Genomic DNA, 43,711 nt, shown 5'->3' with positions numbered 1-43,711 from the left:
AAGCTCTCCCGCGGCTGTAACCTCAGGTGGTACGGGCGACTTCGCCAAGCCAAGGTCCGGGCGGCCGCCCGGACCTTGGCTCAATCGCTTCAATCCCACGAAATCTCTCTCGTGTAGATACAAGGTGTCCGCGAAGCGGACGGAGAGGGGGCCTTCGTAGGGCGCTCCCCTCTCCGTCTCGGCTTCGCCGAGCCACCTCTCCCCACTACAGGGGCGAGGAACCAAGTGCCTAACCAGCGCTGTTCTGCGGATAGCAGATAATCGAAAGGTACCGCATCGGCAGCCGCGTCAGTTCTTCCGGCCCGTGCGGCGCGTCGGCGTCGAAGAACAGGCTGTCGCCGGGCTTCATCGGATAGAGGTTGCTGCCATGCCGGTAAACGACCTCGCCCTCGAGCATGTAGAGGAACTCCATGCCTTCGTGCTGGAAGGTCGGGAACACGTCGGAATCCTCGGTCAGCGTGATCAGATAGGGCTCGACCACGACGCCGCTGGTGTTGGAACCGATATGACCGAGCAGATTGTACTGGTGGCCGGCGCGCGTGCCGCGGCGTTCGACGTCAAGGCCTTGGCCGGCCTTGACGAAGACAGCGCTGCGTTCTTCCTCGAAACGGCGGAAGAAGGCGGTGACCGGAACGCCGAGCGCCCGCGACAGCGCCTGCAGCGTGGTCAGCGACGGCGAAGTGATGCCGTTCTCGATCTTGGACAGCATGCCCAGCGAAATGTCGGTGGCGACGGCGAGATCGGCGACGGTGATGCCGAGTTTCTTGCGGAACGCCCGCACCTCGCGGCCGATCGCCACCTCCAGCACCTTCTCGCGGGTATCACGGATGGCGTGCGGGTTCTGCGTCAGCGGCGCTCGGATAGTCTTGCCGTCCGCCGAGACCTTTGGCTGCGGCTTTGGTTTGGCGCCGGCAAGCCCGGCCTTGGTACTGTCTTTCGCCATGTCGCCCCCGGACTTCGCGGATTTATTTCACTCAAGGTGAACATGTCAGGTGGCGATACAGCAGCGCAACCGCAACGGCAAGCCGTCTTGTGGTGCATGCGCCGGTCCTTTGAGTGCGAACGTCGCGGGTTTTTCGCCAGGAATCGATTGTGCGCAAATGCCGTTTCCGCAGATCGCTGTTGACAGCACGGAAGGGCCAATTACTGTCCTGTCAGTGAAATTTGTTTCGCTGGGGAAATCAAAAAAGAGGAGGCCCGGAAATGAAAACTCGTGTTGCCGTCATTGGAGCCGGGCCGTCCGGTCTGGCTCAGCTCAGGGCCTTCAAGTCGGCTGCCGACAAGGGCGCCGAGATTCCCGAGATCGTCTGCTTCGAAAAGCAGTCCGACTGGGGCGGCCTGTGGAACTACACCTGGCGCACCGGGCTCGACGAACATGGCGATCCCGTGCACGGCTCGATGTACCGCTACCTCTGGTCGAACGGGCCGAAGGAATGCCTGGAATTCGCCGACTACACATTCGAGGAGCATTTCGGCCGGCCGATCGGCTCCTACCCGCCACGCGCCGTGCTGTGGGACTACATCAAGGGCCGCGTCGAGAAGTCGGGCCTGCGCAAATGGGTGCGCTTCAACAGCCCGGTGCGCATGGTGACCTTTTCCGACGAGACGAAGAAATTCACCGTCACCGCGCATGACCGGACCAACGACGTGACTTACTCCGAAGAGTTCGACAACGTCGTTGTTGCCTCCGGGCACTTCTCCGTGCCCAACGTGCCTTATTTCGAGGGCTTCTCGACCTTCAACGGCCGCATCCTGCACAGCCACGATTTCCGCGACGCGATGGAGTTCAAGGGCAAGGACATCCTGATCATCGGGCGTTCCTATTCGGCCGAGGACATCGGTTCGCAATGCTACAAATACGGCGCTAAATCGATCACCTCCAGCTATCGCTCCAAGCCGATGGGTTTCAAATGGCCGGAGAATTGGAAAGAGGTGCCGCTGCTGCAGAAGGTCGTCGGCAAGACGGCGCATTTCAAGGACGGCACGACCAAGGATGTCGATGCCATCATCCTGTGCACCGGCTATCTCCATTCCTTCCCCTTCCTGACCGATGACCTCAAGCTCAAGACAGCCAATCGCATGTGGCCGCTCGACCTCTACGAGGGCGTGGTCTGGGAGAAGAACCCGAAGCTGTCCTATATCGGCATGCAGGACCAGTTCTACACCTTCAACATGTTCGACGCGCAGGCCTGGTTCGCCCGCGACGTCATCATGGGCCGCATCAAGCTGCCCTCGGCCGAGGCGATGGCGGCGCATGGCGCCAAATGGCGCGCCCGCGAGGAGACGCTTGAGGACGCCGAGCAGATGATCTGGTTCCAGGGCGACTACACCAAGGAATTGATGGACCAGACCGACTATCCCGGCTTCGACGTCGAGGCGGTCAACCAGACCTTCATGGAGTGGGAGCATCACAAGGCGGAAGACATTATGAGCTTCCGCGACCATTCCTATCGCTCGCTGATGACTGGCACCATGGCGCCGCTGCACCACACACCGTGGCTGCAGGCGCTGGACGATTCGATGGAGAGCTATCTCGAAGTGAAGGGCGTCGCGGCGGAGTAGCCGCCGCGCACCTTGCTGACTATCCCAATCTTGCCCGCGCCTTCGCCGTCCAGGCGTTGAACACCCGGTCGGCGACGATGCCGATGAAGGCGATGGCGAGGCCGGCGACAATGCCGCGGCCGGAATCGGCCTTCGACAGCGCGATGAACACTTCCTGGCCGAGGTCGCGGGTGCCGACCATGGCGCAGATGATGATCATCGCCAGCGCCATCAGGATCGTCTGGTTGACGCCGAGCATGATTTCGGGAAGCGCCAGCGGCAATTGCACACGGAAAAAAGTCTGGCGCGGCGTGCAGCCGGAAACCTTCGCCGCCTCGATCAGTGCCGGCGGCACCTGCCTGATGCCATGACTGGTGTAGCGGATCGCCGGCACCACGGCGAAGGCTATCGTCGCGATCATTGCGGTGACATCGCCGACACGAAACAGCATCACCACCGGAATGATGAAGCAGAACGACGGCAACACCTGCAGCGTGTCGATGACGGGCGTGACGATCTTTTCGAAGCGGTCGCTTCGCGCCGCCGCAAGCCCGATCGGAATGCCGATCAGGCAGGCTATGAAGGCCGAGATGCCGCAGAGATAGACCGTCGCCATGGTCTTTTCCCAAAGGCCTGTGATGGCGCAGAAGGCGGTGAGTGCCGCGACAAGTGCGGCCAGCCGCAAGCCTGAGAGCTGGTAGCCGGCAAGGCCGAGCAGGAACACCGCGCCCAGCCACGGAAATCCTTCGCAGAAGGCGCGCACCGGATTGAGCACGTTGAGGATAAGCGCCACCCGAAACGCTTCGATGATGTCGAAGAAGTTGATCGTCACCCAGTTCACCGCCGCTTTCCACAATGGCGCGGTGGTGAAGGTGATCGCCTTCGGCACGGCCGCGAAAGCCGGCACGAACAGGCCGAGCAGCGTGGTGACGGCAAGGATCGCAATGGCCAGCGTCAGATTGGGGTAGCGGCGCCAGAAACCCGGGCTGGTGGCCGACCGGCGGTCATTGCCTGTTGCCTGCTTGTGGGCGATGGCCTGGCTCAGCCGGTCGAGCGCGATGGCGAGCGCGACGATGGCCAGCCCGGCTTCCATCGCCTCGCCGACCTTCAGCGCGCGCAGAGCGAGCAGCACGTCGTAGCCTAGCCCGCCGGCGCCGATCATCGAGGCGATGATCACCATGTTCAGCGCCAGCATGATCACCTGGTTGACGCCGACCATCAGCGTCGGCCGCGCCGAGGGCAACAGCACCCGCCACAATTTCTGCCGCGCGGTGCAGCCGGCCATGTCGCTGAACTCGCCGATCTCCAAGGGCACCCGCGTGAGGCCGAGCATGGTTGCCCGCACCATCGGCGGCGTGGCGAAGATGGCGGTGGCGATCATCGCCGAGACCGGGCTGTTGCCGAACAGGAGCAGCATCGGGATCAGGTAGGCAAAGGTCGGGATCGTCTGCATGAGGTCGAGGGCAGGGGAGACGATGAGCCTCTCCGCCCACGGCTTGCGCCACGCCCAGATGCCGGCGAATAGCCCGGTGAGAATGCAGAACGGCACCGCGATCGAGATGAGCGCCAGGGTCAGCATGGCGCTGGTCCACTGGCCGAACAGCGCGATGTAGAGGAAACAGCCGCCAACCAGCATGCCAAGTTTTCTGCCGCCGGCCGCATAGCCGGCAAGGAACGCCGCTCCACAGACGCCAACCCAGGACAAACGCGGCAGCACGAAAGCTTCGGCGCCGTGACCGATCTTGAAATTCTTGGCCAAGAGGTTGAGCGCGAAGTCGAGCGGCACGCCGAGCATCGCGGTGACCGAGCGGGTCAGCCAGGACAGGTTCGACTTGATCCAGTCCATCAGCGCGCTGACCCAGTCGGCGACGGGCACGACGGCGCTCGCCGGATAGTCGACAGCCCAAGGGACGACGTCCTGCAGCAGGAACACCACCAGCACGGCGGCAAGCGCCAGCACCCAGATCACCAGCCACCGTTGAATAGGCGGCCTTGCCTGGCTGCTGCTTGCCGTTACAGTCATGCGCCGGCTCGCTCGATGCCGGCCAGAAGATCGATCACCGCTTGCGGCGTCACCTCGCCGATCGGCTTGCCGGTGCCGTTGACCACGGCGAACGGTTTACCGGCGGCAACGATGCTGGCCGAGAAGCTGGCGATCTTGGCCTCCGGCGCCACCGTGCCGCCATGTTCGGCGCCATCGCAAGGGCGCATCAGGCTGCGTGCCGAAATCACCTTGGCGCGGTCGACGTCACGGGTGAACTCGGCGACGTAGTCGGTCGCCGGATTGACCACCAGTTGCTCCGGCGTGCCGATCTGGATGACTTCGCCGTCCTTCATGATGGCGATGCGGTCGGCCAGCCTTATCGCCTCGTCGAAATCATGGGTGATGAACACGATGGTCTTGTGCAGCATGGTCTGCAGCCGCATCAGCTCATCCTGCATCTCGCGGCGGATCAATGGATCGAGCGCCGAGAACGGCTCGTCGAGAAACCAGATTTCCGGCTTGGTGGCGAGACTGCGGGCGATGCCGACACGCTGCTGCTGGCCGCCCGACAATTCGCGCGGATAGAAATGCTCGCGCCCGCGCAGGCCGACGAGTTCGATGACTTCCCGGGCGCGAGCCTCGCGTGTCGAACGATCCTGTCCCTGGATGCTGAGCGGGAAGGCGATGTTGTCGAGCACGTTCAGATGCGGCAGCAGCGCAAAATTCTGGAACACCATGCCCATGCGGTGGCGCCTGAGTTCGATCAGCGCGGCATCGGAAATCTCGAGCAGGTCCTTGCCTTCGAATTCGACCTTGCCATGTGTCGGTTCGACCAGCCGCGACATGCAGCGCACCAGCGTCGACTTGCCAGACCCTGACAGGCCCATGATGATGAAGATCTCGCCCTGTCGGATTTCGAGATCGACGGCGCGCACCGCGCCGACCAGCCCCGCTCCGGCTATGTCGGCTGCGCTGGCCTTGCCGTCGCGCTCGCGGATGAAATTGGCGGCGTTCGTCCCAAACAGTTTCCAGACATTGCGGCAGGCAAGTTTTATCGGCCGGGGATCTTTCCCCGTCGCGTTCGATGCCTGTTCAATAGCTTTCGTCATTCAGTCGTCCTTCTGGAACACCAGGAATTGAGACCCGGCTGGTACCAGCCGGGTCTCCCTTTTCCAGTCGGAGCGATCACTGCGCCCAGGCTTTCCAGTCGGCTTCGTGGGCGGCGATCCAGGCAGCGGCGACATCCTCCGGCGTCTTGCCGTCGAGATCGATCTCGCCGCTCATCTTGTTCAACTCGTCGGTGTCGATCGTGTAGGCTTTGGCCACCTTGTAGGCGACCGGCCATTTGTCCTTCATGCCGTTCCAGGAATATTTCCAGATCTCGCCATGCGGCTTGCCGCAGTCGTATTTGGCGTCCGGGTTCACGCCCCATTTCGGGTCGTTGTAGCACTCGGGTGTGTATTCGGGGAATTGCACCCATTCGCCCTTGTATTTTGCAGGCGCCCAATGCGGTGAGTAGATCCACAGCATGATCGGCGCCTTGCGCTGATAGGCGGAATCGAGTTCGGCGAACATCGCCGCATCGGTGCCGGCATGGATGACGGTGAAGGGCAGTTTCAGCGCCGCGACACGTTCGTCGTCAAAACCTTCCCAGGTCACCGGGCCACCGAGATAGCGCCCTTTCGGTGCCGTCTCGGCGGTCGAGAACGATGCCGCGCAGGTGGCGTCGAGCAGCGCGTGCCAGTCCGGCAAGGTCGGGCACTTTTCCTTCATGTATTCGGGAAACCACCACTCTTCCTTGGCTTTTGGGCCGAGCTTGCCGAGCCGTTCGGTCTGGCCAGTGGCGTCGGAGGCCTTCATGGCCTCGCCGGCGGTGGTGTCCCAGAACTCCAGGCCGACATCGATGTCGCCATTGGTGAGGCCGGTGGTCAGGCTGGAGAGATAGTCGGCGGTCGGATATTCGACGGTATAGCCGAGCTTTTCCAGGATGCCGCCGAGGATCTTGGCGTTGAGGTTGACGCTGGTCCAGTCGAACAAGGCAATCTTGATCGGGTCGTTGGACTCCGGTGCCGCTGCCTGCGCTATCGGCGTCATGACACTTGCCGCAGCAAGTGCAAAAGCTCCCATTGAGAATTTCGAAATCAAACTGCGAACTGGCATTGCTTGGTTCTCCTTCAAGCTGTGACGTTTATTGGTCGTTCCCTTCTTGCGTCTTTTCTTGATTGTGTTGGAAAGGCTGGCTGTTGCGCAAGGCTGTTGTCGCCAGCGGCGCAAGGCCGGCGCGGCGATGCTCGATTTCGATGATGACGGATGCTGCCGGGGCGGCCCAGTCTCATGGCCGATCGATCGCCGCGATAGCAATCCGCGGATCACTTGCCAGTCCTGCGGCGCTCTGCAAGGTGCGAGCCATCAAGGTCATGATCTCGGCTGTTGGCCGGCAAGCCCCGTCTCGCCGGCGCGTTTCATAGGATGAAATTATATATACCAACGTTCATGCCGCGCAACGACTAACGCTACGTTCGCGGCGTATTTCAGGCTGCAGGCCAAGTCGGCCGACGCCGACGGACAGGGCTCGCATGCCTGTTCCCAGCAGACGTAGCCGCCGTCGACGATCAGGTCGAGGCCGGTGACGAAGCTCGACGCCCGGCTGGCCAGGAACACTGTCGGCCCGACCATTTCCTCGGGCGCCGCCATTCGTCCCATCGGCGTGTCGCGTTTGAAGATCTTGACCTCTTCCGCAACCTCCGGCCGCTTGTTCATCGGCGTCAGCGTGTAGCCCGGGCTGACGACGTTGACGCGCAGCCCGCGATCGGCCCACTCCATGGCCAGGCTCTTCGACATATGGATGACGGCGGCCTTCGACGAGTTGTAGTGCGCCTGCGTCAGCCCGCGAACCCTCCGCCATTTGTCCAGCGACAGCGCCTCGGCTGGTTCCGAGCCGGCAATGCCGGCATTGTTGACGGCGACCGTCAACGCACCGAGTTCGGCTTCGATGCGATCGATGGCCGTGGCGAGGTCACCCTCCGACGTCACCGTGCCGGCCAGCACCAGCGCCTTGCGCCCGAGTGCCGTGATCCGGTGGGCGGTTTCGTCCAGCCCGCCCTTCGACGTATGGCCGAAACAGGCGACATCGGCGCCTGCTTCGGCCAGCCCGATCGCGATTGCCTGGCCGATGCCGCTGCCGGCACCGGTGACCAGTGCGACGTCACCATTCAGTTTGAAAAGATCCATTGCTAGCCCTCCCTGTGCGGTGAGGGTATTCGCTATGCCGTCTCTCGATCAACCTCTTCAGAAATCACAGGCCCTCGGGCGCATTTCAGAGGACCAGTCCTTCAGCGGTACCGGTTTGAACTTGCCCTTGATGGGTTTGCCCGCCTCCAAATCCTTGGAGACGGTACCCTTGCCGGTGAGATAGTTGATGTCGCATTCGCCAAGCGTCGTCTCGACGCCGCTCGACGTCTGCTGGTTCCAGTCCCAATTGCGGCTATAGCCGCCGACCAGGAACTTGCCCTGGCGATGCACGATCGTCAGCGTCTCTTCCGTCGATTTGCTGGCGCCGCAGCCGAAGCAGGACGTAACCGACAGCGATCCCTTGTCCTTGCTTTCGAGATCGATGACCCGGTCTTCCGTCAGCCCTTTCCTGACGAAATCCGCTTGGCGTGAGGGACCGGGCTTTTCCGAGTCCAGATAGATGTAGAGATCGGCGGGGCCGCCGGCCTCTTGCTGGACGACCGCCCGGTCGCTCTTGCCGTCCCGATCGATGTCGAGCTTCAACTCGAAGGCGGGAGCGTTCTTGGCAAGCACCGGCATCGGCGTCGCCGCCAGGGCGACAAGCCAGGGCCAAATCGCATGATGGAGTGCTTTCCTCATAAGCAGGTGTCCGCCGCGGCACAAAAATAGCACCGCTGCCGACGGACGCAAATGCGAAACGCAAGGCTGAACCAGGTCCTGACCAGTCGAGCGTGAAGGCTCAGAAATATCCGTCGGACGCGGCCGTGGCCTCCTTAGGGATTTCGACGCCGTCGACCAGGATCTTGTCGACCAGTTCGTGGTGGAAACAGACCAGTCCCTTGATGCGTTCTGCTTCATGCACCGGCTCTGGATAGTACCAGACCAGGTTCTCGTGGCGCTTCTTGGCTGTCGTCACGTGATAGTAGTTGGAGATGCCCTTGTAGGGGCAGCGTGAGATGTAGCGGCTGGGCGCAAACATATCGAGCCGTGTGTCCGAAATGGGCAGATAATGGCGCACTGGATGCCCGGTCTCGAACAGGAACACGCCGCGCCGTGAATCTGCGACCTGCTCGCCATCGAGGATAACCTGTACGCGCCGCGAGGAGGGCAGGCAGTCGACGCGGCGGAACGGATCGCGGGCATGGACGAAGATCTCCTCGTCCTCCTCGAACCAGTGCCCCATCTTGCTCCACACGAACGACATGTAGCCTGAGATCGGCGGGCAACCCTTGACGGGATCGAGATAGCGCCATGCGCCATCCTCGACCAGGGTGATGCCTGTATTGAGCGAGTAGTGCGTGGCGACGCCCTTGTATGGGTCTTCCGTCGTCGTCTTCGAGGGCAGCAGGAATTCCTCGCGCACGTCCTCGATCGGAAAATAGTAGACCGGCAGATGGTCGGATTCGTACAGAACCAGTGCCCTGGTGGTGTCGGCAACGGTCATCGAACCGACCTGGACCCGCAGCCGCTTCAGCGAGGGCATGGTGAAGGCGACATAGCCGGGCTCGAAATCGTACTGCACGATAGTGTCGAGCACGGGGAAATGCGGTCCGCGACCGCGCAGATGAGGCTTGCGAATGGTAGTCTCCCGTTTCTTGTCTGTCGTGGCCGGACGAGGGCGCATGGCTAGGGCGACATGAGGCTGAGCCGATGGCCGGCGAGGGCTTCCGGGCGGCGGGCGTTGCCGGTGTCGAATCGCTGGAACGATGGCCCCCTATCGTTCGTCGCGGCCCTGCTGCCGGATAGCCCCACCGCCCGAAACCCGGAGCGGTCCGATCTGGCCTCTGCCTGTTCGAGCATGATCTCGGCAGCCTCTACCCCAGCGACACACGATCGAGCAGCAACCCGGCGGCGATCGGCGGCAGGCCGCTGACATTCTTGCGCACCGGCACCAGAAGGTCGGGGAAGTAGCTGAAGATCACAGGCGTCTCGTCGAGCAGCAGTTTCTGGATGTCGGATGCCGCCGCGCGCTGCGCGCCGATGTCCAGCGCCTTGAGATAGCTGGCGACCATGCCGTCATAGGCAGGGCTCTTGAAATGCGCGGCGTTCCACGGGCCGTCGCTGACCAGCGGGCTCTTCTAAAAGACATTCGGCACGCTGCGATGCGCGTAGTCGGTGATCCCCAACGGGCTGTCCAGCCAATCCGATTGGCCAAACACCGCCTTGCCGTAATATTTGTCCTGATCCTCGATGTTGAGCGAAATGCGGGCGCCGATCTCCTTGGCGAAATTCTGGAACAGTTGCGCATAGCCCGGAATGTCGGAATAGCGCAGCGTCGTCAGCGTGATGTCGAAGCCGCTGGCGAGGCCCGCCGCATCCATGAGTTGCTTGGCCTTGGCGATATCCTGGGTGCGCTGCGGCACCGACTTGTCGGTGGCGGGGAAGGCCGGCGCGAACGGGCTGTCATTGCCGGTGGCCGCCATGCCGCGGCACAAGCCGTCGACCAGCTTGGACCGATCGATGCTGAGCGCAAGCGCCTGGCGCACGCGCTTGTCGGTGAAAGGCGCCATGTCGCAGCGCATGTGAAGCTGGCGGTGCGCCGTCGAGGCGACGCGCAGCACCGTGATGTCGGGGCTGTTCAGCACCACCTGGCTGACATCGAGCGGAACCGCGTCGAGAATGTCGACCTCGCCGGCCTGCAGCGCCAGGATGCGCGGTTGCACATCACCGTAGAACTTGAATTCGAGACGGTCGGGCAGCGCTTTTTCGCCCCAATAGTCGGGGTTGCGGACGAAGGTCGCACCGACCTTGGGCGTGTAGGTCTCCATCCGGAACGGCCCGGTGCCCTCGAAGGTCTTTTCGTAGTCGCCCTTGTAGCTCGCCGGCAGGATGACGGCGTTGTAATTGTCGATCGACACCGAGTAGGGAAAACTGCCGTTCGGCGCGTCGAGATGGAAGGCGACGGTGTGGTCGTCAACCTTCTGGGTTCCGCCTTTCGACAGCAGGCCCTTGAACACCGACAGCGCGTTGGAGGCGCCATTGGGATCGGCCAGCCGATCGAACGTCGCGACAACGTCCTCGGCCTTGAAGTCCTCGCCATTGTGGAATTTCACGCCCTTGCGCAGCTTGAAGGTCCACACGCTGCCGTCTTCGTTGGGCGACCAGCTTTCCGCCAGAACCGGTTTCAGGGTCAGGTCCGGCTGGGTGATGCAGAGGAATTCGGCGGTCTGGAAAACCAGCTGGTAGCTGCCGCTGTCATAGAAGGTGACGGGGTCGATGGCGCCGCCCGGCGTCGCCACGCCGGCGCGCACCGTGCCGCCCGGCTTCCCCTCGGCGAGGGCCTTTTGCGTCCCGAAACCCGCCGCTCCCAAAATGCCACCAAGCAACGGCAGCGACAGGCCAAGCACGCTGCCGTGGCGCAGGAAATCGCGCCGGTCGACCCTGCCGGCCAGCAATTCGTCGACAGCGGAATTTTCGATTGCGGTCAGGTTTTTGCGGGCGGCGTCAATCGTCATGAAATGCCTTGGCATGGCTGCATTCCTCGCTTGCCCTTGGGAGATCGGCCATTTAGGGCATTGTTGACCGCGACCGGAAAGCGATATTTTTTGATAGGGTCCATCGAAATTTTCGATGGAGGAGGGATGGCATGGATACCGAAAACCTGCGCAGCTTCCTCGAAGTCGCCGAACATGGCAGCTTCACTGTCGCCGCCAACCGGCTCAATCTCGCGCAATCCACCGTCAGTGCGCGGATAAGGGGGCTTGAGGAGCAGTTGGGGCGCCGGCTCTTTGTCCGTGACCGCGACGGCGTCACGTTGACGCCAGCCGGCCGGCAGTTCCTGCCGCATGCCTCCTCCATCACTCGCACCTGGGAGCAATCCAGGCAGGATATCGCCGTTCCCGATGGCTACGAGACGCTGTTGCGCTTCACCGCGCCAGCCTATCTCTGGGAGCGCATCACCTCGCCATGGGTCGAGTGGATGCGCACCAGAAGGCCGAACGTGGCGCTACGGCTGGAAGGAAGCTTTCCCGACCAGGCAATCGACCAGTTGGCCGAAGGCTTGCTCGACATCTGCATCCTCTATCTGCCGCGCCCACATCCCGGCATCGTCTACGAGACGCTCGCCGTCGACCAGGTGGTGCTCGTCCAGCATGCCGCCCAGACGCAGCCGTGGACCGAAAACTACATACTGATGGACTGGGGGCTCGAATTCCGCATCGAGCATGACCGGGCATTCGCCGGCATGGTCAAACCGGCTATCTCGGCGGGGCTGGTCTTCATCGGGCTCCAGTATGTCCTGTCGCAGCACGCCGCCGCCTATCTGCCGCTCAGCGCCGTCAGCGGCCATATCGAGCGCGGCGAAATGCGACGCATCGACAACACGCCGGTATTTCAACGGCCGATCTATCTCGCCTATCCCAGCAATCCCGCCTCGTCCGACACGCTCGACGTCGCGTTGACCGGGCTGCGCACGCTGGCCAGGGATTGGACCGAAGGTCAGGGGTTTTCGGAAGGCGACCGTTCCCTGGGCATCGCCAGCCAGGTGTAACCGGCCAGGCAAATGCCCCATGCGATGTCTCGCTATGCCGGTTCGGCCACCGCTGTCTTTTGCAGCCGCGCCAGTTCCGCGTAGGGAATATGGCAGCGGATCGAGTGTCCCGGCTGCGCCTCGGCCAATGGCGGCTCCTGCTGTTCGCAGATGGACCCGATCTTGCGTGGACAGCGCGTGTGGAAGACGCAGCCCGAGGGCGGGTTGGTGGCGCTGGGGATTTCGCCGTCGAGCCGAATGCGCGCCGTCTCGGTCTGGTCGAGCTTGGGCACCGCCGAGAGCAGCGCCTCGGTATAGGGATGATGCGGCCCGGAGAAAACGTCCTCCGATGGCCCGAGCTCCATGATGCGGCCGAGATAGAGCACGGCGATCTTGTCGGAGAGGTACCGCACCACGCCGAGGTCGTGCGAGATGAAGATATAGCTGACGTCCTCCTTGGATTGCAGGTCGGCAAGCAGGTTGAGGATCGCCGCCTGGACGGAGACGTCGAGCGCCGAGGTCGGCTCGTCGCAAACCACGATACGCGGATCGCCGGCGAAGGCGCGCGCAATGGCGACGCGCTGCTTCAGCCCGCCCGAGAGCTGGCGCGGTTTGACAGCCAGATGCCGGTCGGTCAGGCGTACCGAGCGGACGAGATCGTTGAGGCGCGCCTCGAGGGCGGCACCCCTGAGCCCCGCCAGCCGCTTAAGCGCCCGGCCAATGAGATGGCGGATTGAATGCGAACGGTTGAGCGCCGAATCCGGGTTCTGGAAGACGATCTGCATCGCCTTGACCTGGTCGTCGTCGCGGTTCTCCAGCTTCGGCGCCAGCGCCTTGCCCTCGAGCTCGATGGTGCCGCCGGCATCGGGCGGCACGAGCCCGAGCAGCAGCCTGGCGAAGGTGGTCTTGCCCGAGCCGGATTCGCCGACCAGGCCGAGCGTCTCGCCGGGCCTGAGATCGAGCGACACGTCCTTGACCGCGCGCAGCGGATAGCCATGGCTGGCATAGGTCTTGTTCAGCCCCGCCACACGCAGCACCGGCGCGCTCGCGGGCTTCGGTGCCGGCGCCACGTCGGCGGGCGTGGCGCGCGGCAGCGATTGCGCCTTGTCGTGATGGAAGCAGCGCGACAGCCGGGTTCCGCGCTCGTCGCTCAGCTCATAGAGCGGCGGCAGTTCGGTGCGGCAGCGGTCGTCGGCGAGCGCGCAGCGGTCGGCGAAGGCGCAACCCTTGATGACGGCGCCGATGCCAGGCAGGAAACCCGGAATGGTGTCGAGCCGGCCCTGGTCCTTGCGCTGGCCGCCGCGCGGCAGGCAGCGCAGCAGCGCGACAGTGTAAGGATGGCGCGGATCGTTGAAGACGACCTCCGTTGGTCCTTCCTCGACCAGCATGCCGGCATAGAGCACGCCGACCCGGTCGCACATGTTGGAGACGACGGCGAGGTTGTGGCTGATAAACAGGATCGAGGCTGAGAGTTCCCGCCTGAGCTGCGCGATGAGGTCGAGCACCTCGGCCTCGACTGTGGCATCCAGCCCAGTCGTCGGCTCGTCGAGGATCAGCATCGAGGGGTCGTTGGCCAGCGCCATGGCGATCGCCACGCGCTGCTGCATGCCACCCGACAGCTGGTGCGGATAGCGCTGCATGACGCTTGGCGGATCGGAGATGCGCACCCGGTTCAGCATGGCGATGGCGCGATCGGTGGCCGCCTGGCCGGTTATGCCGCCAAGCTCGAAAATCTCGGTCAGTTGCCGGCCGATGCGGATCGACGGGTTCAGCGCCTTGCCCGGATCCTGATAGACCATGGAGACGCTTTCGGCCCGTGCGCGCCGCAGTGCCTCGGCGTCGAGCTTCATGACATCCTGGCCGTCGAGCGAGATGGCGCCGCCCGATATCGAGCCGTTGCGCGGGAGGTAGCGCACCACGGTGAGCGCCACCGTCGACTTGCCGCAGCCGGATTCTCCGACCAGCCCGTAGGCCTCGCCCTGGCCGATGGTGAGGCTGAGATTGCGCAGCACCGCGCGATTGCGGCCGGCGACCCGGTAGGCAACCGACAGGTCTCTGAGTTCGAGCGCGTTTTTTGCCACGGCGGGTTCAGTCATTGAAGGCCCCATGCACACCGTCGGCGGCCAGGTTGACGCCGATCACCAGCGAGGCGATGGCCAGCGCGTCGAACAGCACCGTCCACCAGAAGCCGCCGCCGATCATGCCGTAATTGCTGGAGATCGAGAGGCCCCAGTCGGGTGACGGCGGCTGGATGCCAAAGCCCATGAAGGAGAGCGTGGCGACGGCGAAGATGGCATAGCCCAGTCGCACGGTGGTCTCGACCAGGATCGGCGGGATGACGTTGGGCAGGATCTCGACGAACATCGTATGCAGCGCGCTCTCATGCCTGAGCTGTGCGGCCGCGACATAGTCGAGTTCACGCTCGGCCAGCACCGCCGAGCGCACGGTGCGCGCGATGATCGGCGCGAAGCTCAGGCCGATGACGATGATGACGGTGGTCTTGGAGGTGCCGAGCGCGACGATGGCGAGCAGTGCCACGATCACCACGGGGATCGCCATGAAGGCTTCCAGGATGCGGCTGACGACATCGTCGACGATGCCTCGGAAATAACCGGTGAGCAGGCCGAGCGCGGTGCCCGCGACCGTCGCCAGCAAGGTCGCCAGCGGCGCGACGGTGAGGATATCGCGCGAGCCGACGATGACGCGCGAGAACACATCGCGGCCGATCTGGTCGGTGCCGAACCAGTGCTCACGCGAGGGCGGCGCCAGCGCGTTGATGATATCGTCGGCGAGCGGATCGTAGGGCGCGAAGCGTTCGCCAAACAGTGCGCAGGCAACCCAGAACAGCACGATGGCGAGACCGACAAGGAAGGTTCGCGATCGCAGCAGGGAGAAAAAGACTTCGGCCAGCGGGCCGCGCTTGCGCGTGTCGTCCTGTGAGGTGGTCTGGACGGCGCTCATTGGTCTGACCCCAGGCGGATGCGCGGATTGAGCACGGAATAGAGGAAGTCGGCGGCCAGGGTCGCCACGGCATAGACGATGCCGATGGTGAGGATGCCGGATTCCAGCATCGGAAAATCCTTGCCGCGCGCCGCGGTGAAGATCAGCGAGCCGATGCCCTGGTAGCGGAACAGCGTCTCGATCACCACCAGCCCGCCGATGAGGTAGCCGGTCTGGGTGGCGATGACGGTGATGGTCGGCAACAGCGCATTGCGCAGCACATGGCGCCAGATCACCGTGCGCCAGGGCAGGCCCTTCAGCACGGCGGTCCGCGTATAGTCGGAATCGAGCGCCTCGATCATGCCCGAACGCGCCATGCGCGCGATATAGCCGAACAGCACCAGGAACAGCGGCAGCGATGGCAGGATCAGGTAATAGAGCTGGGTGAAGAAGCCGGCATTCCTGGGCCAAGCGGCCGAGATCGGCAGCCAGCGCAGCCATACGCCGAAGATCAGGATCAGGATGATGCCGGTGACGAACTCGGGCAGCACCGTCACCGACAGGCCGCCGAGGCTGATGATGCGGTCGAGCGGACGGTTGAGGTTGAGCGCCGCAATGACGCCGCCCAGAATGCCGATCGGCACCACCAGCACGAAGGCGACGGCCGCCAGCTTCATCGAATTGCCGAGCGCATCGATGACGAACGGCGCCACAGGCGAGCGGAAGATGTAGGAGGTGCCCATGTCGCCCTGGACGAAGTTGGAGATCCAGCTCCAGTACTGGACAAGCAGCGGGCGATCGACGCCGAGTGTGTGATTGAGCGCGTCCACCGCGCGCTGGTCGGCGAACGGGCCGAGGATCGCGCGCCCGACATTGCCTGGCAGAACCTGGCCGCCCAGGAACACCATGATGCTGAGCAGGAACAGCGTGATCAGCGACAGGGACACACGCCGCGCAAAGAAGGAGAGAATGGCTAAGACTCCTTGCAAAGCCAGCTCCCCGGAGGAGCTGGCTATTAGAGGACTGGCTTTCCCTTTTCGCTTACGCCTTCGACGCCTTATCGAGGAACAGCTGCGACATTGCTGTCGGCTGCACGCCGGCCACGCCCTTCGCCGTTGCCGTCAGGTAGTCGTAGAAATAGCCGAAGATGACCGGGGTTTCCTCGAGCAGAAGCTTCTGGATCTTGCCGGCGTCGGCCTTCTGGGCTTCGAGATCGAGTGCCGCGATATAGCTGGTCGCCAGCGCGTCGTAGTCCTTGTTCTTGAAGTGCGCTGCATTCCAGGTGCCGTCGCTCTTCAAGGGAGCGGCAAGATAGACATTCGGCACGCCGCGATGGCCATAGTCGGTGATGCCCATCACCGAATCCAGCCAGTTCGATTTGCCGAACACCGCGTCGCCGTAATAGGCCCCCTGGTCGAGGATGTTGAGTTCGAGCTCGATGCCGATCTCCTTGACCCAGTTCTGGATGAGCTGGGCGTATTCGGGGATTTCGAGGTAGCGCTCGGTGGTCAGCGTGACTTTGAAGCCCTTGCCGGCACCGGCTGCTTCCATGAGCTGCTTGGCCTGCGCGATGTCCTGCTTGCGCTGCGGTATGCTCGTATCGGTCGAGGGGTAGACCGCGGCGAACGGGCTGTCGTTGCCGGCCACGGCACGCCCCTTCATCAGGCCTGCGACCAATTTGTCGCGATCCATGCTGAGCGCGATGGCGCGGCGCACGCGTGCGTCCTTCAGCGGGCCGTCGTCGCAACGCAGATGCAGCTGCTGATGCGCTGAAGACTTCAGGCTGATGATGTCGACGCTTGGATCACTGAGCAGGGCCACGCCGGCCAGCACCGGCATCTGGTTGATGATGTCGACCTGCCCGCCCTGCAGCGCCAGGATCATCGGCTGTACATCGGTGAAGAAGGTGAATTCGGTGCGTTCCGGCAGCGCCTTCTCGCCCCAATAGTCCTCGTTGCGGACGAAGGAGGCGCCGACCTTCGGCGTGTATTTCTCGATCTTGAACGGCCCGGTGCCGTCGAAGCTCTTTTCGTAGTCGCCCTTGTAGCTCGCCGGGACGATGACGGCGTTGTAATTGTCCGACGACAGCATGTAGGGAAAGTTGCCGTTCGGCGCGTCTAGGTGGAATTCCACCGTGTAGTCGTCGACCTTCTTGCTGGCGCCCTTCGACAGGATGCCGGTGAACACCGACAGCGCGTTGGACGAGTTTGCCGGATCGGCGAGGCGGTCGATGCTCGCCACCACGTCCTCCGCCTTCATCTCGCCGCCGCTGTGGAACTTCACGCCCTTGCGCAGTTTGAAGGTCCACACCGAGCCGTTGTCGTTCGGCTTCCAGCTTTCGGCCAGTGCCGGCTTGAGCACGAGGTCGGGGCCGTCGACGCAGAGGAATTCGGCTACCTGCTGCATGACCAGGAGGCCGCCGGCGTCGGCAATGGTGACCGGATCGATGGCGGCTGCCGGCACGCTGCTGGCGACACGGATGGTGGCGCCGGGTGCGCCCTGGGCGCGGGCCAGCGACGGCATGCCGCCAAAGCCGGCGGCCGTGGTGATGCCTCCAAGCAGCGGCAGCGACAGGCCGAGCAGGCTGCCATGGCGGATGAAGTCGCGGCGGCTGACACGGCCATCGACGAGCCCGTCGATCAAGTGATTTTCGAGCGGCGAGCGATTACGCCGGATCAGGTCGAGAATGCGGTAGTTCTTGATCATGGGTTTAACCCTTTCCCCTGTTTCTTATGGTTGATGAATGTGTTTTCAGTTGACGAAAGTCCGTGGAGTTCTCCTGTCCCGGCCATCAACGATGTCAGTCGACCGGGACTGTAGCATGCGGTTTTTCTGGGTCCATCCGATCCTTCCGGCGTGCGGCTCAGATTTTCTTGAGGCAATGCTTCCATCCGTCCGGTCCTGCCGTCGCCATCGGCGCGCGGCGGACTCTTATTCCGTCTCCTTTCCCGTCTCGTACTCCTAGTTCAGCGGCAAACGGCGATATGTCCCGGGCTTGGCCGGGTCGTGATATTTGTTGCACGGGCCGTTCTCGGCGAAGTCGCGATGGCAGGCCGCGAGATTTTTCCGCGACAATGTGACACCGAGACCCGGGCCTTCCGGGACACGCACCGTATTGTTCTCGGGCGAAAACGGCCCTTGCTCGGTGATGTCAATCGGTTGCATGCGAAACAGCGACTGGTTCGGCTCCCGGATCCAGCCGAGCGCCGCGCACAGGTGCAGGTAGGCCGCGCTGCCGATGCCGCTGTCGCCGCTGTAGCACCAGAAATCGATGCCCGCGTGCTCGCAGGCACCGACGAACCGCAGCATCCGGCCGATGCCGCCATGCGCCGTCGGGTTGCCGACGAAAGCATCCGGCACCTTGAGGTCCATGGCGCGCGCAATGTCGATATTGTGGGTCGAGAACGGGATCGAACAATGGCGGCGAAGCTCGCGCATCTCCTCGATCGTCGCCACCGGATCCTCCCAGTTGCGCACGCCGAGATCTTCCAGCGGCCGCGCCAGCCGCCGGGCGGTGGCCAGCGAATAAGCCTGGTTGGAATCGATGCGGATCATCGCATCGTCGCCGAGCTTCTTGCGGATCAGCTCGACCATTCTCAGCGAGACTTTCGGGTCGTCGGTCGAGAACTTGCCTTCGAAGAACGTCGTTCCATGCGTCTCGTGCAGTTCGACGCAATAGTCGGCGACGGCTTCCGGGGTCGTCTCGCCCTTTACACCAGCCCCATTGCCGCGCAGCGAGAAGTAGTCGGTGAACGGGATGTCCTTGCGCACGGCGCCGCCAAGCAATTGGTAGAGCGGCTGGTTCCATGCCTTGCCGCGTAAGTCCCAAAGCGCCAACTCGATGGCGCCGAAGGCCATGATGCGGGCGCGGTCGTTGATCGACTGCACGCCGGTCCAGAAGGGCAGGCTGACATGCTCGGCGCCGGCGATGTCGAAGGCGTCGCGGCCGACCAGCCGTTGGGCGAGACCATCGTTGATGATGGCGGCCGCCGCCGGCGTCGGCGCTTCGCCCAGCCCGACAAGGCCGTCCTCGGTCTCGACTTCGACGATGGTCGGCGAAAAACCGTCGAGTTCGCCGAACACCCAGGCATAGGGCGCTTCGAGGCGAAGATTGATCGGCGTCGCCTTGATGCTGCGGATCTTCACCGGCCGACCTCGAAGAACGGCTTGCCGAGCAGGTCGGGAACGACGTCGATGCCGAGGCCCGGCCCGTCGGGAATGCCCATGCGGCTGCCGGTGACCGGCGGCGCGTTCGACGCGGTGCGCACCGTCACCCATTCATGGAAGGCGATCGCATGCAGCCGCCGCTCCTCCGGCGTCGACAGCGACAGATGCGCCATGGCGGATGTGTCGACCTCGGCGCCGCCGGTGTCCTCGACCGTGATCATGAAGCCGAGATCGACGGCGACGTCACGGATCAGCCGGGTCTTGGTGACGCCGCCGAGCCGCGAAATCTTCAGCGTCAGGCCGTCGGCCGCGCCGAGGCGATGGATTTCCAGCATCGCCTCGAGCGAGGTGACGGATTCGTCGAGCACCATCGGCTTGTCGAGCATGCGGCGCACCGACATGTTCTCGTCGATCGTCGTGCACGGCTGCTCGAACGTGTAGTCGATCGCCCGCGTGGCATCGGCGAACTGCCGCGCCTGGTAGGGTGTCCAGCCGGCATTGGCGTCGCAGAAGATGACCGTGCCTTTCGGTACCGAGGCGGCGACCGCCGTGACGCGCTCGATGTCGTCATGGACATTGCCGCCGACCTTGACCTGCAGCCGGTGGAAACCGTCCTTGACGATGCGCCTGGCAAGTGCGGCCATTTGATCGACCGTGCCATGGGTGACGACCTTGTAGAGTTCCGCCGTGTCGCTTTCCTTGCCGCCGAGCAGCGTCACCAGCGGCACGCCGGCCGCGCGCGCCGCCAGATCCCAGCAGGCCATGTCGAACGCCGATTTGATGTAGGGATGGCCCTTGAACACGGTGTCCATCAGCCGGCCGATGCTGGCCAGCCCGCACGGGTCCTGGCCGATGAGGTGCGGTGCGATCTCCGGCACGCCGGCTCTCGTGCCGGCCGGGAAGGCGGCCGAGTAGAAATTGCCGAGCGGCGCCATCTCGCCCCAGCCGGTCAACCCGCTGTCGGAGGTGATGGACACGATCACGGCGTCGAAGCAGTCGGCCACGCGCCCCTTGGACATGCGGTAGGGGCCGTCCACGAAGGGCTGCACGACGTGATAGGCTTTGATGGTTTCGATCTGCACGTGGGTATCCATTGTCCGCGATGATGGGAGGGATCAGGCGCCTTTCGACGGGCGCCGTTCAAGGCCGCGCGCATAGGCAAGAAGCTCTTCGAAATCGAGGTCGATATGCTCGCGGGCATGGCGCTGGGCGGCACGCATGTCGTCGCCCTTGAGCAGCGCCACATAGGTCTCATGGACATTTTCGGCCGGCACGGCTTCCTTGCGCGCCTGCTGGTGCAGGGCGAAGTACATCTGCAAACGGCTGGTCAGCCTTTGCCAGGTTTCCAGGAGCACCGAATTGTCGGCCCATTCATGGATCAGGCCATGCAATTGCAGGGCGGTTTCGATCTGCCTTGTGGTGTCGCGGTCGCGCGTCGCCTGTTTCACCGCCTCGTGGCGCCGGTCAAGCTCGTCCAGGAAACGCTGGTCGCGCTGCTTCCACATCCGCTCGATGGCGAACTCGTCCAGCACCTTGTTGAGTGAATAGGCATCGTCGATGTCCTTGGCGGTGACATTGATGACGAAGGTGCCGGCATAGGGGATGCTGGTCAGGATGCCTTCCTGCACCAGCTCGCGCATCGCCTCGCGCAGCGGCGCGCGGCTGACCCGCATCTGTTCGGAAATCCGGAGCTCGTTGAGCTTCTGGCCGGGTTCGAGCTGACCGGTCAGGATCGCGCGCCGCAGCAGTGCCACGATTTCGGCACGGCGCGTCGTGTCGGCAATCGGGCTGAACTCCGTCTTCACCATCCGGCCACTCCAGCGAGAACAGAAGGCAAGACAATCAGATTGTCGACAATCTAACAAGAGGCCATGCTCGAATTTCTGAGCTTTGCTTGGCAGCCCGGCCGGCTGGGCTGAATCAAGCCGCGCGGCCATAAAAACCGACACGCTCCTCATCGCTGAACATCACGCCCGGCTTCTCATAGTAGGAGAACACCGCGATCATCCGTTCGCGGTCGCCTTCGACCGTGGTGACGCGATGCGCGGTGTTCTTGCCGCGAAACACGTTCAGCGTACCGGGCTTCATGCGCAGGACCCTGGCTTCGGGATCGCGCCCTTCGAGCAGTCTGGCAACGCCGTCATAGTTTGGATCCTCATCCGATCTGAGATCGGTGCGATACTCCAGGTCGCCGCCGTGCTCCGCCTGTTGCAGGAGCAGCGTGGTGGTGAATTCCGAACGGTCGAAGTGCCAGTTCAGCGCTTCGCCGGCGCGATAGGCCATCACATTCGTGCGTGCCAGCGGATCCTGCATGACATGCAGCCTAGCCTTGCCCATCGTCGCGGCGAGGAAACGCACCAGCGGTTCGTATTCGTAGATCGCCATCACCGTGCTGCCGGGAATCTGGTCGGCGCAGACGGTGTGGCTGATGGTTTCCACCTTGCGCAGCGCCGGGTGGTCGGGTGCCAATTCCGGAATGCTGGGCTTGAAGTAGATGTTGTGCAAACGCTTGTGGACATGGGACCGCGCGTCCATGACCGGCTTGATTTCCCGCACCGCTTGTTCGGCGATACCGGGCCGCAGAAAGCCCTCGAGATTGAACATGCCGTCGGCTGCGAGCGCGGCGAGCGACTGCTCGACGAGGCGATCCCATTCGGGGCTGCCTTCGCGATCGAGCGGATAGCGGTCGAGGTCGAGAATGTCTTCCATGTCGTATGCTCCAATCGGGAAGCTCCAAGGTTGGGCACAGAAGACGGCAAAAAATTCTTTCTCTCAACGTGGAAAATTATTAGGATTGGCCAAGAAAAACTTCTGGAGGCTGATGTGGACCGGCTGCCGCCGTTGAATGCGATCAAGGCCTTCGAGGTCGCCGCCCGCGCCGGCAGCTTCACACTGGCCGCGAGCGAGCTTGGCGTCTCCTCGGCGGCGGTCAGCCAGCAGATCCGCAATCTCGAAACCTGGTTCGGCAAGCAACTGTTCGTGCGCACCGGCAATCGCATCGCGCTGACCGACGCCGGCCACGCCATCTATCCGCAGACGGCGCGTGCGCTCGGTGACATTGCCGCCATCGGCCAGCGCATGCTCGAAGGCGGCCTGAGGACACGGCTTGTCGTCAGCGTGCCATTCTCGCTGGCCGAACTGTGGCTGGCGCCGAGGCTGGCCGTGCTCCTCGAGGCCTTCCCGCACATGGCGATCGACGTGCGTGCCGAGGATGATCCGATCGATCTGATGCGCCAGAACGTCGACCTGCGCATCAGCTATGGCGACTATCACTATCCCGGCCTGCGGATGGTCCGCCTGGTCCATGACGATGTGCTGCCGGTCTGCGCGCCGGACTTCTGGCAGCGGCACGGCAATGGCGATACGGGCCTCACCGATCTGCATGAGAGCCTGTTCATCCACACCAATTGGGGGCCGAACTATGCCTCGCACCCGAGCTGGGCCGATTGGTTCGCGGCATGCGGCGGCAACCGGTCGCCCGACCCGTCGCAGGGGCGCCGCGTCGGCCTCTCAAGCCTGGCGATAGCCTCGGCTCGGTTGGGCCTCGGCATTGCCCTTGGACAGCGGGTGATGGCCCAGGCCGATCTGGATGCGGGCCGGCTGATTGCGCTTTCTTCCGTCTCGGTGCGCCTGGGGCACCCCTATTGCGCCTTCATGCCGCCGGCAAAGGCCGATCGCGCCGACGTCGCCGCTCTGGTCGGTCTGCTCGTGAAAACGGCGCCCGCGACCTGAGAAAGGGTCGAGGGCGCCGCGCGGAAACCGGGCCTGCGGGGGAGTCAGGTAGCCGGTTTCTGTGGGAGGGGCGAAATCGGCATTCCGGGGCCGATCTTCTGCAGATTGCCTGTGATCACCTGGTCGCCTTCGGCGACGCCGCTGAGGATGGCGACCATGTCGCCGCTGGTCGGCCCAAGCGAAACCAGCCGCTGGTCGACCGTATTGCCCTTGCCGACGACGTAGAGATATTTGCCGAGCTGGCTTGATCCCAGCGCGACCTGCGGCACCATCAGCGCGTCGGGCTGTTGTTTGACGTGCAGCCGCACGCGAACATACTGGCCTGGCAAGAGCGTGAACTTGGCGTTGCCGATGGTGGCGCGTGTGGTGATCGTGCCGGTCGAGTGATCGATCGTATTGTCGATGAAGGTGAGCTCGCCCTTCTGGTGGGCTTCGGTCTCACCCGGAAGCAGGACCTCGACCTCGATTGGGCCGGCAGCACGCGCTTCCTCGATCTGCGCCAGATCCCTCTCGCTTGGATTGAAGGTGACGTAGATCGGATCAAGCTGCACCAGCGTGTTGAGCACGGTGCCGGCAACGCTGACCAGCGTTCCCACGGAGGCCTGGTTGCGGCCCAGGCGTCCGGGGAATGGCGCATGGATTTCAGCGTAGCTCAAATTGAGCTCGGCCGTGCGCACGGCGGCCTGGTTGAGCGCCAGCGACGCCTGCGCCTCGCGCAAGGTGCTGGTGCGCTGGTCGAAGCTGTCCTTGTCCAGGTAACCGCTCTTGGCAAGCTCGGTACCGCGGCCGAGATTGGAACGCGCATAGTCGAGCGTCGCCGTATCGCGCTGCACCTGGGCCTTCGCCTGATCGAGCGCGGCCTGGAAGTCGTCGGGCGAGATCTTGTAGAGCGTGTCGCCCTGCCGCACATCGGCGCCGTCTTGCGCCGTCTGTTCCTGCAGGTAGCCAGGGACGCGCGCCTGCAGCGTGATGCTGCGGATCGGCTCGGTCCGCGCGGCATAGTCGAGGTAGATCGGGATCGTCTTCTTGACGACGCTCGCCACCGGCACCGGCATGACGAACGCGGCTGGAGCGGGCGCGGCCCCGGCCGTGCCGGCATTCAGGCTGAGATTGCCCATGTCCAGCAGGTGGACGCTGGCCACCGAGATCGCACCCAGCGCGACAGCCGTTCCCAACGCGATTTTCCATTTACGCATGATGATTCTCCAATCTTATTCGGCCGCTTCCGCCAGGGGAGGGAAGGCGGGTTTGGCCGTTGGTTCAGTGTGTTGAGAGGCGGGCTCGTCGCCGCCGCGCCGTTCGCGCAGCTGTTCGATGACCGCGTAGAAGACAGGCACGAACACCAGCGACAGGACGGTCGCCGCGACCATGCCACCAAACACGGTGGTGCCGATCGACTGACGGCTTGCGGCACCCGCGCCGGTGGCGATCATCAACGGCACCACGCCGAGGATGAAGGCAAACGCGGTCATCAGGATCGGCCGCAGTCTCAGCCGGGCGGCCTCCATCGATGCCTCGACGATGGTGAGGCCTTCCTCGCGCCGCCGTCTTGCGAACTCGACGATCAGAATGGCGTTCTTGGCCGCCAGGCCGATCAGCATGACGAAGCCGATCTGCGAATAGACGTCGATCTGCATGCCACGCACCCAAAGTGCGGCGAACGCGCCGAACAGGGCGAGAGGCACGGCCAGCAGCACCATGAACGGCATCGCCCAGCTCTCGTACTGCGCCGCCAGGATCAGGAAGACGAAGACGATGGCGAGGGCAAAGACAACCGACGCGATCGATCCAGCCTTGAGCTCCTGGAAGGTGATGCCGGTCCATTCGAAACCGAAATCCCTGGGCAGCGCGGTCGCCGCGGCCCGCTCCATGGCGGCGACCGCCTGGCCCGACGAATAACCGGGCGCGGCGCCGCCATTGATGGTGGCCGAGGCATTGTTGTTGTAGTGCGGCACGGTTTCCGGGCCGACGAACGGCACGAGCTTGCCCAGCGTACTGAGTGGCACCATGCCGCCGGAGGCATTGCGCACATAGAGCCGTGAAATATCGGCGGCACCCGCACGAGAATCCTTGTCGGCCTGGATGGTCACCCGGAAGGTGCGGCCGAACAGGTTGAAGTCGTTCACGTAAAGCGAGCCGAGATAAATCTGCAGCGTGTTGAAGACGTCGGGCAGGTTGAGGCCGAGCAGTTTCGCCTTGGCGCGGTCGAGATTGTAGTTGAACTGCGGCGTCGAGGTCGAGAACGGCGAGAACAGCTGCTGCGGATTGATTTCCGGCTGCTTGCGCGCCTCGGCGATCACCGCTTGCGTGGCATCGTTGAGGGCCGTGCTGCCGCGGCCGGTGAGGTCCTCGACGACGAATTCGAACCCGCCTGTCGTACCGATGCCGGGGATGGACGGCGGATCGAAGGAGAGCGCGAAGGCCTCCGGGATCTGCAGCAGCTTCATGCGCACGTCGGCGACCAACTTGGAGGCGCTCTGGTCGGGGCCGCGCTCCTCCCACGGCTTCAGGATGGCGAATTCGACAGCCGAATTAGACTGCGCCGCGCTGGTCAGGAAATTCAGGCCGCTGATCGAGCCGACGATGTCGACGCCGGGAGTCGCCTGCAGGATGTCGCGCGCCTTCTGCGCCACCGCATCGGTGCGTTCAAGCGAAGCGCCGTCGGGCAGCTGGATGACGACGAAGAAATAGCCCTGGTCCTCGACCGGAAGGAAGGTCGAGGGCAGCTTCTGCCAGACGAAATAGGTGGCGACCAGGCCGGCCGCGAACAGGCCAAGCATGATCCAGCGCAGCCGGATAAGGATGCGCACGCCATGGGCATAGGCATGCGACAGCCTGTCGAAGCCTGTGTTGAACCAGCGGAACAGGAAGAATTGCGTCTCCCCGCGATGGCGCAGGAAGGCAGCGCTGAGCGCGGGACTGAGCGTCAGCGAGTTGAATGCGGAGATACCGACGGAGATCGCCACCGTCAGCGCGAACTGGTTGTAGAGCTTTCCGGAGACACCGGGAATGAAGGCAACCGGCACGAACACGGCCATGAGCACGGCGGTGGTCGCAATGATCGGACCTGTCACCTCGGCCATGGCGGCTTTTGTCGCCGCCAGTGGTTTCAGCCCGGCCTCCAACTGTCGCTCGACATTCTCGACCACGACGATGGCGTCGTCGACGACCAGACCGATCGCCAGCACCATGCCGAGCAGCGAGAGCATGTTGAGCGAGAAACCCATCATCTCCATGATGACGAGCGTCGCCACCAGCGACACCGGAATGGCGATGGTCGGAATGATGGTCGTGCGCCAGCTCTGCAGGAAGATGAACACCACCGCCACGACGAGCACCAGGGCTTCGCCGAGCGTGATCAGCACGTCATGCATCGAGGCCGAAACGAAGCGCGTCGTGTCGTAATGCATGGCATAGTCGACGCCCTTGGGAAAACGGGCCGACAGTTCCTGCATCTTGTCCTTGACGCGCTGCTGCAGATCGAGCGCGTTGGAGCCGGGCATCTGATAGACGGCGAGCACCACGGTCGGGTCCTTGCCGAAGAAGGCCGAGGACGAATATTGCAGGGCGCCAAGCTCGATACGGGCGACGTCGCGCAGCCGCACCAGCGAACCCGTATCCGTGTTGGCACGCACGACGATGTCGCCGAATTCCTTCGGATCGCTCAACCGGCCGACGGCGTTGACCTGCATCTCGAAAGCGGTGCCGGCTGGCGCCGGCGATTGGCCGATCTTGCCGGCCGCCACCTGCACGTTTTGTTCGGCGATGGCGTTCTGGACGTCGACCGCGGTGATGCCGAGATTGGCGAGCTTGTCCGGGTCGAGCCAGACGCGCATCGAATAGCGCCGTTCGCCGAAGATCTGCACGTCGCCGACGCCAAGCAGCCGCTTCAGCGGATCCACCACCTGCAGATAGGCCAGGTTGGAGAGCGCCACCGGGTCGACGGAATGGTCGGGCGAGGTCAGGTTGACGATCAGCACGAAGTTCGGGTTCTGCTTCTTGATCGTCACGCCGCCCTGGTTGACGATCGCCGGCAGCGAGGATGCCGCCTGCGAGACGCGGTTCTGGACGTCGACAGCGGCGGTGCTCAAGGAATAGCCGACATCGAAGGTGATGGTGATGGTCGACGAGCCGTCATTGGAACTCGTCGACGACATGTAGGTCATGCCTTGCACGCCGTTGATCTGCTGCTCCAGCGGCGTCGTCACGGTGTCTGCCACCACTTGCGCGCTGGCGCCCGGATAGTGGGCACTGACCACGACCTGCGGCGGCGTGATGTCGGGAAACTGCGACACGGGCAGCAAGAAATAACAAATCGTCCCGGCGAGCACCATGATGATGGCGATCGCAGAGGCGAAGATCGGACGATGGATGAAGAAGTTTACCACGACACGCACGCCTCTCCAGCCGCTCTTACCCGCCCGAAGGCGTTGGCGACCCTGGACAACTGGCCATGCCCGTCACGGGACATTTCCCGTGAACGCAGCAACGGCACCCCGCGACGCTGCCCATCGGCAAGCGAGCGCAACATGTTCTCGAAGGCGCGGGGGTCGACCCCATCTGCTTTCATGACCAGCCGGATCATCGGATCCCGGACGGCCTCATCTATGGTAAGATCGCGGCGCTGTGGCATTGGCCGGCTCCTTGTCTGTCGATTCGCAGCCCATGCTCACGAACCGTTTTTCATCTCTTCACCGGCCGAAGCCGCATGATTGGCAATCTTTTCGTCCATCTCGATCTGGTAGGACCAGTTCACGACCTTGTTATTGACGACGGACGCTATAGGTGTTACCAGTAAGTAACATGCTGGAAGTTACAGACCGGTAACACCCTAGTCAAGAGGTGGCCGAGGGTTTTTTGGAAACGAAAGGAGATCATGATGACAGACGGCGTCGTGGAGCGCTCTCGTCCCCGGGATCGGATTCTGGAGACGGCGCGTGACATGTTCCATAAGCACGGCATCAAGGGCGTCGGTGTCGACGCCATCACCGAGGCTGCCGGCACGAACAAGATGACGCTCTATCGTCACTTCGAGTCCAAGGACGAACTGATCGTCGAATGCCTGCGCGCCAACGCGTTGAAAGCCGGCGCGATGTGGGAAACTTTCGAGGCCGAGTATCCGGGCGACAAACTCGCCCAGCTTCATGCCTGGGTTCGCAAGGCCGCCGCCATGCTCAACGCCGATGGCCGCGGCTGCGACATGGCCAATGCCGCCGCCGAACTGACCGAACCTGATCATCCGGCAAGGCGCGTGATCAAGGAGCTCAAGGAAGCTCAGCGCGAACGCCTGGTCGGGCTCTGCCGGGATGCCGGTATCGGCCAGGCCGAACTTCTCGCCGATACGCTGTCGCTGCTGTTTGAAGGCGCGCGTGTCAGCGTGCAGACCGTCGGCGCCGAAGGCCCCAGCACGCAGTTCGTGCGTATGGCGGAAGGGCTGATCGTTTCCTTCAGGGGAACTGCAGCAAACTGACACCTGCCGGACTGCCAACGATCCATGCGATTCCGTGACCGGGAAGGACCGGGCCTCACCCTTTGGCGTGGCGGCGTCGCGATTGCTGCCGATCGGAACGAAAAAAGCCCGCTGCCGGGAGGAGGTGGCAGCGGGCTCGATTTCGAATGTGGCGCGGGAGGAGGTGCGCCCCATTCAGCGTCGGCATCGCATCTGGGAGGAGTAGATGGCCGACAACCAGAAACTACGAATTGCCCAATGATTCGGCAACAATGAATTGTGCATAGCTGCTGTGCAGATTCGCCGTGGCGCCGCGCGAATTCGGGAAAGTGGCCCTCACTGCACCGGCACGTTTTCCCGGAAAATCAGTCGCGGCTCGATGAATTTGCGTGTGAGATAGGGCGCCGATGAGGCGATCGAGCCGAGCAGTTGGATGACCGACTGCTCCGCGATCAACCTGGCGTTCTGGTCGATGACGACGTCGGTGAGGTCGTCGACGAGATAGCCGCGCGTCTCCCTCGTCAGGTCGTGGCAGATGAACACCGGCTTGCGGTTGGGCCTGGCTTCCCGGATCGCCTTGGCAACGCCGGAGCGCCCGGCGCCGACGCAATAGATGCCGAGCAGTTCCGGTTCGTTGCGCAACGCCTTCATGGTTTCCGCATAGCTGGCATCGGGTTCGTCATTGATCTCGACGGCGCTGCTGACGGTGAGATTGGGAAATTCCTCGCCGAGTACGGAGCGAAAGCCCATCTCGCGCTCCTCATGGCCGCGATAGGAACGCGAGCCGACGACCATCGCCAGCCGCCCCTCGCGGCCGCCAAGGAAACGTCCCATCAAAAGGGCTGCCGTCCGTCCCGCCACGCGGTTGTCGATGCCGACATAGGCCGAGCGCGGTGCGGCCGGAATATCGGATACCAGCGTCACCAGGCGGATGCCGGCCTCGACGATGTCGCGCAGGATGTTGCGTGTCCTGGGATGATCGACCGCGATGACCCCGACGCCGTTGGCGCGCAGCGACAATTTTTCCACCGCTGTCTGCAGGGCATTGGGCGAGATGCCGGCAAGATTGTGGATCCGGCAGGATGCCACCAGCGGCAGGCGTGAGGCGTAGTCCTCGATATGCTTTGCCAGATCCTGCATGAAGGCGTTGCTGCCGATCGGCAGGAAGAATTCGAGGTTTGCGGGCTTCGAGGGAAGCGTCACCTGGTCGGCGACAGGCAGATAGCCGAGCTGCTTGGCGGCCTCCATGACGCGTTGCCGGTTGGCGGCACTCGCTCCGGGCCGATTGTTGAGCACCCTGTCGACCGTGGCGGTCGACAGCCCGCAGTTCCTGGCGATGTCGGAGACGGTGGCCTTCATGCCGCGACCCTATATGCCGATGCTCCCTCAGTGCCCCGGCTTGCCATCGGCGAGGGCGTCGCGGATGTCCTTTTCCGACATGCCGGTGATGATGCGTTCGACTTCCGTCACGGTCGTCGTCTTCGGATCGATGTCGTCGGCGACCACCTTGCCCCTGCGCATGACGACGATGCGGTCGACCACCTGGAAGACATGGTGGATGTTGTGCGCGATGAAGATGCAGGAGTGGCCAGAATCACGCGCGTTGCGCACGAAGCTCAGCACGCCTTGTGTTTCGGCGACGCCGAGATTGTTGGTCGGCTCGTCGAGGATGATCAGGTCGCTGTCGAAATGCATGGCGCGCGCGATCGCGACCGCCTGGCGCTCGCCGCCGGAGAGCGAGCCGATCGGCGTCGTCGGCGGGATGTTCTTGGAGATGCCGACCTGTTTGAGCAGATCGCGGGCGACCGTGTTCATCGCCTCCTGGTCCATGCGGTTGAGGAAGCGCGGCGGCTTGATCGGCTCACGTCCCAGGAACAGGTTGCGCGCGATCGACAGTTGCGTGACCAGGGCGGAGTCCTGATAAATGGTCTCGATGCCGTGGGCGATGGCATCGCTGGTGCTGCGCAAGGTGACCTTCTTGCCGCGGATGAAGATGTCGCCGCTGGTCAGCGGCACCGCGCCGGAGAGAACCTTGATCAGCGTCGATTTGCCGGCGCCGTTGTCGCCCAGCAGGCCGACGATCTCACGCTCGTTGACATGGAAATTGGCGTCCACCAGCGCCTGCACGCGGCCATAGGACTTGCGGATGTTCTGCATGCGGATCAATGGCTCGGCCATGGTTCAAGTCCCCGCCTGGTGCCGGCGTTCCAGCCACGAATGCAACGCCATCATGCCAAGGATGATCGCGCCGATGAAGATGTTGTAGGCAAGCCCGGGCACGCCGATCAGCACGATGCCGTTGCGCATGACGCGCAGGATCAGGATGCCGAGCACGGTGCCGATGATGGTGCCGCGCCCGCCGGTCAGCGCCGTGCCGCCGATCACCACCATGGCGATCACCTCGAGTTCGTAGCCGGTACCGCTGTTTGGGTTGGCGGCGGATGTGCGCAGCGAGGAAATGACGCCGGCAAGCGAGGCCATGAGCGACGACAGCACGAACAGGCCGACCTTGACGCGGTTGACGTTGACGCCGCGGGCGCGCGCCGCGTTGGGATTGCCGCCGGCCGCCTGGATCCAGTTGCCGGTCCGGCTTTGCGTCAAGACGTAGCCGAGCGCGATCGCGGCGGCGATGAACCAGAACAGCGACATGTAGATGCGGAACGGTCCGATGAAGAAATCGCCGACCAGCGCCTCCGCCAGCCGGCTGCCCTCGGCACTCCAGGTGCGCTGCGGAAACCCGTCGGTAATGAAAAGCGCGCTGCCGCGCACCACCAGCAGCATGCCGAGCGTTACCAGGAAGGACGGGATCTTGAGCTGCGTCACGAACCAGCCATTGACCAGGCCGATCAAGGCGGCAACCACCAGCGCGACGACGAAGCCCATCTCCAGCGAGGTGACGCCGGCATTGAACAGCGTCCACATCAGTACCGGCGAGAAGCCGAACAGGGACCCCACGGAAAGGTCGAATTCGCCCGACGTCATCAACAGCGTCATCGCCAGCGCGATCAGGCCGAGTTCGACGGTGAAGGCCAGCGTGTTAGAGATGTTCTGCGGCGACAGGAAGTCGTGGTTGAAACCCCAGAAAACGGCGATCTCGGCGATGAGCAGAACGAAGGGTCCGAATTCCGGCCGCGCGATCAGGCGTTGGACGAGCGAATGATTTTCCACTGGGAACCCGCGACATGGTTGGAACGGGCCGCGACCTCCACCGCATCGGGTGGACATGCCGCGGCGCAGGAAGATAGCTGGCGCCGCGAGATGCGCGGCGCCAGGGATCGCGGGTTATTTGCCGGACAGGATCTTGTCATAGACCGCCGCGGTGTCCTTTTCGTACAGCGCGCCGGTGATGACGTTGAAGCCCGGAGGAATGCCTGACGCCGCCATGTTGGCGAGCGACAGCGCGACGTAGCTGGTCGCCTGCGGGTCCTGCCACTGGCCGGCATTGACGTAGCCGTTCAGCACTTCCTGGGTGGTGTCGAGCGAGTTGCCCCAGCCGACGACCGGGATTTCGCCCGGCTTGACGCCGACCTGGTCGAACACGCGCTTGATCGAGCCGGTGACGAGGTCGCCCAGGCCGATGATGGCGTTGACCTTGCCCTTGTGGGCGGTGAGGTAGTCGACCATGCGGTTGATCACCTCGGCCTGGTCGAGCGTCGCCTCGGTCACTTCATAGGTGATGCCGAGCGGGCCGAAGACGCTCTTGATGCCTTCCTCTTCCTGCACGCCATAGGTGGCGCCGGGGACCTCGACGGGCATCCAGACGAAGTCGCCCTTCTTCACCAGGCCCTTGTCGACCAGATACTGCGCCCAGTGCTTGCCGAAGGTGACGTTGTCGCCGCCGACATAGGCGTTGAAATTGGCCTTGGGATCGGGCGTGTTGAAGTTGATGATCGGGACGTTGGCCGCGCGCGCTTCCTTGACGATCTCGACAAGGCTGCCCGGATCGGGGCTGGTGGTGACGATGCCGTCGGCCTTGGCGGAGAGGGCGGCGCGGACCGCCTCCTGCTGCGAGGCGACGTCGCCATTGTGGAAAGAGGTGTTGACGGTGTTGCCGGTGTCCTTGGCCCATTGCTTGGCGCCGGCGAGGAAGTAGGTCCAGACAGGGTCGGCCGGCCCGCCATGTGAGATCCAGTAGAACGTCTTGGCCTGCGCGGCTGCCGGAATGACCGTCAGCGCGACCAGCAGGCCGTAGAGCACAAGTCTTAGTCTCGTCAGCATGTGATTTCCTCCCGGTTGAAGATGATCCGTCCCTTGTCCCGGCCTCGGCCGGATTGCGTCTTTTGCCAGCGCCGCTCGGATGCCTAAGAGCATCCCCTTTTTCGACGGATGGCAAGCCTCCATCTGCAGATGTAGTTGGCGCCTGACACGGCGCCATCAACGACCCCATCAGATCGCATCAGTTGGGAGTGATTTTTTCCAGGCAGTCGGATGATTGTCGCCGAGGCTAGCCCGGCGGACTGTCCCGATCATGTTGGGCGGTCACTTGGGGCGAAAGCCCCTGAAGAGCCGCTTAGAGCAGGCCGGCCTTGCTGAGGTCGCGCATCAAATGGCTGGCGCCATAGGTCCAGTGCGGGCAATCGGGCGACAGCCGCACGCGGTTGACCAGCGCGCCGAATTTTTCCGACGAGATGGTGACGATGTCGCCGACCTTGTGCGTGAAACCCTTGCCCTTTTCGCCGCGATCCTTCGATGGCACGAACATCGTGCCGAGATAGAGCGCCAGCCCGTCCGGATACTGGTGGTGCGGCCCCATGGCCGCGGCAACCAGCTCCTCCGGCGAGCGGCTGATCTCGGCCATCGAGCTCGCCCCCTCCAGCGAAAACCCGTCCTCGCCCTCGACCTTCAGGCGCACGACGGCTTGCTTCACATCGGCGATGGAGAACGTCTCGTCGAACAGCCGGATGAAGGGGCCAAGCGAGGCCGAGGCGTTGTTGTCCTTGGCCTTGCCGAGCAGCAGCGCCGAGCGCCCTTCGACGTCGCGCAGATTGACGTCGTTGCCGATCGTGGCGCCGACGATCCTGCCGCTCGAGGCGGCGATCATGGCGATCTCTGGCTCCGGATTGTTCCAGGTCGACACCGGGTGGAGGCCGACATCGGCGCCGAAGCCGACCGAGGCCATGGGCTGGCACTTGGTGAAGATCTCGGCATCGGGGCCGATGCCCACTTCCAGATATTGCGACCAGGCGCCGCGCGAGATCAGCTTGGCCTTGATTTCCATCGCCTCGGGCGAACCAGGCTTGAGCTTGGACAGGTCATGGCCGATCAGGCCGGCAATGTCGGCGCGTATGGCGTCGGCCTTTTCCGCCGAGCCGCGGGCCTGTTCCTCGATCACCCGTTCGAGCAGGCTGACCACGAAAGTGACGCCGGATGCCTTGATCGCCTGCAGGTCGACCGGGGACAGCAGAAAGGGTTTTGCCGGATCGCGCGTGGCTTCGAAACTGTTGGCCGCGATGTCGCTGACAGAACCGATGGGAGTGCCCTTGGCCGAGCCCACATGGCCGGCCGGATCCGCCAACTCGCAGACGTCACGGACGGTAGGCGCCGCGCTCGAGGTGATGTCGAAGACGGTGCCGTCACGCACGGTGACCACCATGGGATGGGAGACATCGCCGCTCCTGGCGCGCCCGACAAACAGGCCTTCGGAGGGCAGATGTGTCGGATTGGTCATGAGTTGGGTTCCTCGAATGGATCGAAAATTCTGGCCGGATCGGCGCGGCACTTTCACCGGATTCCACTCAAAGGTCTATCCCGTCCGGGGGCAAATTCGAGCTGCCATAACCGGTTCTTCATTGAAGCCGTTCTTTCAGAAATGTGAAATCCGCGTCGGGTTTTATTGCCGACGGCAACTGTACCTCAAATGCGAGATCGCCGTTCACAGCAGCGCAGTACTCTGAATCCGCTTGACAGTTTCACAAATATGAAAAATCCTTAGTCAATTTCAAAATCCTGGGACGGGCAGGTCGATGTCGACCCTAGTTGCAGCACATGTGCCAGAGACCCGGGCTTCATCGGGCTTCCGGTTCGCCATGTTGCTGCCCGGCGCGCTGGTCACCTTCCTGCTGATCCTGTTTGCGCTTGGCCTGGTGCTTTTCCTCGCCTTCCGCGGCAATGACGGGTCGCTGCTTGGCGCCGGCTTCAGCCTGGCCAACTTCATCACCGTGGTTTCCGATCCGCTGTACTGGACGGTCACGCTGCGCTCGCTGATCATCGCCGCGCTGGTCACGCTGGCCACGGTCGTAACTGCTTACCCCGTCGCCTACTATCTTGCCTTTCACGCCGGCCGGCGACGCGGTCTGCTGCTGTTCCTGGTCACGCTGCCGTTCTGGACCAGCTATCTCCTGCGTGTCTTCGCCTGGAAGATCGTGCTGGCCTACAATGGGGTGTTGAATTCGGCGCTGATCGAAAGTGGCATCTGGTCCGAGCCGACACTGGCCTTCCTCAACACGCCGGCCGCTGTCGTCGTCACGCTCGCGCACGCCTATGCGCCGTTCGCCATCCTGCCGATCTATGTGGCGCTGGACACGATCCCGAAATCGTTGATCGAGGCCGCTTCCGATCTGGGCGCGAGGCCGTTCACTTCCTTCCGTCGGGTCGTGTTGCCCAATTCGATGCCGGGCGTGCTGGCCGCCGCGCTTGTCGTCTTCGTGCCGACGGTCGGCGACTATGTCACGCCGGCCATGGTGGGCGGTCCGGCCAGCACCATGATCGGCTCGCTGATCCAGTCGCAGTTTGGCAAGGCCAATGACTGGCCGTTCGGCGCAGCCCTTTCGGTCTGCGTCATGCTGGTCATCCTGCTCGTGGTGTTGGTCGCGCGCGGCGCGGACCGCCGGTTTGGCAGCCGCACATGAAAACAGGGCGCGCCAGCATGAAACGGGATGGTCGCTGGCTCGGCCTCTATGTGCTTGCCTATCTGATCTTCCTTTATCTGCCGGTCCTGCTGATCCCGCTGTTTTCCTTCAACGATTCCATCCAGGCCGCGTTTCCGCTGCAGGGCTTCACGCTGCAATGGTATGCCACGCTCTACGGCAATCCGGCACTGTCGGGTGCGCTCGTCAACAGTCTCGTCATCGGCGCCATCGCGGCCTCGGGCGCCACGCTGTGCGGCATCACCGTGTCCTATATGGATCTCTATGGCCGCTCTCCTTTGGCCGCCACCATCAGCGCCATCGCACGGCTTCCGATCCTCATCCCCGGCGTCATCGTCGGCATATCGTTGCTGATCCTTGTCAACCTGATCGGCCTCGGGCCATCGCGCATCGCCATCGTTCTCGGCCATATCCTGGTCGCGTTGCCGACCACCGTGGTCATCATGCGCAGCCGGTTCGCCGCAATCCCCAGGACCGTTCGCGAGGCAGCCCTCGACCTTGGCGCTTCCGACTGGACGACGTTCCGGCGCGTCATGCTGCCGCTCAGCCTGCCGGCCGTGCTGTCGGCCTTCATGCTTGCTTTCCTGATCTCCTTCGACGAATTCATCGTCGTCTTCTTCCTCGCCGGCACCGAGCCGACATTGCCGCTCTACATCTGGAGCCAGCTGCGCTTCCCCCGATCGCTGCCGACCGTCATGGCGCTCGGGACGGTGATCCTGGCCATATCGTTCATCATCGCCGGCACCGCCGAGATCCTGCGCCATCGCGGGCTCGGCGCCGCGCGCCGCAATCCAGCCTGACCATAACAACGAAGAGGAGAACGAAAATGGCATTCCACCTGAAATCGGTATCGGGACACACGGTCCGCGCCGGCCTCGCGGCACTTGCGCTCGCACTGTCGTCGACCGTGGCGCTCGCCGCCGAGAAGCTGCAATACTTCACCTGGTCGGGCTATGAGTTGCCCGATTTCAACAAGAGCTTCCTCGCCGCGCACCCCGATGGCGTCGAGGCCTCGATCTTCGGCGACGACGATGATGCCTTCACCAAGGTCAAGGCCGGCTTCCGGCCCGACATCGCGCACCCCTGCTATGACAAGGTGGCGCGCTGGAACAAGGAAGGCCTGCTGCAGCCGATCGACACCAAGCGCATCAAGAACTGGGATTCGATCTTCCCGGTGTTCAAGAACCTGCCCGACCTGCAGGCTGGCGACGGCAAGGTCTGGATGGTGCCATGGGACTGGGGTAACACCTCGATCCTCTACCGCACCGACCTGGTGAAGAACCCCGAAGCGAGCTGGAACCTTCTGTGGGACAAGCAATATGCCGGCCGTATGGCGACCATCGACGCCGTGCATGACACCCCGATTGTCGCGGCTCTTCTGGCAGGCGTGAACCCCTTCGACATGACACCGGAGCAGATGGACAAGGTCGCGGCAAAGCTGCGCGAACAGCGCCCGCTGCTGTCGAGCTACACCACCGACATGACCTCGGTCGAGCAGGCCCTGGCCAGTGGCCAGTTGGTCGCCGCCATGACCTGGAATGCATCGGCCACGTCGCTCAAGAAGCAAGGCGTGCCGGTCGAGTTCATGAAGCCGAAGGAGGGTATGCTGACCTGGGCCTGCGGCTTCGTCATGCTGAAGGACGCCAAGAACGTCGATCTCGCCTATGACTTCATCAACAGCCGGCTCGACGCTGACTCCGGCAAATTCCTGATCCAGTCCTACGGCTATGGCAGCTCGCTCGGCACCGCTTTCGCCGGCGTGCCGAAGGACGAATTGGAGAAGCTGCAACTGCCGTCCGACCCCGAGGTGATGCTGAAGAGCACGATCTTCACCGGGCCGATGAAACAGAACGACGATATGGCGAAGATGTTCGAGAAGGTGAAGGCTGGCGGGTAAGCTACGGCCTTCCCTTCTCCCCTTGTGGGAGAAGGTGTCGCCGAAGGCGACGGATGAGGGGTGCTCCAGCTTGGCGCCGGCGGCGATCTGTCACTCACCCCTCAACCGTCTCGGCGCTACGCGCCGATCCACCTTCTCCCACAAGGGGAGAAGGAAGAAGCAAACGAGGACTTGCACATGGACATGCTTGACGAGGCCGCCGAAAAACCGAAGGACGATGCCGACGTTCGCGTCGGCCGGCGCGTGCGGGCGCTCAGGCTCGAGCGCCGCCTGTCATTGGCCGATCTCTCGGCAAAAGCCGGCATGTCGATCGGCGCGCTGAGCCAGATCGAGCGCGGCATGTCCTCGCTGCGCGTCAAGGTGATCTGGCCGCTCGCCGCCGCGCTCGACATCGAGCCGTCAGCGCTGATCGCCGACGGCAACGATGCGGTCAATGATCTCTATTGCGTGCGCGCCGACAAAAGGCGGCAGATCCCGGTGAAATCCGAAGGCATCGCCAAGGCGCTGCTGTCGCCGCCCGGCGCGACGCTGACCGGCATGCTGGTGACGGTGGAAGCCAGTGGCGGCACGGCGGAAGCCTACGCCCATGCCGGCCATGAATTCGGCTTCGTGCTTTCGGGCGAGGTCGAACTGGTGGTGGATTCGACAAAATACGGGCTGAAGACCGGCGACAGTTTTGCCTTCAAGAGTACGCTTTTGCACGCCTTCCGCAATCCCGGCGCGGAGCAGTGCCAGATCCTCTGGGTCAACACCACGAAGCCGTCCGAGGTTCGCGATGGCGCCTGATCCACTCGTCCGGCTGCAGGCGGTTTCCAAGGTTTTTCCAGGTGGCATCGTCGGACTCGATACCGTCGATCTCGACATTGTCAGCGGCGAATTCATCACGCTCCTCGGGCCGTCCGGCTGTGGCAAGACCACCAGCCTGCGTGTGATTGCCGGCTTCGAAAGCCCGTCGAGCGGCGAGGTCTTGCTCGACGGTCATGACATCACGGCCCTTCGGCCGTTCGAGCGGCCGGTCAACACCGTGTTTCAGGACTACGCGCTGTTTCCGCACATGAACGTCGCCGAAAATGTCGGCTTCGGCTTGTCCCTGCGAAAACTGTCCGGCGCCGAGCAGGCAAAGCGCGTCGGCGAAGCCCTGGAGATGGTCGGACTCGCCGACAAGCTTCGCGCTCGCGTCCTGGAACTGTCGGGCGGCCAGCGCCAGCGCGTCGCGCTTGCCCGCGCCATTGTCTGCGAGCCGCGCGTGCTCTTGCTCGACGAGCCGCTGTCGGCGCTCGACGCGCATCTGCGCGAACAGATGCAGGTGGAGCTGAAACGGCTGCAGTCGCGGCTCGGCACCACCTTCGTCATGGTCACCCACGACCAGACCGAGGCGCTGTCGATCTCCGACCGCATCGTCGTCATGAACAAGGGCCGCATCGAGCAGATCGCGCCGCCGGCGACCCTCTATGACCGGCCGGCCACGAAGTTCGTGGCGAGCTTTATCGGCACCATGAATCTCCTGCAATCACGTTTTGTCGGCCGGGATGGCCACCGCCTGCGTTTCACCGCCGGCACCTTGCCGCTGGAGGCCATTTCCGAAACCGGCCAGTGGCCCGGCGAAGGCGAGGTCCGCACCATCGGCGTGCGCCCGGAGGATTTGCTGGCGGCCGCCGAGGCTGCGCCCGGCACGGCGCCGGCGCGGGTCAACAGCATCGTCTTCCATGGCCGCACGTTGCGCCTGCATGCCGAACTGGGGCAAGGCATGCCCGTTGTCATCGACGCGCCCCGCCAGGCCGAGGGGTTTCAATTCAGCGCCGGCGACGTGGCGCACGTCAGCCTGCGCCGTGGCGCCAACTGCCCCATGCTGCCCAGCTAGCCTCATTCAACTGCGCAAGGTCGCCCGCACGGCCGTGGGGTTGGCCTGATCGACATGTGGACGAACGACCAAGGAAACTAAGTAGGAATTGACTAATGTAGGAAGACATTCCTAAATTAGTTGATGCCGGAATTGAGCACCCGACCGCGCCGAAATGTGCAAACCCTATGCCTCGCGCACGAAGTCGGGCAACTCATTCGTGTCCGATGCCGGCACTGCAACATCACCCGGCATTATCTGCCTGGCGATCTCGCGAAGCTTGTCGGTGACATTCCCTTTTGGGATGTCGAACGGCATATGCGGTGCGAGCGCTGCAAGCTTCGCGAACTTGATGCCGACATAATTTTGCCGAGTGCTGCGGAGCGCTTGAAAATTCGTGTGAGACGCCTTGTCGAAATCCGCATGGTTCGCCGTGTAATATGGCGAGACGAGGAATGAGGAACGCGGCTATCCCTTAGCCTAGAACAGAGATCCTTGCGCCGGTGCCTGCTGCGGAAACTTGATTTGTGTGGCTGGCTTCTCAACGATCACCAACGCGTTGTCTGGTGCCGTTCGCTGCAAATGCCGTGCTTCTGCCCAAGGTGCTGTAAGCCAGGCCTCGGTCTCCTCCCACGTGGTCAGGATTACTGGCATAGCCTTCTCATGGATCGGCGCGATCAGGGCGTTTGGCTTGGTTGTCATGAAGGCGAATAACTCGAAGTCGCCGGGTCCGTCCTTGACCTTTCGAATACCCTGCCAACGGGTCCAGAATCCGGCGAAGAAGAACAGCGGTCGGCTATCGTCACGGGCAAACCAGTAGTTGCGTTGGATGCCGGTTTCTGGGTCCTTGTCACTCGGTGTCGGGCTGGGTTCGGCAAAACTGGTGACCGGCACGACGCATCTATGCTCGACCCCGACAAACTGTTGCCAGTGCGAATATTGTGGATTGCGAACGTTGGTCGTGCCGTAGTCGGCCTTTCCCTTCATGCGCTCAGGTGGCGTTGGCAACCCCCAAAGCAGTCTGGCCAGCTCACGCTTCCCGTCTGCCGTGTTGCGGACGACGGGGCCGGGCTGATTGGGATAGATGTCGACGGATGGTTCAAGGTTGCCGCTGATATCGCGCAGTGCGCGCGTCCATTGGCGGACCGCCTCTTGTGTCGTGGTGATGTTGTAGAGGTTACACATGCACCCAGCATCGCGGAATTGGCGTGCCTCTGCAACCAAGGCTGCTGTCCGCGCTCCTGCAATCGCCGTCACACCACCGCGCTATATCGATCGTCCTGACACAGCTTGTCAGCTGTCATGCGGGCAAAGGTGGCGGGCCGGCGATCACCCCCCTACTTCGAGTGCGTCTGAACAGGAGGAACATCAAATGACCATCGCGGAAATTGCCAAGGATTTCACCGAACTGCTCAAGCAGGGTAACAACCAAGGTGCCGCCGAAAAGTACAATGCCGATGACATCGCCAGCTACGAGGCCATGGAGGGACCGATGGCGGTCAGCCATGGCAAGGAGGCCCTCAGGCAGAAGAGCCAATGGTGGCAAGAGAACCACGAAGTCCATGGCGGCTCCGTCGAGGGGCCTTATGTCAACGGCGACCAGTTCGCGTTGCGCTTCACGTTCGACATAACGCCGAAGGCCACCGGCCAGCGCGTCACCATGGATGAGGTTGGCCTGTACACGGTCAAGAACGGCAAGATCGCCGAAGAGCGTTTTTACTACTGAGGTCGGAAACACAGCTGGCTTTCCGGAGTCCGCGCTCTTCGCCGCGAAGGCGGAGATCAACATGGCGGCCAGCGATGCCCTGGCCGCCACCCAGGAAGCTCAAATCGTCTTCACATATTGCGCAAGCTGATCGGCTACCGTGCCCCAGCCGTCGAAGAAACCCATCTCTTCATGGTTGTCGCGGGTCGCCTCGTCGCGGTGGATGGCGGTGGCGGTGTAGCGCGTGCCGCCGCCATCCGGCTGCAGCGAAATCACAGCAGTGATGAACGGTTCACCTGACGGCCGGTAACCCGGCAGCAGCGCATCCGTCCATACCAGCCGCTCGTTCGGCACGATCTCCAGATAGCAGCAATGGCGGTCGCTGACCTCGTTGCCGTCGGGCGACTGCATGCGTGTCCGGAACAACCCGCCTGGCCTGAGGTCGATCTCGCAGTCGGTGATCACCCATGGTTTTGGTGTGAACCATTGCCTGACATGCTCTGGCGTCGTCATGGCGCGCCACAACAGTTGGCGCGGCGCGTCGAGCACGCGCTCCAGCACGAGGTCCAGCCTGGGATCCGGCTTGAAGGGATAGCTCATGTTTCCTGCTCCTTGAGTTTCATCACATAGGCGTCGAACTGGTCGAGGCGGCGCTCCCAGAGCGTGCGCTGCTCAGCCAGCCAGCTTTCGGCGAGCTTCAATGGCTCGGGCGCAAGCTCGTAAGTCCTGACCCGGCCGGTCTTCTGCGACCGAACCAGCCCGCAGCCTTCGAGAATCTTGAGATGGTCGATGAAGGAAGGCAGGGCCATCTCGAAAGGCTGTGCCAGTTCGCTGACCGAAGCGGGGCTCCTGTTGAGTCGCTCGACCACGCGCCGCCGTGTCGGGTCGGCAAGCGCGCGAAAAATACCATCGATCGGCGGGGGGATCGGATTTGCGCTCTGGAGGCTGGTCATCGATGGTCCTGGGTCGTCAAAAGTGGTCATTAATACTTAGGTAAATTCCTTAGTGTTTGCAAGCGGCAAATTTCACGAGCTTCTGGCAAAGCGGGAAGGGCGGTTCTAGGTTGCGAAACGGATTCGACGGTCAGCCCAAAGGAAGCACGTCTTGACGATCACCATGTACGGCATCACCAATTGCGACACGATCAAGAAGGCGCGCGTCTGGCTGGAGAGCCATGACGTTCCCTATCGTTTTCATGACTATCGGGCCGAAGGCATCGAGGCTGACAGACTGAATGGCTGGGTTGGCAAGGTCGGTTGGGAAAAGCTGCTCAACAAGGGCAGCACGACCTTCCGCGAACTGCCGGACAAGGACAAGGAAGGGCTGGATGAGAAGAAGGCGAAGAAGCTGATGTTGGCCAAGCCGACCATGATCAAGCGGCCGGTACTTGAAGTGGGGGATCGGGTGCTGGTTGGGTTCAAGGCGGATGTTTATGAGGAGGCTGTAAAGTAAAGTTCGTTAAGCGCGGCACCCTATGCCGTCGTCATCCTAGGGCGGAGCAAGGAGCGAAGCGACGCGGCGCAGACCCTAGGATCCATGCCGTGACGCTAACGTGCTGCAGCGGTTGAGAATTCTGCCCCGTCGCGTCCTTCGATGAAAGTCACGGCATGGATCCTCGGGTCAAGCCCGAGGATGACGAAGCAGGTATTTCGCCAGCGCCACCGCGTTGTTGTGCGCCTCGTCATGGGCGCCGTAGAGAAGCGTTACCTTGCCGTCGCGGAGCAGGGCGCGCAAACTCGCCAACGCCTCTTCATTCCGATCCAGTTCGAGAAAATACCGCTTCTGAAATTCCGCCCAGCGCTCCGGCTCATGCCCGAACCATTTGCGCAGTTCGTTGCTCGGCGCGATCTCCTTCAGCCACAGCGTCAACGCGGCGTCCTTCTTGGCGACGCCGCGCGGCCATATCCGATCCACCAGCACCCGCTGGCCATCGGCCTTCCCGGGTGCTTCGTAGACGCGCTTGACCGCGATATCGAAGGCCATCACACCTCCGCCGGCTAGAGCCCCTGGGCCCACTCACCCTTGCGCATCACCGGCACGCGGCTGCCATCCTTGGCGACGCCGTCGATGTCGATCTTGTCCGAGCCGATCATCCAGTCGATGTGGATGAAGCTCTTGTTGCCGCCGCGCGCCGCGATTTCGTCCTGGCTGAGCGAGGCGCCGTCGACGAAGCACTTCGAATAGCATTGGCCGAGCGCGATATGGCAGGCGGCGTTCTCGTCGAACAGCGTGTTGAAGAACAACAGGCCGCTGGCCGAGATCGGCGAGGAATGCGGCACCAGCGCCACTTCGCCGAGGCGGCGCGCGCCTTCGTCGGTGTCGAGCACTTTCTTCAGCACGTCCTCGCCCTTCGAGGCCTTGGCCTCGACGATCCGCCCGCCCTCGAAGCGCACCGAGATGTCGTCGATCAGCGTGCCCTGGTAGGACAACGGCTTGGTCGAGGAAACATGGCCCTCGACCCGCCTCGCATGCGGCGTGGTGAAGACTTCCTCGGTCGGGATGTTGGGATTGCAGGTGACGCCGTTCTTGGCGGTCGAGGCGCCGCCCATCCACTCATGGCCGTCCGCCAGCCCGACAGTCAGGTCGGTGCCGGGTCCAGTGAAATGCAGCGCATGGAAATCGTGGCCGTTCAGCCATTCAGTGCGGCCGCGCAAGGCCGCATTGTGCGCCTTCCAGTTGGCGATCGGGTCCTCGACATCCACACGCGAGGCGGCGAAGATGGCGTCGGCGAGTTTCGCCACCGCCACGTCGTCGGCGTCGCCGGGGAAAACCTGCCTGGCCCAGGCCAGATCCGGATAGGCGACGATGTTCCAGTTGATGTCGAAGCCGGTGATCTTCTCCAGCGCCGGCTGGTAGGCCATCGAATTGGCCTTGTTGGCGCGCGCCACCTT

General features: G+C 63.2%; 38 protein-coding genes and 2 pseudogenes (1 of these 40 running past the window's edge). 11 read left to right on the top strand and 29 right to left on the bottom strand.

Going from position 1 to position 43,711, the window contains the following annotated elements; translation table 11 throughout:
- Positions 1–229: 229 nt before the first annotated feature.
- Complete coding sequence (locus tag EN845_RS28355; protein WP_127278422.1) at positions 230–943, bottom strand: XRE family transcriptional regulator; 714 nt, start codon at positions 941–943, stop codon at positions 230–232.
- A 260-nt stretch (positions 944–1,203) separates the two neighbouring features.
- Here EN845_RS28355 and EN845_RS28350 point away from each other — a divergent pair, with 260 nt between their 5' ends.
- The gene (locus EN845_RS28350) at positions 1,204–2,562 is read left to right on the top strand and encodes an NAD(P)/FAD-dependent oxidoreductase (RefSeq protein WP_127873042.1); all 1,359 of its coding nucleotides are present in this window, start codon (positions 1,204–1,206) and stop codon (positions 2,560–2,562) included.
- Positions 2,563–2,581: 19 nt separating this feature from the next.
- On the opposite strand, the gene EN845_RS28345 is transcribed toward EN845_RS28350, so the two are convergent.
- From EN845_RS28345 to EN845_RS28315, 7 genes and pseudogenes are all read right to left on the bottom strand, one after another.
- Complete coding sequence (locus EN845_RS28345; RefSeq protein ID WP_127873043.1) at positions 2,582–4,564, bottom strand: ABC transporter permease subunit; 1,983 nt, start codon at positions 4,562–4,564, stop codon at positions 2,582–2,584.
- Positions 4,561–5,634, bottom strand: a complete 1,074-nt coding sequence (locus EN845_RS28340) for a glycine betaine/L-proline ABC transporter ATP-binding protein (RefSeq protein ID WP_127278418.1) — start codon at positions 5,632–5,634, stop codon at positions 4,561–4,563. Before EN845_RS28340 ends, EN845_RS28345 begins: the two co-directional genes overlap by 4 nt.
- A gap of 76 nt (positions 5,635–5,710) precedes the next feature.
- Positions 5,711–6,685 (bottom strand): ABC transporter substrate-binding protein, encoded by a 975-nt coding sequence (locus EN845_RS28335; protein ID WP_127873044.1) that lies wholly within the window; start codon positions 6,683–6,685, stop codon positions 5,711–5,713.
- Between the two features lie 426 nt (positions 6,686–7,111).
- Positions 7,112–7,756, bottom strand: a pseudogene (locus tag EN845_RS28330) (SDR family oxidoreductase); the annotation flags it as partial.
- 57 nt (positions 7,757–7,813) lie between these two features.
- Positions 7,814–8,395: a hypothetical protein gene (locus tag EN845_RS28325; RefSeq protein ID WP_127278415.1), complete on the bottom strand. Its 582-nt coding sequence runs from the start codon at positions 8,393–8,395 to the stop codon at positions 7,814–7,816.
- A gap of 100 nt (positions 8,396–8,495) precedes the next feature.
- Positions 8,496–9,293, bottom strand: coding sequence for a DUF427 domain-containing protein (locus EN845_RS28320; RefSeq protein ID WP_245464367.1), 798 nt, complete (start codon positions 9,291–9,293; stop codon positions 8,496–8,498).
- Between the two features lie 277 nt (positions 9,294–9,570).
- Positions 9,571–11,226, bottom strand: a pseudogene (locus EN845_RS28315) (ABC transporter substrate-binding protein).
- Positions 11,227–11,342: 116 nt separating this feature from the next.
- Here EN845_RS28315 and EN845_RS28310 point away from each other — a divergent pair.
- Positions 11,343–12,245 carry a LysR family transcriptional regulator gene (locus tag EN845_RS28310; RefSeq protein ID WP_127873046.1) on the top strand — a complete coding sequence of 301 codons (903 nt, stop codon included), beginning with the start codon at positions 11,343–11,345 and terminating at the stop codon, positions 12,243–12,245.
- Positions 12,246–12,277: 32 nt separating this feature from the next.
- Here the strand turns inward: EN845_RS28310 and EN845_RS28305 are convergent, their stop codons facing one another.
- The 8 genes from EN845_RS28305 to EN845_RS28270 form a co-directional block, all read right to left on the bottom strand.
- Positions 12,278–14,320: an ABC transporter ATP-binding protein gene (locus EN845_RS28305; protein WP_127873047.1), complete on the bottom strand. Its 2,043-nt coding sequence runs from the start codon at positions 14,318–14,320 to the stop codon at positions 12,278–12,280.
- On the bottom strand, positions 14,313–15,185 hold the full coding sequence (locus tag EN845_RS28300; protein ID WP_127279103.1) for an ABC transporter permease: 873 nt from the start codon (positions 15,183–15,185) through the stop codon (positions 14,313–14,315). Before EN845_RS28300 ends, EN845_RS28305 begins: the two co-directional genes overlap by 8 nt.
- Positions 15,182–16,135, bottom strand: coding sequence for an ABC transporter permease (locus EN845_RS28295; RefSeq protein ID WP_127279106.1), 954 nt, complete (start codon positions 16,133–16,135; stop codon positions 15,182–15,184). Before EN845_RS28295 ends, EN845_RS28300 begins: the two co-directional genes overlap by 4 nt.
- Positions 16,136–16,205: 70 nt before the next feature.
- Positions 16,206–17,870, bottom strand: coding sequence for an ABC transporter substrate-binding protein (locus EN845_RS28290; protein WP_127873048.1), 1,665 nt, complete (start codon positions 17,868–17,870; stop codon positions 16,206–16,208).
- Positions 17,871–18,125: 255 nt separating this feature from the next.
- Positions 18,126–19,310, bottom strand: a complete 1,185-nt coding sequence (locus EN845_RS28285; RefSeq protein ID WP_127873049.1) for a mandelate racemase/muconate lactonizing enzyme family protein — start codon at positions 19,308–19,310, stop codon at positions 18,126–18,128.
- The gene (locus EN845_RS28280) at positions 19,307–20,413 is read right to left on the bottom strand and encodes a mandelate racemase/muconate lactonizing enzyme family protein (protein WP_127873050.1); all 1,107 of its coding nucleotides are present in this window, start codon (positions 20,411–20,413) and stop codon (positions 19,307–19,309) included. The genes EN845_RS28285 and EN845_RS28280 overlap by 4 nt, the downstream gene beginning before the upstream one ends.
- 33 nt (positions 20,414–20,446) lie before the next feature.
- Entirely contained in the window at positions 20,447–21,139 is a 693-nt protein-coding gene (locus tag EN845_RS28275; RefSeq protein WP_127873051.1) for a GntR family transcriptional regulator, read from the bottom strand.
- A gap of 112 nt (positions 21,140–21,251) precedes the next feature.
- Positions 21,252–22,040 (bottom strand): 2OG-Fe(II) oxygenase, encoded by a 789-nt coding sequence (locus EN845_RS28270; protein ID WP_127873052.1) that lies wholly within the window; start codon positions 22,038–22,040, stop codon positions 21,252–21,254.
- A 114-nt stretch (positions 22,041–22,154) separates the two neighbouring features.
- Here EN845_RS28270 and EN845_RS28265 point away from each other — a divergent pair, with 114 nt between their 5' ends.
- On the top strand, positions 22,155–23,063 hold the full coding sequence (locus EN845_RS28265) for a LysR substrate-binding domain-containing protein (RefSeq protein ID WP_127873053.1): 909 nt from the start codon (positions 22,155–22,157) through the stop codon (positions 23,061–23,063).
- A gap of 44 nt (positions 23,064–23,107) precedes the next feature.
- On the opposite strand, the gene EN845_RS28260 is transcribed toward EN845_RS28265, so the two are convergent.
- Both EN845_RS28260 and EN845_RS28255 read right to left on the bottom strand, forming a co-directional pair.
- Entirely contained in the window at positions 23,108–24,259 is a 1,152-nt protein-coding gene (locus EN845_RS28260; RefSeq protein ID WP_135907134.1) for an efflux RND transporter periplasmic adaptor subunit, read from the bottom strand.
- A gap of 15 nt (positions 24,260–24,274) precedes the next feature.
- A complete protein-coding gene (locus EN845_RS28255; RefSeq protein ID WP_127873153.1) occupies positions 24,275–27,451 on the bottom strand; it encodes a multidrug efflux RND transporter permease subunit in 3,177 nt (1,058 codons plus the stop codon).
- Positions 27,452–27,942: 491 nt separating this feature from the next.
- Between EN845_RS28255 and EN845_RS28245 the strand changes: the two genes are divergently transcribed.
- Positions 27,943–28,533, top strand: coding sequence for a TetR/AcrR family transcriptional regulator (locus EN845_RS28245; protein WP_127873054.1), 591 nt, complete (start codon positions 27,943–27,945; stop codon positions 28,531–28,533).
- 315 nt (positions 28,534–28,848) lie between these two features.
- Here the strand turns inward: EN845_RS28245 and EN845_RS28240 are convergent, their stop codons facing one another.
- From EN845_RS28240 to EN845_RS28220, 5 genes are all read right to left on the bottom strand, one after another.
- Positions 28,849–29,871, bottom strand: coding sequence for a LacI family DNA-binding transcriptional regulator (locus EN845_RS28240; RefSeq protein WP_127873055.1), 1,023 nt, complete (start codon positions 29,869–29,871; stop codon positions 28,849–28,851).
- A 27-nt stretch (positions 29,872–29,898) separates the two neighbouring features.
- Positions 29,899–30,690, bottom strand: a complete 792-nt coding sequence (locus EN845_RS28235; protein ID WP_127278976.1) for an ATP-binding cassette domain-containing protein — start codon at positions 30,688–30,690, stop codon at positions 29,899–29,901.
- A 3-nt stretch (positions 30,691–30,693) separates the two neighbouring features.
- The gene (locus tag EN845_RS28230; protein WP_127873056.1) at positions 30,694–31,680 is read right to left on the bottom strand and encodes an ABC transporter permease; all 987 of its coding nucleotides are present in this window, start codon (positions 31,678–31,680) and stop codon (positions 30,694–30,696) included.
- 114 nt (positions 31,681–31,794) lie between these two features.
- The gene (locus EN845_RS28225; RefSeq protein WP_127873057.1) at positions 31,795–32,730 is read right to left on the bottom strand and encodes a substrate-binding domain-containing protein; all 936 of its coding nucleotides are present in this window, start codon (positions 32,728–32,730) and stop codon (positions 31,795–31,797) included.
- Positions 32,731–33,022: 292 nt separating this feature from the next.
- Positions 33,023–34,180: a fumarylacetoacetate hydrolase family protein gene (locus EN845_RS28220; protein WP_127873058.1), complete on the bottom strand. Its 1,158-nt coding sequence runs from the start codon at positions 34,178–34,180 to the stop codon at positions 33,023–33,025.
- A 295-nt stretch (positions 34,181–34,475) separates the two neighbouring features.
- On the opposite strand from EN845_RS28220, the gene EN845_RS28215 reads away from it, so the two are divergent.
- From EN845_RS28215 to EN845_RS28195, 5 genes are all read left to right on the top strand, one after another.
- Positions 34,476–35,360: an ABC transporter permease gene (locus EN845_RS28215; protein ID WP_127873059.1), complete on the top strand. Its 885-nt coding sequence runs from the start codon at positions 34,476–34,478 to the stop codon at positions 35,358–35,360.
- Positions 35,357–36,178, top strand: coding sequence for an ABC transporter permease (locus EN845_RS28210; RefSeq protein WP_167531504.1), 822 nt, complete (start codon positions 35,357–35,359; stop codon positions 36,176–36,178). The genes EN845_RS28215 and EN845_RS28210 overlap by 4 nt, the downstream gene beginning before the upstream one ends.
- A 26-nt stretch (positions 36,179–36,204) precedes the next feature.
- Positions 36,205–37,275: an ABC transporter substrate-binding protein gene (locus EN845_RS28205; RefSeq protein ID WP_127873061.1), complete on the top strand. Its 1,071-nt coding sequence runs from the start codon at positions 36,205–36,207 to the stop codon at positions 37,273–37,275.
- Positions 37,276–37,452: 177 nt separating this feature from the next.
- Positions 37,453–38,061 carry a cupin domain-containing protein gene (locus tag EN845_RS28200; protein ID WP_127873062.1) on the top strand — a complete coding sequence of 203 codons (609 nt, stop codon included), beginning with the start codon at positions 37,453–37,455 and terminating at the stop codon, positions 38,059–38,061.
- A complete protein-coding gene (locus EN845_RS28195; protein WP_127873063.1) occupies positions 38,051–39,136 on the top strand; it encodes an ABC transporter ATP-binding protein in 1,086 nt (361 codons plus the stop codon). The genes EN845_RS28200 and EN845_RS28195 overlap by 11 nt, the downstream gene beginning before the upstream one ends.
- 165 nt (positions 39,137–39,301) lie before the next feature.
- Here EN845_RS28195 and EN845_RS36655 read toward each other — a convergent pair whose 3' ends face one another.
- Both EN845_RS36655 and EN845_RS28185 read right to left on the bottom strand, forming a co-directional pair.
- Positions 39,302–39,433 (bottom strand): hypothetical protein, encoded by a 132-nt coding sequence (locus tag EN845_RS36655; protein WP_272483024.1) that lies wholly within the window; start codon positions 39,431–39,433, stop codon positions 39,302–39,304.
- 162 nt (positions 39,434–39,595) lie between these two features.
- The gene (locus EN845_RS28185; RefSeq protein WP_127278567.1) at positions 39,596–40,300 is read right to left on the bottom strand and encodes an SOS response-associated peptidase; all 705 of its coding nucleotides are present in this window, start codon (positions 40,298–40,300) and stop codon (positions 39,596–39,598) included.
- A 187-nt stretch (positions 40,301–40,487) separates the two neighbouring features.
- Between EN845_RS28185 and EN845_RS28180 the strand changes: the two genes are divergently transcribed.
- Entirely contained in the window at positions 40,488–40,841 is a 354-nt protein-coding gene (locus EN845_RS28180) for a SnoaL-like domain-containing protein (protein WP_127873064.1), read from the top strand.
- 99 nt (positions 40,842–40,940) lie between these two features.
- Here EN845_RS28180 and EN845_RS28175 read toward each other — a convergent pair whose 3' ends face one another.
- Both EN845_RS28175 and EN845_RS28170 read right to left on the bottom strand, forming a co-directional pair.
- Complete coding sequence (locus tag EN845_RS28175) at positions 40,941–41,420, bottom strand: SRPBCC family protein (protein ID WP_127873065.1); 480 nt, start codon at positions 41,418–41,420, stop codon at positions 40,941–40,943.
- Positions 41,417–41,773 (bottom strand): metalloregulator ArsR/SmtB family transcription factor, encoded by a 357-nt coding sequence (locus EN845_RS28170; RefSeq protein ID WP_127873066.1) that lies wholly within the window; start codon positions 41,771–41,773, stop codon positions 41,417–41,419. The genes EN845_RS28175 and EN845_RS28170 overlap by 4 nt, the downstream gene beginning before the upstream one ends.
- A 151-nt stretch (positions 41,774–41,924) precedes the next feature.
- On the opposite strand from EN845_RS28170, the gene EN845_RS28165 reads away from it, so the two are divergent.
- The gene (locus tag EN845_RS28165) at positions 41,925–42,272 is read left to right on the top strand and encodes an ArsC family reductase (RefSeq protein WP_127873067.1); all 348 of its coding nucleotides are present in this window, start codon (positions 41,925–41,927) and stop codon (positions 42,270–42,272) included.
- Positions 42,273–42,440: 168 nt separating this feature from the next.
- Here the strand turns inward: EN845_RS28165 and EN845_RS28160 are convergent, their stop codons facing one another.
- Positions 42,441–42,803: a DUF488 domain-containing protein gene (locus EN845_RS28160; protein WP_127873068.1), complete on the bottom strand. Its 363-nt coding sequence runs from the start codon at positions 42,801–42,803 to the stop codon at positions 42,441–42,443.
- 14 nt (positions 42,804–42,817) lie between these two features.
- A protein-coding gene (locus EN845_RS28155) for an aminopeptidase (protein WP_127873069.1) crosses the window boundary here: on the bottom strand, positions 42,818–43,711 show its 3' portion. 372 nt of this gene lie beyond the right edge of the window; the window shows 894 of its 1,266 coding nt (coding positions 373–1,266); the start codon falls outside the window, past its right edge; the stop codon is at positions 42,818–42,820.

The sequence above is a fragment of the Mesorhizobium sp. M8A.F.Ca.ET.202.01.1.1 genome, from assembly GCF_004791595.1.
GTDB lineage: Bacteria > Pseudomonadota > Alphaproteobacteria > Rhizobiales > Rhizobiaceae > Mesorhizobium.
This window is presented reverse-complemented; position numbering and strand designations above follow the sequence as displayed.

Excerpts from the sequence above, each read along its gene's own strand:
- EN845_RS28355 (WP_127278422.1), bottom strand. The coding sequence starts at position 943 with ATGGCGAAAGACAGTACCAAGGCCGGGCTTGCCGGCGCCAAACCAAAG.
- EN845_RS28350 (WP_127873042.1), top strand. The coding sequence starts at position 1,204 with ATGAAAACTCGTGTTGCCGTCATTGGAGCCGGGCCGTCCGGTCTGGCT.
- EN845_RS28345 (WP_127873043.1), bottom strand. The coding sequence starts at position 4,564 with ATGACTGTAACGGCAAGCAGCAGCCAGGCAAGGCCGCCTATTCAACGG.
- EN845_RS28340 (WP_127278418.1), bottom strand. The coding sequence starts at position 5,634 with ATGACGAAAGCTATTGAACAGGCATCGAACGCGACGGGGAAAGATCCC.
- EN845_RS28335 (WP_127873044.1), bottom strand. The coding sequence starts at position 6,685 with ATGCCAGTTCGCAGTTTGATTTCGAAATTCTCAATGGGAGCTTTTGCA.
- EN845_RS28325 (WP_127278415.1), bottom strand. The coding sequence starts at position 8,395 with ATGAGGAAAGCACTCCATCATGCGATTTGGCCCTGGCTTGTCGCCCTG.
- EN845_RS28310 (WP_127873046.1), top strand. The coding sequence starts at position 11,343 with ATGGATACCGAAAACCTGCGCAGCTTCCTCGAAGTCGCCGAACATGGC.
- EN845_RS28305 (WP_127873047.1), bottom strand. The coding sequence starts at position 14,320 with ATGACTGAACCCGCCGTGGCAAAAAACGCGCTCGAACTCAGAGACCTG.
- EN845_RS28300 (WP_127279103.1), bottom strand. The coding sequence starts at position 15,185 with ATGAGCGCCGTCCAGACCACCTCACAGGACGACACGCGCAAGCGCGGC.
- EN845_RS28290 (WP_127873048.1), bottom strand. The coding sequence starts at position 17,870 with ATGATCAAGAACTACCGCATTCTCGACCTGATCCGGCGTAATCGCTCG.
- EN845_RS28275 (WP_127873051.1), bottom strand. The coding sequence starts at position 21,139 with ATGGTGAAGACGGAGTTCAGCCCGATTGCCGACACGACGCGCCGTGCC.
- EN845_RS28270 (WP_127873052.1), bottom strand. The coding sequence starts at position 22,040 with ATGGAAGACATTCTCGACCTCGACCGCTATCCGCTCGATCGCGAAGGC.
- EN845_RS28260 (WP_135907134.1), bottom strand. The coding sequence starts at position 24,259 with ATGCGTAAATGGAAAATCGCGTTGGGAACGGCTGTCGCGCTGGGTGCG.
- EN845_RS28245 (WP_127873054.1), top strand. The coding sequence starts at position 27,943 with ATGACAGACGGCGTCGTGGAGCGCTCTCGTCCCCGGGATCGGATTCTG.
- EN845_RS28240 (WP_127873055.1), bottom strand. The coding sequence starts at position 29,871 with ATGAAGGCCACCGTCTCCGACATCGCCAGGAACTGCGGGCTGTCGACC.
- EN845_RS28235 (WP_127278976.1), bottom strand. The coding sequence starts at position 30,690 with ATGGCCGAGCCATTGATCCGCATGCAGAACATCCGCAAGTCCTATGGC.
- EN845_RS28225 (WP_127873057.1), bottom strand. The coding sequence starts at position 32,730 with ATGCTGACGAGACTAAGACTTGTGCTCTACGGCCTGCTGGTCGCGCTG.
- EN845_RS28220 (WP_127873058.1), bottom strand. The coding sequence starts at position 34,180 with ATGACCAATCCGACACATCTGCCCTCCGAAGGCCTGTTTGTCGGGCGC.
- EN845_RS28215 (WP_127873059.1), top strand. The coding sequence starts at position 34,476 with ATGTCGACCCTAGTTGCAGCACATGTGCCAGAGACCCGGGCTTCATCG.
- EN845_RS28210 (WP_167531504.1), top strand. The coding sequence starts at position 35,357 with ATGAAAACAGGGCGCGCCAGCATGAAACGGGATGGTCGCTGGCTCGGC.
- EN845_RS28205 (WP_127873061.1), top strand. The coding sequence starts at position 36,205 with ATGGCATTCCACCTGAAATCGGTATCGGGACACACGGTCCGCGCCGGC.
- EN845_RS28200 (WP_127873062.1), top strand. The coding sequence starts at position 37,453 with ATGGACATGCTTGACGAGGCCGCCGAAAAACCGAAGGACGATGCCGAC.
- EN845_RS28195 (WP_127873063.1), top strand. The coding sequence starts at position 38,051 with ATGGCGCCTGATCCACTCGTCCGGCTGCAGGCGGTTTCCAAGGTTTTT.
- EN845_RS36655 (WP_272483024.1), bottom strand. The coding sequence starts at position 39,433 with ATGCCGTTCGACATCCCAAAAGGGAATGTCACCGACAAGCTTCGCGAG.
- EN845_RS28185 (WP_127278567.1), bottom strand. The coding sequence starts at position 40,300 with ATGTGTAACCTCTACAACATCACCACGACACAAGAGGCGGTCCGCCAA.
- EN845_RS28180 (WP_127873064.1), top strand. The coding sequence starts at position 40,488 with ATGACCATCGCGGAAATTGCCAAGGATTTCACCGAACTGCTCAAGCAG.
- EN845_RS28175 (WP_127873065.1), bottom strand. The coding sequence starts at position 41,420 with ATGAGCTATCCCTTCAAGCCGGATCCCAGGCTGGACCTCGTGCTGGAG.
- EN845_RS28170 (WP_127873066.1), bottom strand. The coding sequence starts at position 41,773 with ATGACCAGCCTCCAGAGCGCAAATCCGATCCCCCCGCCGATCGATGGT.
- EN845_RS28160 (WP_127873068.1), bottom strand. The coding sequence starts at position 42,803 with ATGGCCTTCGATATCGCGGTCAAGCGCGTCTACGAAGCACCCGGGAAG.